General features: G+C 38.4%; 53 protein-coding genes and 2 pseudogenes (1 of these 55 running past the window's edge). 25 read left to right on the forward strand and 30 right to left on the reverse strand.

The annotated features are described in order from the left end of the window. Positions 1–135: 135 nt before the first annotated feature. The 4 genes and pseudogenes from PN497_RS25710 to surE all read right to left on the reverse strand — a co-directional run. A pseudogene (locus PN497_RS25710) lies at positions 136–572 on the reverse strand (AAA family ATPase); the annotation flags it as partial. Positions 573–780: 208 nt separating this feature from the next. Next, a complete protein-coding gene (locus tag PN497_RS01755) occupies positions 781–1,866 on the reverse strand; it encodes a bifunctional riboflavin kinase/FAD synthetase (protein WP_199301822.1) in 1,086 nt (361 codons plus the stop codon). A 343-nt stretch (positions 1,867–2,209) separates the two neighbouring features. After that, positions 2,210–3,100, reverse strand: a complete 891-nt coding sequence (locus PN497_RS01760) for an MBL fold metallo-hydrolase (RefSeq protein WP_096572198.1) — start codon at positions 3,098–3,100, stop codon at positions 2,210–2,212. A gap of 126 nt (positions 3,101–3,226) precedes the next feature. Next, positions 3,227–4,024, reverse strand: coding sequence for a 5'/3'-nucleotidase SurE (gene surE, locus PN497_RS01765; protein ID WP_096572199.1), 798 nt, complete (start codon positions 4,022–4,024; stop codon positions 3,227–3,229). 460 nt (positions 4,025–4,484) lie between these two features. On the opposite strand from surE, the gene pheS reads away from it, so the two are divergent. From pheS to PN497_RS01780, 3 genes are all read left to right on the forward strand, one after another. After that, positions 4,485–5,477, forward strand: a complete 993-nt coding sequence (gene pheS / locus PN497_RS01770; protein ID WP_096572200.1) for a phenylalanine--tRNA ligase subunit alpha — start codon at positions 4,485–4,487, stop codon at positions 5,475–5,477. 136 nt (positions 5,478–5,613) lie between these two features. Further along, positions 5,614–5,949: a PIN domain-containing protein gene (locus tag PN497_RS01775; protein ID WP_272109426.1), complete on the forward strand. Its 336-nt coding sequence runs from the start codon at positions 5,614–5,616 to the stop codon at positions 5,947–5,949. Positions 5,950–6,232: 283 nt separating this feature from the next. Beyond that, positions 6,233–6,376, forward strand: a complete 144-nt coding sequence (locus PN497_RS01780; RefSeq protein ID WP_272109428.1) for a hypothetical protein — start codon at positions 6,233–6,235, stop codon at positions 6,374–6,376. 189 nt (positions 6,377–6,565) lie between these two features. On the opposite strand, the gene PN497_RS01785 is transcribed toward PN497_RS01780, so the two are convergent. The 5 genes from PN497_RS01785 to labA all read right to left on the reverse strand — a co-directional run bounded on the left by PN497_RS01785 (position 6,566) and on the right by labA (position 11,791). Then, positions 6,566–8,008, reverse strand: coding sequence for a RecQ family ATP-dependent DNA helicase (locus PN497_RS01785; protein ID WP_096572202.1), 1,443 nt, complete (start codon positions 8,006–8,008; stop codon positions 6,566–6,568). Continuing rightward, a complete protein-coding gene (locus PN497_RS01790; RefSeq protein ID WP_272109431.1) occupies positions 8,005–8,127 on the reverse strand; it encodes a hypothetical protein in 123 nt (40 codons plus the stop codon). The genes PN497_RS01785 and PN497_RS01790 overlap by 4 nt, the downstream gene beginning before the upstream one ends. Continuing rightward, a complete protein-coding gene (locus PN497_RS01795) occupies positions 8,114–9,232 on the reverse strand; it encodes an AAA family ATPase (RefSeq protein WP_096572203.1) in 1,119 nt (372 codons plus the stop codon). Before PN497_RS01795 ends, PN497_RS01790 begins: the two co-directional genes overlap by 14 nt. A gap of 175 nt (positions 9,233–9,407) precedes the next feature. After that, positions 9,408–11,000 carry a 2-isopropylmalate synthase gene (locus tag PN497_RS01800; protein WP_096572204.1) on the reverse strand — a complete coding sequence of 531 codons (1,593 nt, stop codon included), beginning with the start codon at positions 10,998–11,000 and terminating at the stop codon, positions 9,408–9,410. Positions 11,001–11,269: 269 nt separating this feature from the next. Then, positions 11,270–11,791, reverse strand: a complete 522-nt coding sequence (gene labA, locus PN497_RS01805) for a low amplitude/bright protein LabA (RefSeq protein ID WP_096572205.1) — start codon at positions 11,789–11,791, stop codon at positions 11,270–11,272. 1,041 nt (positions 11,792–12,832) lie between these two features. Between labA and PN497_RS01810 the strand changes: the two genes are divergently transcribed. Then, positions 12,833–13,591: a hypothetical protein gene (locus PN497_RS01810; RefSeq protein WP_096572206.1), complete on the forward strand. Its 759-nt coding sequence runs from the start codon at positions 12,833–12,835 to the stop codon at positions 13,589–13,591. On the opposite strand, the gene PN497_RS01815 is transcribed toward PN497_RS01810, so the two are convergent. Together PN497_RS01815 and PN497_RS01820 are read right to left on the reverse strand one after the other, a co-directional pair. Further along, entirely contained in the window at positions 13,563–13,742 is a 180-nt protein-coding gene (locus tag PN497_RS01815) for a hypothetical protein (protein WP_272109435.1), read from the reverse strand. The two genes, PN497_RS01810 and PN497_RS01815, sit on opposite strands and share 29 nt — an antisense overlap. Before the next feature lie 80 nt (positions 13,743–13,822). Further along, positions 13,823–14,959, reverse strand: coding sequence for a quinone-dependent dihydroorotate dehydrogenase (locus tag PN497_RS01820; protein ID WP_096572207.1), 1,137 nt, complete (start codon positions 14,957–14,959; stop codon positions 13,823–13,825). A gap of 357 nt (positions 14,960–15,316) precedes the next feature. Here PN497_RS01820 and PN497_RS01825 point away from each other — a divergent pair, with 357 nt between their 5' ends. Together PN497_RS01825 and PN497_RS01830 are read left to right on the forward strand one after the other, a co-directional pair. Next, entirely contained in the window at positions 15,317–15,478 is a 162-nt protein-coding gene (locus PN497_RS01825; protein ID WP_096572208.1) for a DUF2256 domain-containing protein, read from the forward strand. A 62-nt stretch (positions 15,479–15,540) separates the two neighbouring features. Then, on the forward strand, positions 15,541–16,494 hold the full coding sequence (locus tag PN497_RS01830; RefSeq protein WP_096572209.1) for an isoaspartyl peptidase/L-asparaginase: 954 nt from the start codon (positions 15,541–15,543) through the stop codon (positions 16,492–16,494). 199 nt (positions 16,495–16,693) lie between these two features. Here PN497_RS01830 and queC read toward each other — a convergent pair whose 3' ends face one another. Next, positions 16,694–17,368, reverse strand: coding sequence for a 7-cyano-7-deazaguanine synthase QueC (gene queC, locus PN497_RS01835; RefSeq protein ID WP_096572874.1), 675 nt, complete (start codon positions 17,366–17,368; stop codon positions 16,694–16,696). 543 nt (positions 17,369–17,911) lie between these two features. On the opposite strand from queC, the gene PN497_RS01840 reads away from it, so the two are divergent. From PN497_RS01840 to PN497_RS01860, 5 genes and pseudogenes are all read left to right on the forward strand, one after another. Further along, positions 17,912–18,991 carry a Gfo/Idh/MocA family protein gene (locus tag PN497_RS01840; RefSeq protein ID WP_096572875.1) on the forward strand — a complete coding sequence of 360 codons (1,080 nt, stop codon included), beginning with the start codon at positions 17,912–17,914 and terminating at the stop codon, positions 18,989–18,991. A 125-nt stretch (positions 18,992–19,116) separates the two neighbouring features. Continuing rightward, positions 19,117–19,740, forward strand: a pseudogene (locus tag PN497_RS01845) (DedA family protein). 261 nt (positions 19,741–20,001) lie between these two features. Continuing rightward, complete coding sequence (locus PN497_RS01850; protein WP_096572210.1) at positions 20,002–21,147, forward strand: ParM/StbA family protein; 1,146 nt, start codon at positions 20,002–20,004, stop codon at positions 21,145–21,147. 8 nt (positions 21,148–21,155) lie between these two features. Continuing rightward, positions 21,156–21,644 carry a plasmid segregation centromere-binding protein ParR gene (locus PN497_RS01855; protein WP_096572211.1) on the forward strand — a complete coding sequence of 163 codons (489 nt, stop codon included), beginning with the start codon at positions 21,156–21,158 and terminating at the stop codon, positions 21,642–21,644. A gap of 649 nt (positions 21,645–22,293) precedes the next feature. Then, on the forward strand, positions 22,294–22,419 hold the full coding sequence (locus PN497_RS01860) for a hypothetical protein (protein WP_272109437.1): 126 nt from the start codon (positions 22,294–22,296) through the stop codon (positions 22,417–22,419). Here PN497_RS01860 and PN497_RS01865 read toward each other — a convergent pair. The 5 genes from PN497_RS01865 to PN497_RS01885 form a co-directional block, all read right to left on the reverse strand. Continuing rightward, positions 22,392–22,973, reverse strand: a complete 582-nt coding sequence (locus tag PN497_RS01865) for a CPBP family intramembrane glutamic endopeptidase (protein ID WP_096572212.1) — start codon at positions 22,971–22,973, stop codon at positions 22,392–22,394. The two genes, PN497_RS01860 and PN497_RS01865, sit on opposite strands and share 28 nt — an antisense overlap. A 95-nt stretch (positions 22,974–23,068) precedes the next feature. Beyond that, complete coding sequence (locus PN497_RS01870; protein ID WP_096572213.1) at positions 23,069–24,109, reverse strand: DUF3326 domain-containing protein; 1,041 nt, start codon at positions 24,107–24,109, stop codon at positions 23,069–23,071. A gap of 139 nt (positions 24,110–24,248) precedes the next feature. Beyond that, the gene (locus PN497_RS01875) at positions 24,249–24,431 is read right to left on the reverse strand and encodes a hypothetical protein (protein WP_096572214.1); all 183 of its coding nucleotides are present in this window, start codon (positions 24,429–24,431) and stop codon (positions 24,249–24,251) included. Positions 24,432–24,551: 120 nt separating this feature from the next. Beyond that, on the reverse strand, positions 24,552–24,869 hold the full coding sequence (locus PN497_RS01880; RefSeq protein ID WP_096572215.1) for a 2Fe-2S iron-sulfur cluster-binding protein: 318 nt from the start codon (positions 24,867–24,869) through the stop codon (positions 24,552–24,554). Between the two features lie 109 nt (positions 24,870–24,978). Next, positions 24,979–25,884 (reverse strand): hypothetical protein, encoded by a 906-nt coding sequence (locus PN497_RS01885; protein ID WP_272109441.1) that lies wholly within the window; start codon positions 25,882–25,884, stop codon positions 24,979–24,981. Positions 25,885–25,923: 39 nt separating this feature from the next. On the opposite strand from PN497_RS01885, the gene PN497_RS01890 reads away from it, so the two are divergent. The 3 genes from PN497_RS01890 to PN497_RS01900 all read left to right on the forward strand — a co-directional run bounded on the left by PN497_RS01890 (position 25,924) and on the right by PN497_RS01900 (position 27,789). After that, positions 25,924–26,826 (forward strand): metallophosphoesterase family protein, encoded by a 903-nt coding sequence (locus PN497_RS01890; protein ID WP_409349312.1) that lies wholly within the window; start codon positions 25,924–25,926, stop codon positions 26,824–26,826. A 281-nt stretch (positions 26,827–27,107) separates the two neighbouring features. Then, positions 27,108–27,497: a type II toxin-antitoxin system RelE/ParE family toxin gene (locus PN497_RS01895; protein WP_096572217.1), complete on the forward strand. Its 390-nt coding sequence runs from the start codon at positions 27,108–27,110 to the stop codon at positions 27,495–27,497. Next, positions 27,484–27,789, forward strand: a complete 306-nt coding sequence (locus PN497_RS01900) for a helix-turn-helix domain-containing protein (RefSeq protein ID WP_096572218.1) — start codon at positions 27,484–27,486, stop codon at positions 27,787–27,789. The genes PN497_RS01895 and PN497_RS01900 overlap by 14 nt, the downstream gene beginning before the upstream one ends. A gap of 208 nt (positions 27,790–27,997) precedes the next feature. Here PN497_RS01900 and PN497_RS01905 read toward each other — a convergent pair whose 3' ends face one another. Beyond that, a complete protein-coding gene (locus PN497_RS01905) occupies positions 27,998–28,120 on the reverse strand; it encodes a hypothetical protein (RefSeq protein WP_268932406.1) in 123 nt (40 codons plus the stop codon). Between the two features lie 280 nt (positions 28,121–28,400). On the opposite strand from PN497_RS01905, the gene PN497_RS01910 reads away from it, so the two are divergent. Further along, positions 28,401–28,799 carry a hypothetical protein gene (locus tag PN497_RS01910; protein WP_096572219.1) on the forward strand — a complete coding sequence of 133 codons (399 nt, stop codon included), beginning with the start codon at positions 28,401–28,403 and terminating at the stop codon, positions 28,797–28,799. A gap of 214 nt (positions 28,800–29,013) precedes the next feature. On the opposite strand, the gene PN497_RS01915 is transcribed toward PN497_RS01910, so the two are convergent. Beyond that, on the reverse strand, positions 29,014–29,853 hold the full coding sequence (locus PN497_RS01915) for a prephenate/arogenate dehydrogenase (RefSeq protein WP_096572220.1): 840 nt from the start codon (positions 29,851–29,853) through the stop codon (positions 29,014–29,016). 84 nt (positions 29,854–29,937) lie between these two features. On the opposite strand from PN497_RS01915, the gene PN497_RS01920 reads away from it, so the two are divergent. Together PN497_RS01920 and PN497_RS01925 are read left to right on the forward strand one after the other, a co-directional pair. Continuing rightward, positions 29,938–30,531, forward strand: coding sequence for a DUF1517 domain-containing protein (locus PN497_RS01920; protein ID WP_096572221.1), 594 nt, complete (start codon positions 29,938–29,940; stop codon positions 30,529–30,531). A gap of 70 nt (positions 30,532–30,601) precedes the next feature. Further along, entirely contained in the window at positions 30,602–31,486 is an 885-nt protein-coding gene (locus PN497_RS01925) for a hypothetical protein (protein ID WP_096572222.1), read from the forward strand. Positions 31,487–31,655: 169 nt separating this feature from the next. Here the strand turns inward: PN497_RS01925 and aroF are convergent, their stop codons facing one another. The 10 genes from aroF to PN497_RS01975 all read right to left on the reverse strand — a co-directional run bounded on the left by aroF (position 31,656) and on the right by PN497_RS01975 (position 44,816). Further along, positions 31,656–32,714 (reverse strand): 3-deoxy-7-phosphoheptulonate synthase, encoded by a 1,059-nt coding sequence (gene aroF / locus PN497_RS01930; RefSeq protein ID WP_096572224.1) that lies wholly within the window; start codon positions 32,712–32,714, stop codon positions 31,656–31,658. A gap of 237 nt (positions 32,715–32,951) precedes the next feature. Next, a complete protein-coding gene (locus PN497_RS01935; protein ID WP_096572225.1) occupies positions 32,952–33,422 on the reverse strand; it encodes a PAM68 family protein in 471 nt (156 codons plus the stop codon). Between the two features lie 12 nt (positions 33,423–33,434). Next, complete coding sequence (gene rpsO / locus PN497_RS01940) at positions 33,435–33,704, reverse strand: 30S ribosomal protein S15 (protein ID WP_096572226.1); 270 nt, start codon at positions 33,702–33,704, stop codon at positions 33,435–33,437. Positions 33,705–33,906: 202 nt separating this feature from the next. Beyond that, positions 33,907–34,710 (reverse strand): SDR family NAD(P)-dependent oxidoreductase, encoded by an 804-nt coding sequence (locus PN497_RS01945; protein WP_096572227.1) that lies wholly within the window; start codon positions 34,708–34,710, stop codon positions 33,907–33,909. A 79-nt stretch (positions 34,711–34,789) separates the two neighbouring features. Continuing rightward, a complete protein-coding gene (locus tag PN497_RS01950) occupies positions 34,790–36,307 on the reverse strand; it encodes a thioester reductase domain-containing protein (protein ID WP_096572228.1) in 1,518 nt (505 codons plus the stop codon). A 2-nt stretch (positions 36,308–36,309) separates the two neighbouring features. Continuing rightward, entirely contained in the window at positions 36,310–37,980 is a 1,671-nt protein-coding gene (locus PN497_RS01955; RefSeq protein WP_096572229.1) for a PfaD family polyunsaturated fatty acid/polyketide biosynthesis protein, read from the reverse strand. A gap of 40 nt (positions 37,981–38,020) precedes the next feature. Continuing rightward, complete coding sequence (locus PN497_RS01960; protein ID WP_272109448.1) at positions 38,021–38,143, reverse strand: hypothetical protein; 123 nt, start codon at positions 38,141–38,143, stop codon at positions 38,021–38,023. Beyond that, positions 38,143–41,463 (reverse strand): type I polyketide synthase, encoded by a 3,321-nt coding sequence (locus PN497_RS01965; RefSeq protein WP_272109449.1) that lies wholly within the window; start codon positions 41,461–41,463, stop codon positions 38,143–38,145. Before PN497_RS01965 ends, PN497_RS01960 begins: the two co-directional genes overlap by 1 nt. 18 nt (positions 41,464–41,481) lie before the next feature. Then, positions 41,482–42,834 (reverse strand): beta-ketoacyl [acyl carrier protein] synthase domain-containing protein, encoded by a 1,353-nt coding sequence (locus PN497_RS01970; protein ID WP_096572230.1) that lies wholly within the window; start codon positions 42,832–42,834, stop codon positions 41,482–41,484. Positions 42,835–43,085: 251 nt separating this feature from the next. Then, positions 43,086–44,816, reverse strand: a complete 1,731-nt coding sequence (locus PN497_RS01975; protein WP_096572231.1) for an SDR family NAD(P)-dependent oxidoreductase — start codon at positions 44,814–44,816, stop codon at positions 43,086–43,088. A gap of 23 nt (positions 44,817–44,839) precedes the next feature. Between PN497_RS01975 and PN497_RS01980 the strand changes: the two genes are divergently transcribed. Beyond that, positions 44,840–44,962: a hypothetical protein gene (locus PN497_RS01980; RefSeq protein WP_272109451.1), complete on the forward strand. Its 123-nt coding sequence runs from the start codon at positions 44,840–44,842 to the stop codon at positions 44,960–44,962. A gap of 104 nt (positions 44,963–45,066) precedes the next feature. On the opposite strand, the gene PN497_RS01985 is transcribed toward PN497_RS01980, so the two are convergent. Continuing rightward, on the reverse strand, positions 45,067–50,487 hold the full coding sequence (locus tag PN497_RS01985; protein ID WP_096572232.1) for a type I polyketide synthase: 5,421 nt from the start codon (positions 50,485–50,487) through the stop codon (positions 45,067–45,069). A gap of 1,629 nt (positions 50,488–52,116) precedes the next feature. Between PN497_RS01985 and PN497_RS01990 the strand changes: the two genes are divergently transcribed. The 7 genes from PN497_RS01990 to PN497_RS02020 all read left to right on the forward strand — a co-directional run. Further along, positions 52,117–53,325, forward strand: a complete 1,209-nt coding sequence (locus tag PN497_RS01990; protein ID WP_096572233.1) for an ABC exporter membrane fusion protein — start codon at positions 52,117–52,119, stop codon at positions 53,323–53,325. Between the two features lie 95 nt (positions 53,326–53,420). Further along, entirely contained in the window at positions 53,421–54,599 is a 1,179-nt protein-coding gene (gene devC / locus PN497_RS01995; protein WP_096572234.1) for an ABC transporter permease DevC, read from the forward strand. A 41-nt stretch (positions 54,600–54,640) separates the two neighbouring features. Continuing rightward, positions 54,641–55,645, forward strand: a complete 1,005-nt coding sequence (locus PN497_RS02000) for an NAD-dependent epimerase/dehydratase family protein (RefSeq protein ID WP_096572235.1) — start codon at positions 54,641–54,643, stop codon at positions 55,643–55,645. A gap of 186 nt (positions 55,646–55,831) precedes the next feature. After that, positions 55,832–56,827, forward strand: coding sequence for a glycosyltransferase family 2 protein (locus PN497_RS02005; protein ID WP_096572236.1), 996 nt, complete (start codon positions 55,832–55,834; stop codon positions 56,825–56,827). Between the two features lie 24 nt (positions 56,828–56,851). Further along, positions 56,852–57,319, forward strand: coding sequence for a DUF2141 domain-containing protein (locus tag PN497_RS02010; RefSeq protein WP_096572237.1), 468 nt, complete (start codon positions 56,852–56,854; stop codon positions 57,317–57,319). 42 nt (positions 57,320–57,361) lie between these two features. Next, positions 57,362–57,511 (forward strand): alpha/beta hydrolase, encoded by a 150-nt coding sequence (locus PN497_RS02015; protein ID WP_272109456.1) that lies wholly within the window; start codon positions 57,362–57,364, stop codon positions 57,509–57,511. Continuing rightward, positions 57,511–57,671: the 5' portion of a glycosyltransferase family 2 protein gene (locus tag PN497_RS02020; RefSeq protein WP_096572238.1), read on the forward strand. 1,099 nt of this gene lie beyond the right edge of the window; only the first 161 of its 1,260 coding nucleotides appear in the window; its start codon is at positions 57,511–57,513; its stop codon lies beyond the right edge, outside the window. The genes PN497_RS02015 and PN497_RS02020 overlap by 1 nt, the downstream gene beginning before the upstream one ends.

A 57,671-nucleotide genomic window follows, 5' to 3' on the forward strand; every position in this document is an offset into this window, starting at 1 on the left:
AATATAATTCGCTACTACACAAACAAAGTCCACCTGCGTGGACTAACGAAAAATTAAGGATTTGAAACTTGCGTAGGCAGGTTTTGTCTGTGTAGATGTGATTTTTAATCGCCTAAGTTAGACTTTTCAAACATCCTCTAAAATATATTCTTGTAAAGATGTTTCTACTTTTACCTGTGAACAAAGTTGACGTAATTGTGCAACTTCTTCCAAAGTAATACAAGGTTGTAAATCAGTAACTTGTACACCCTCCTGAAGATTTTGCAACATTTGTAATTCTTCTGTTTCCGAAGGATAACCCAAACTCAAGGAAAGCATAAACCAGTCCATTTGTGCTTCTGGTAAAGGAAATGTTCCTTGGTATTCGACGGGGTTTTGAGTAGCAGTTGAAATTTACCATCTACAGAACGCGCTAAAGATTTCGCCAGCAAGGTTTTACCAACACCAGGTACATCTTCTAATAAAGCATGACCACCACCTAGCAAAGCAACTAAAACCAAGCGTAATGCTTCATTTTTACCAACGATGGTACGAGCAAGATTTTGGGTTAAAGCGTCAATTTTTTCTCTCATTCTCTTTAGGTAATGGGTAATTGGTAATGGGTAATTGGTAATTGGTAATTGGTAATTGGTAATTCAATTTTGGATTTTGGATTTTGGATTGTTTTTGTTAATTCCAATCTAAAATCTAAAATCTAAAATCTAAAATTTTCTTCCCCAGTCACCAGTCACCAGTCACCAATCACCAATATATATATTGTTCCCAAGTAATTATTCAAATTCAGTATGTCCTATTTAAAATTTCTTTGGCTATGGTGCAGTCAAGTTGAATTTGGGTTTTCAGAGCTTCTATATCAGCAAATTTTTGTTCTGGGCGTAAAAATTTGACTAACTCTACCACCAATGTTTTACCGTACAAATCACCAGACCAATCAAATAAATGTACTTCTATTGTTGAGTATGTACCGTTGATAGTGGGACGGTTGCCAATATTCATCACGCCTAATTTTACGCCTAATTTTTCCACAGGAGCGGTATCAGGGGTTTCACTGTGAATGAAAACCCGCACAGCGTAAACTCCCAGACGGGGTAAAAATTTATCTTTTGGAAGTTGCAAGTTAGCAGTAGGAAAACCAATGGTTCTACCTAATTTTTGCCCTGTTATCACCACACCAGTTAAACTATAAGGTCTTCCCAGTAAGCGGGTTGCTCTAGTCATATCTCCTAATTCTAAACTTTGGCGAATTGAGGAAGTGCTAATACGACCATCTTCTGTGAAATCATTGGGGATATTATCAGTATTGTTGGGAAAATTTACTGTATCAGTTTGTATGGGAACTATAGTTACAGGTATATTGTACTGAGCAGCGATAATTTGCAAATCTTTGGCGTTACCCATGCGTTTTTTGCCAAAACAGAAATCTTCCCCAACACTGATTTTTTGACATTGCAGTTTTTCGACAAGGATTTTTTTGACAAAATCTTCTGGTGATAAAGCAGATAATTCTCTATCAAAGGGTAATAATACAAGTTGTTCTACACCTAGCGATCGCAGTTGTTCGACTTTTTCATCTAGGGGAGTTAACAAAGCACGGGGTTGACCAGTAAAAAACTCCTGGGGATGAGGATCAAAGGTAACAACCGTTGAATATGTATGGTTTGGGGATGATGGTACGGTTAATAATTGAGAGGGATGATCTGGTGAGTATTTTGGTAATTTATCCCCATTTCCCCGCCCATTTTCACTTACTGCTGAATGCAAAATTGGTTGAATTACTCTTTGATGACCAAGATGAACACCATCAAATTTACCAAGAGCAACAGCAGTTGGTGTTAGTAGCTGTTCAGTAGAAGCAGCAACCCACATAGAACACCCCCAAAAAAAACAACCAGCCTCAGACAAATTTAGCACTTGGATTCAGGGATTTTAGGTTTATTTTCGTTATCAGCGTTTGCCAACCTCTGCCTTTTAGACGTATTTGAGGCTTGGAGCAGGTGTAGGGTAAGGGGTGCAGGGTGCAAAATTAGCAGACCCATTACCTTGTTTACCAATTACAAATTAGTAATTATCCTAAAAAATTACCTTTTTTAACATTTTTGAATAAGTATCGTCTTGGGGAAGTTATATCTTGTCCAATGATGACGGTCATCATTTAAGAACTGTTCTCTCTCACACTTGTCAAGAGTCACCTATCACCTAAACGATTATTTTATAACTTACGTAAAGGTAATGATTTAGAGACAGCATCTAATACAGGAACATCCAGTATTAATCCCTCTCTGGCCATAATTGCACCAGGAAAGTTCTCCGCTGCTTGTTTACCCACATTATCTAAAAAATCATCATTGTGGGCAGGATCATGGTGATAAATGACCAATGTTTTCACGTTGGCTGCTTGGGCTATTTTCACCGCTTCTTGCCAAGTAGAATGTCCCCAACCGATTTTTGGTGATTTAGCCCAAGAGTATTCTTCATCAGTGTAGGTGGAATCATAAATCAAAATATCGGCATTGCGTGATAGCCAGAGGACATTTTCATCTAATCTATCAGGAAAATGTTCTGTATCTGTGATGTAAACGGCTGCTCCACCACACCAGTTAACTCGATATCCTACGGCTTCACCTGGATGGTTTAAATGTGTCGTTTCTATGGTAATGTCCTCAATGTGAATTGGTTCACCTGCTTTAACAGTATAAAAATTCAAGTTGGCCTGCATAATCTGCAAGGGTACAGGGAAGTTGGGATGAAGCATTTGGTCATTGAGACGTTGCTCAATGGTTGAGCCATCGGGGGCGATCGCACCGTAGATATTAAATTTATTTCCTTTGATAAAAGCCGGAGTAAAGAATGGAAACCCCTGTAGATGATCCCAATGGGAGTGAGTAAAGAAGATATGACCCTCTACAGGCATTTGGGACAGTAAAGATTGTCCCAAAACGTGAACTCCTGTACCACAATCAAAAATCAAACGTTTACCCCCCACTTGCATGGCAACACAAGGGGTATTACCTCCATAACGGACGGTGTGTGGACCAGGACAGGGGATACTACCCCTAACGCCCCAAAACTGCACTGTAAATTGATTCTCTATCCTAGACATGGTTGTTGGTTGCTGGACTGAGCGGGCGATAAATCAAAAAAATGCTGCTGATTTTTCTAGTTTAAAGTGTAAATTTTACGGTAATGGTTTTAATTTAGACTTGAGTCTTTGGAAATACAGAAAAATTTAAGTAAAGTTAAATTTCCATGTAGACAATTTATGCAGTCCATTGGCATAAGTAAGATTGTATTGCAAAGGAGTAATACTAATGAAATTTTTACGGATAACTTCTACATCTATGGGAATGTGTGGGGGTAAATTTAACCCTGGTGGTGGTTCGACATCTTCTAAAACTTCTCCAGTTAACCAGTAATAAGTTTTGCCACGGGGGTCAACGCGCTTATCGAAAACGTCAACATAGCGACGCACTCCTTGACGAGTGAGAGTGACACCAGCTATTTCTTCCCAAGAGATTGGGGGAATGTTGACGTTAAGTAACATTAAATCTGGTAAGGGTTCTACTGCCAGATGGTCTACTAGCAGTTTGGCAAATTTGGCAGCTGGCTGAAAGTCTTTGTGTGTATGACTGGTGAGACTCAAAGCAATACTAGGAACGCCCTCAATCATACCTTCCATTGCTGCCGAAACAGTTCCAGAGTAAAGAATTTCTGTTCCTAAATTCGCACCTTGGTTAATTCCTGATAATACCAAATCTGGGGGGGAATCGAGTAACGCCCACAATGCCAATTTTACACAATCGGAAGGTGTACCGTCACAAGCCCAAGCATTAACAGCAGGATGAAACAGGGCTTCAACCATTTCAGCGCGAATTGGTTGATGTAAGGTTAATCCGTGTCCAGTTGCCGATCGCTCTCGATCTGGACAAACTACACTCACTTGATGGCCAGCTTCGGCTAGGGTGTTGGCTAAGGTGCGAATACCTAAAGCGGAAATTCCATCGTCGTTGCTGATTAGTAATTTCATCTGTTATTGGGGAAAAGGTGATTGGTAATTAATAATTAGTTCATGGTCTGTTGTCAGTGTTTTTGGTAACAACTGCAAAAAAAACTTTTCTCATGCTCTCTAGCTTCTAAACTGTAAACAGAGGAAAGTTTCACCTTGTGGCATTGACTGGTTTATGGCACATTGCTAAGGTTAATTGTCCTTTGTCAGTTGTTGGTTGTTTGTATTTTGCCACTGACTACTGACTACTGACCACTGACAGAAAAATTTTAGATTTTGGATGTTAGATTGTGGATTGGGAATTTTCGGGATAAACTCGGCCTTTTCAGGGCAGAATTAATCCAAAATACTCTCTGCGCTGCCTACGCTTCGCTAACGCCAATCTAAAATCCTCAAGCTCCACATTTTAGGGTGGAGTAAATCCAAAATCCAAAATCGTAAATCTAAAATTGATTGACCCCTGACTAATAATTAATCACGAATGACTAGCAATTTAGAGGAACAACTTTTAGTATTACGGCAGGAAGGAGAAACAGCGATCGCTGCTGCTGATACCCTAGAACGCCTGGAAGAACTGCGAGTTAACTATTTGGGCAAAAAAGGTCAACTGGGGGCGCTGTTACGCAGCATGGGACAAATGAGTGCGGAGGAACGTCCTAAAATTGGGGCGATCGCCAATACAGTTAAGGAAGCTTTACAAAACAGTCTTGACCAGCAACGCACCGCTTTAGAAACTGCCCAAATTCAAGCACAGCTAGAGTCTGAAACTTTAGATGTGACTATGCCCGGTATTTACCGTCCCCAAGGTCGCATTCATCCCCTCAATGGTATCATTGACCAAGCTCTAGATATCTTTGTCGGTATGGGTTACACTGTCGCCCAGGGGTCAGAGATGGAAACAGATTACTACAATTTTGAAGCCCTCAACACCCCTCCTGACCACCCAGCCCGTGATATGCAGGATACTTTCTATTTGCCAGATGGAAATTTACTGCGGACTCACACCTCATCGGTGCAAATTCGCTACATGGAAAAAGAAGAACCACCATTTAAAATTGTTGCCCCTGGTCGAGTTTACCGCAGAGACGATGTAGACGCTACCCACTCGGCTGTTTTCCATCAAATTGAACTTTTAGCAGTTGATGAAGGTTTAACTTTTACAGATTTGAAAGGCACGGTAAAGATATTTTTACAAGCGATGTTTGGTGATTTACCCATTCGTTTCCGCGCTAGTTATTTTCCTTTTACCGAACCTTCTGCGGAAGTTGATTTACAGTGGAATGGGCGCTGGTTAGAAGTAATGGGTTGCGGTATGGTTGACCCCAATGTATTAAAATCTGTGGGTTATGATCCAGAGATTTATAGTGGTTTTGCTGCTGGTTTTGGTGTAGAACGTTTTGCGATGGTTTTACATCAAATTGATGATATTCGCCGTTTGTATAATAGCGATTTGCGCTTTTTAAGGCAGTTTTAACTAATTATCAGTGGTCAATAGTCAGTAGGATAACCACTGAAAAACTGACTAATGACTACTGAATAATTTTTACAATGAACACAAATTTCACAATTATCAATTATTCAAAGAGGATTTATTGATATTGAGTAAACCTTTGACTATTTATATGGATTCCTGTTGTTTCTGCTGTCTTTTAGACGATCCCGTACAGTATCGAGTTCGGTTAGAAACTGAAGCAGTAGTCTCAATTCTAGAATATTGCGATCGCGGCGATTTAGTCTTAGTCAACAGTGATGCTCTAGAGTTTGAGCTTCAAAAAATTCCTGATTCTGGTAATCGTGATCAGATTTTAGCTTTTTTAGGTGCAGCAAATATCTTTGTTGAGTCAAATGAAGATATAGAATCTAGAGCAGAGATTTTATGTGGACTAGGTTTTACTTTATATGATTCATTAGACATCTCCACAATAGAATGTATTAATTTGTCATAAGTTGTAGGGGCGAAGCTTATGGGCGATAATTTAACGGAAAAATCAGACATCTAGATATCCCATAAGCTTCGCCCTGCCCCCATAAATAGGTTCCATAATTTCTTTTCTGGAGATGTCTATTGCATTTAGCGTTTGCAGAAGCAGCGGCAGTAACAGTCTTTCTGACGACAGATGATCGACTGTTAAGAAAAGCAAGGAATTATATTAATGATGTTAAAATAAATGTGGCTAATCCCGTCAATTGGTTAATGGAAAATCAAAAGTTAATTCAGGAGTTTTAAAAATGAAAGCCAGTGAAATTTCTAGAAGAGGCTACCAAGCACTAATCCAAGAATTAGGTTATGGTGGTGCTGCTAGATTTTTACTAAGATTTGAATCCGGTTTTGGAGATTATACAAAAGATCGTCATCAATGGCTAGATCAATGAACAATGGATGACTTTCGTAATTATATTCAACAAAAACGCCAACAAAAATAAAGGTAAGTATTCAGCTATCAGCGGACAGCAGTCAGCTTTTTAAAGGTTACGCCAAAAATCACGCTAGTGATAATCTACGGTTTTATTAAATATTCTGACTCCTGACTCCTGACTCCTGAATTATTACAAATAAAGTAATCATTTTTTACAATTATCACAATGTCCACAACGCAAATTTTCCGCTTCTTTCCCAAACCCAAAAGCAGTTAACAAAAACTGCCAACGACATTTTTTACTATACAAATATTCACTCATCTGTTTAGCAGCTTGTAATTGCATTTGTGGCTGTTTTCCCGACTTTGCAGAAATTTTATAATGAAAAGGATCAAGCCATTGTAATTGTCCACTACTATGAAGTAAAGAAAGCGCCGTTGCACCATCAGGAAATTGTTTAATTACAGATGTTACTTCTCCTTGTTTTGGTAACTGTTTCGCTAACTGTTGTGCTTTTTGTTGTTGTTTCAATATTTGTTGTTCAAAAAACTGCTGTCTTTGCTTATCTTCAGCATCCAAAAAACCCGTTGGTTCACTAATTAAAGTTAACGCTTCCGCTGGTTTTCCATCTCTTCCCGCACGTCCAATTTCCTGCACATATTCCGATAATAAAAGTGGTGCTTGAAAGTGAATCACCCAACGGACATCTGGCTTATTTATCCCCATTCCAAAAGCGCAGGTACAAACCACAAACGGCATTTTTCCATTTAACCAACTTGCTTCTACTGCGCGTCTTTCTGTTGCACCTAAACCCGCATGATAACTAGCAGTATTATACCCTAATTCTATTAACCATGCTGCTAATTCTTCACTATCTTTACGAGTTCTCACATAAATCAAACCTGCTTGACTTTGGTGATTTTTAATGAACTTTAATAATTGTTGTTTTCTACCTTTCGGAGTCCAAGCGATTTTAACACTAAGATGTAAATTATTCCGGTAAGGATTGAGTTTATAACTATCAGGTTTTTGTAACTGTAAAACATCAGCAATTATCTTTTGTGCAGCAGGATCAGCCGTTGCTGTAAAAGCAGCTATACTAATTTTTGTACCTGGTGGTTTTGTTTTTAATAAAGCTGGACGTACAGCACCCAAACGTCGATAAGCTGGACGAAATGTATCACCCCACTGCACTAAACAATGGGCTTCATCTAATATCAAACCATTAATTTGTAATTGGGGATGAGATAATCTTTCCCACACAGGAGGACTGAATAAAGTTTCTGGTGATAAATATAATAATCTTAATTGTTGTTTTTCTAAAGCTTGCAAAGTTGCCCGACGTTGATAAGTAGGTAGTTCACTATGTAAAAGTGCAGCTTTTTGATTTCGTTGTTTTAGTTCTTCTACTTGGTTTTCCATCAATGCAACCAAGGGAGAAACTACTAAAGTTAACCCGGTTTTTAATAGTGCAGGAAGTTGAAAACAAATTGATTTTCCCCCTCCTGTGGGCATAATAATTAAAGCGTCTTTTTGGGATAATAAACTTTTGACAATTTCTCCCTGTGGAGGACGAAAATCATCATAACCCCAGATTTGTTTTAATGCAGTGCGGAGTTCTGTTAATGATGTGGTCGGGTGATTCATATTCTTCCTTTAGGACGATGAATAGCCTTACCCTCATGATCAAAACAATCTCCAGAAGTTCCAGGAAAAGCATTAATTAAACGATTTAACATATCAGGATCATCTTTAAAAACAGTCATTATCAACACCCATCACATTTTTTGTGATATGTTCCATATACTTGTTTTCATATTCTGCTACTGGTATTAAATCAGGATTATTTAAATCAATTAATTCTCCATCTCTTTCTTTTAAAGATTGAATAATTAATGGTGAATGGGTAGTTGCAAAAAATTGAATTTTGGGAAATGTTCTTTTTAAATCTTCTACTACTCGACGTTGCCATTTAGGATGTAGGTGTAAATCAATTTCATCAATTAAAACAATACCGGGTGTAAGTTTTGCAGCTTCACCTTCAAATTGCGGATTTAATGTAATACAACGATAGGCAATATCTGCAACTATTCCTATCATATTTCTTACCCCATCACTTAACATTTTAAAGGGCAAAGTTATCCCATCTTGTGAAGTAGCAACCAGTTCTTTTTGCAGTATGTCATACTTAACGTCTCCCCAATCTTCCATACAATTTTTAATAGCTTCTTTAACTGCTAACAAACTCCCCAAAGTTTTCCCTTGTTGTAAAGATGCTAATTCATAAGTTTTAAACCACTGGATTAATTTCTTTAATTCGTAGGAATTACTTAAACAATTATCATATCCTTCAAACCGAGAGCGAGGAGCGAGTGTTTTAATATTTCTTTGTTTACGTTGAACCCAAAGGCGGCTTGTAGCGTAGTATGAAATTACGGGCAAAATAATCTTTTCTCTATCTTGTTCCTGAATACGAATTTTCTGCTGTAATTCCTTAGCATAAGTTGAAATTAATTTTGCACCTTCACGAGTTGTACTACCACCATCGTTTTTTATTTCTCTTGTCCATGACATCTCTGTAACATCTTCAAAACTACCATGACAAGATATGACAACTGGTAAAATCGGTTCTAGTGTTGGTGTTTCCCCTTCTGTCCTGATAATACGACGAATTTCATCTCTCAGAATATTGCGTGAGTCAATTGTATCAATTCCCAAGAAAAAACTTCCTGCTGCAATCGCTAGTGCATCAAGAATGGCAGTCTTTCCCTTAGCATTGTCACCAATAAAAACGTTAAATTGATCGGAAAACTCAAAAACTTTATGCTCAAAGCATCGGAAATTTTGAATTTCAAGTTGTCGGATTTTCATGTTAGTCTTCTCAAATCCAGTGCGGGAAATTAATAAAATTCACAAAAGCAATAAATATAACCTGGTGATGTTTATTTTAAACCCGCAAAATTTATCTAAAATTTGATATTTTTCAACTTTAAATTTTCAAAAGTGGGTTAAACTTACACATCGGCAAATTTAACCCACTCTACCACTAAGCTGTCACTTCTTCCTTCACGGTTTGCTGTAATGCAGCATACAATCTATTCAGGGCATTCACATAAGCCTGAGCCGATGCCACAATAATGTCTGTATTGGCTGCATGACCGGAAAATACACGGGATTCATAACGTAAACGAATCGTCACCTCTCCCAGAGCATCAATTCCCCCTGTAACTGATTGCACAGAAAATTCAATCAAATCATTAGGTACATTCACTACCCGATTGATGGCTTTATAAACTGCATCCACTGGACCAGTACCTATAGCTGCATCGGTTAATTCTTGTCCGTCTGGTGTCCGCAGGGTAACAGTTGCGGTGGGTTTGGCGTTGCTACCACAGGAAACTTGCACCAATTCGATTTTAAATAAGTCCGGTGCTTGTTTAATTTCGTCGTTAACGATCGCCTCTAAATCCCAATCAGAAATTTCTTTCTTTTTGTCCGCTACTTCTTTAAACCGAATAAAGGCTTTATTTAAGTCATTCTCTGACAACTCAAAGCCCAATTCTTTTAAACGAGTACGAAACGCATTTCTACCTGAATGTTTACCCAATACTATTTGATTATCTGTCAACCCAATCAATTGGGCATCCATAATCTCATAAGTGAGTTTATTTTTCAACACTCCATCTTGATGAATCCCAGACTCGTGTGCGAAAGCATTAGCACCCACAATAGCTTTATTCGGTTGTACCAGCATTCCTGTCAAGCTGGAAACCAAGCGGGAGGTTTTATAAATTTGCTTGGTGTCAATATTAGTTAATGATTCTTCAGAATCAGCAGGTCTACCAAAGAAGGAGTTAAAATATTGCCGTCTGACGTGCAAGGCCATGACTAATTCTTCTAAAGCAGCGTTCCCGGCTCTTTCCCCAATACCATTGATGGTACATTCTAGCTGTCTTGCGCCGTTTTTCACAGCTTCCAGGAAGTTGGCCACAGCTAAACCCAAATCATTATGGCCGTGGACGGAAATAACCGCCTGATCAATGTTTGGGACGTTTTCTTTGATACCTTTAATCAAAGCGCCAAATTCGCTGGGGGTGGTGTAACCTACGGTGTCGGGAATGTTAACAGTTGTTGCACCAGCAGCGATCGCCCTTTCCAAAACTTGATACAAAAATTCTGGATCGGATCTACCAGCATCTTCGGGAGAAAATTCTACATCATCGGTGAAGCTTTTCGCATAAGCTACCATTTCCTCAGCGATGGCAATTACTTCTGGTCTGGTTTTCTTTAACTTATATTGCAGGTGAATATCAGAAGTAGCAATAAATGTATGAATCCTCCCCTTAGCTGCTGGTTTGATCGCTTCCGCTGCGGCTTTGATATCATCGTGTCTAGCTCTAGCTAAACTACATATCACTGGACCATCTTCCAAGCCCACAGTCTGGGCGATTTTGCTCACTGCTTCAAAATCACCCGGACTCGCAAAGGCAAAACCAGCTTCAATTACATCTACACCTAAACGGGCTAATTGTTTGGCAATAATTAGCTTTTCGTCTATGTTTAAGGTCGCTCCTGGACACTGTTCTCCATCTCGCAGTGTCGTATCAAAGATGATAATTCTGTCTGCTTGACTGCTCATTGGTTTTGGGTTTTGGTTGGTTGAGTTGTGACTGTGGGCTTAAAATACCTTGAACTTTATTAAAAAGAATAAAGGAGTCAGAATAGAGAATTTAGAATAAATTATATACGACTAGCTTATTTATAAGTGGGTTGAAGATACCTAGCAAATCTATGATTTGGTAGTTCTAACTTTTGGTGATGCTTCGCCTCAATAATTTCTTCTCACTCCTGGTTATAGACTCCTTCTTCAGTTTTTAACTTTTGCTTTGTAAATAATTATTAATTTTACTAAGCTTCGGTCTTTTCTATTTGGTCTCTAATATCGTTCAAGTCTATATATCTATCCGTAGCATTACGCAATTCTCTAGCTATCATTCCTTCTGTCGATACCACTGTAATATGCGTATTTTTGGAACGTAGTAACTCGATCGCTCTTTCAAAATCTCCATCTCCACTGAATAAAACTACTCGGTCGTACTGGTCAACGGTATTGAACATATCAACAACAATTTCAATATCTAAATTAGCTTTTTGTGAATAACGGCCAGAGACATCATCATAATATTCTTTGAGAATTTTAGTCCGTACCGTATATCCCAAACTAATGAGTGCATCTCGAAAGCCACGTTGGTCTTGTGGGTCTTTTAAGCCGGTGTACCAAAAAGCATTGATTAATGTTGTCTCAGGTTGTTCGTTCTTAAAATATTCTAACACTCGTCGCGGGTCAAAAAACCAGCCATTTTTTTGTTGAGCATAGAACATATTGTTTCCGTCTACGAAAATAGACAGACGATTCATTGGCAAAACCATAGAAATTTACACCTAAATAATAGATAAGAATGTAAGATTGAACAATAGATTATAGCAATTCTTAATTGACAAGCTCGCTAATATCTATAATGGTAGTTATCATGTATAGCTTTTATCTTACCTCTGGCAAAGCATAAAATTGCCTGAAACATTGCTCGCACATTAAATTTGAGTCCTGGGAACTGAACCTGTTTCACCTCCGATTCTTGCAAATACAGCCTGTAATCAAAATCTACCAATAAAAATGACCCAGTAATGGCATTTTGATCTGTATATCAGTCAAGTTTACTCCTAAAGAGGTATGGTATGGGGCTTTAGTTAGGATTTAGACAGATGTCCATTTATAGATTTTTTCATCAACATCAGGGTTTTTTACTGGTAAGTATAAATGATGACTTACGCAAAACAGAACCAAAGCAGGGGTAATTCATGAATTACCCCTAGGCAAGAATCAGGTTTTTAGTCCAATCTTGCTTAAATCCTATAAATATTACTTTTGATGGGAAAAATCTCCTTGAATATTATCTGTCATTGTATAAACTATGTCAAGAAAATTTAGAATTTTTACTGACAGGCAGATAAAATTTTTCTCTAATGCTTCCCTTTTGATTTAGTGAAATTTATGGATAGGATATAATCTCAGCTTAACCGATTGCAAAGGTGCAACAGTTTTAGTTCATAGTCCAGTGCAACAATCATTGATGGGAATTTAGTCAAACACCAGGCTAGACTGTATTTGTATAATGCATGCGTAGTGGCAAATTCACCAATGCTAGTTTTGTATTAATTTAAGCATATTAGTAAAACGTAGTGTATGTATTTTCAGTTGTTAAGAGCCTGGAGAGAAAATTTTTGCATTTATAATCATTTTCCCCTTCTTCACTCTCATAAGTAACCTGTCAACTGTCACCTATTCCTTATTTCAGTAGCTTTTGCCAAATAATTTGCTGTTATTTTGCCAAGGGATACAAAAAATGTCCCAATTTTTGCCAAGATAATAAATAATATTATTTTGCAAAAGTTCACTTGGCAAAAACCAGCATGAGTGAAAAAACCATAGAAAATTACGGGAAAAGTTTTCTCGTTCTCATTTTGCCGATATCGTTTTTGATTGTTTTGGTCGTCAATACTTGGAGGTTTTTGCTGATAGGCTTGTTGCTGCTGATGGTTTTCAACCTTTGGCATCAATACAGATGGGAAAAGTGGGGTGAGCAAGTTAACCCTCTTTTTTATCAGTTGATTCGGGAAAACCAGGGAAAGATCACACCTGTTGATTTAGCTCTCAAAGGTAATTTTTCTGGGAATCAGGCAAAACGCTACTTGGAGGGTAAAGCAAAGGAATTTGGCGCTAGTGTAGTGGACTCAGAAAGTGAGAGTCCTTCCTACTACTTTATAACTGCCAGTATTTTGGGTGACATATTTGATAGTAGTGAATCAGTGGAAAAACTTCCTCCTCGGTCTGTGACGAAAGAGGCGCGATCGCTCTTAGCTCCACCTCCTCCCATTCCACAGGAAGAAGAACAGCAAAAGCAACAGCAGGAAGAATTACAACCAGAATTATTACCTGAAGCCACAGATGTAGCAACTCATCAGGAGGTACAAAAACCTCTGGAAGAACAGTTAGTTTTTGGTTCTTTGATTCAATCTGAACTAGCCAAGCGGTTGGGTGTTTATTCCAGTACAGTTTATAAACGAAGGAATGACCCAGATTTTCCTGAATGGAGTCGCAGCCGTGATCCAGATGGTATTGCTTGGTCTTATTCTCGTAAGTCTAGGGAGTTTTTCCCTTTGGAAAATTAGGGACTGGGGACTGGGGACTGGGGACTGGTGACTGGTGACTGGTGACTGGTGACTGGTGACTGGTGATTGGTGAGTGGGGACTGGTGACTGGGGACTGGTGATTGGGGACTGGTGACTGGTGATTAGGAGGATGAATAACCCAATTACCCATTACCCATTACCTATTACCTATCACCTATTCCCTATTCCCTATTCCCTATTCCCTATTCCCTATTCCCTATTCCCTATTCCCTATTCCCTATTCCCTATTCCCACTGCTTCACTGATGGAATTTAAGCCGTTTTCTTCTAGTTTGGTTAACAAACCGGCAAGAGTGCGGCGCACCATCATTGGTCCTTCATAAATCAAACCTGTATAAACTTGGATGAGACTAGCACCTGCTGTAATTTTTTCCCAAGCATCCTCAGCTGTGAAAATGCCACCAACGCCAATGATGGGTATCTGTCCTTGGGTTTTTTGATAAATAAACCGTATGACTTCCGTAGAACGTTGGCGTAATGGCGCTCCGCTAATGCCTCCGGCTTCTTCTTGAGGTGTTTTACCGGTTTTTTCAATGATTTGGGTTTTTAGTCCCTCACGGCTGATGGTGGTGTTGGTGGCAATTATTCCCGCTAGTTTATAGGTTTTGGCGAGATCAATAATGTCAGCGATCGCTTCCCATTCTAAATCCGGTGCTATCTTGACAAATAAGGGTTTTTGTGCCATGTTTTCTGTTTGCAGAACCTCCAAAATTTGACTGAGCATTGCTGCATCTTGGAGCGATCGCAATCCTGGTGTATTAGGAGAAGAAACATTAACCACAAAATAATCACCTAGATTTTTCAGCAAGCGAAAGCTTTCTAAATAATCTGCTGCTGCCGTTTCCAATGGTGTAATTTTAGACTTACCCAAATTTATGCCTATGGGTATTAACCGAGATTGTTGCGGATCAAGCATTTTTAATCTCATTGCCATTGCAGCAGCACCAGCATTATTAAAACCCATCCGGTTGAGGGCTGCTTGATCTAAAGTTAAGCGAAACAAACGGGGAGGAGGATTACCTGGTTGTGCATGATAAGTAACAGTACCCAATTCAGCACAACCAAAACCAAAACTAGACCAAAAATTAGCACCTACTCCATCTTTATCAAATCCCGCAGCCAAACCTAATGGGTTAGGAAAATTTAACCCGAATAGATTTTGTTCTAGCCGTGTATCATAGAGGCACAAAGACTTTTGTAGCAGAGAGTTCAACCATCTAGCACACTGATGATAGCTGGCTTCTGACAGCAAATTCAAACTACTAATTGCCTGTTGGTGTAACCACTCTGGATCTGCTTTTACCAGAGTAAATAAAAAAGGACGAATTACTGCTTTATAAATATCCAATCTGAGTTAATATTTACCAATTATTACAACAACTATGATCAGATGCCAAATCCAGGATTAATCTGAATTTTTTTCAGGCATCTTCAATAATATTAACCCAAGTTGCTAGTTAGGAATAGGAGTTAGGAGTCAGGAGAAAGAATGAATTATGATGGTGTTCCCTGCTTTTTTGCTATCTACTTATCCTTGTTACTTCGATTTGAGAGCCTTTCTTGCATCATTAGCAACTTACGTTAGTATATGGTGACAGGTGACATTAGAGACAGGAACTGGGGACCATTGACTGGGTAATCAATTTTATTTTTCCCAATCAACTATGAATTATTACCAGTCTAAAATCTAAAATCTAAAATCAACATGGGACGTACTCGTTCTAAATCTGACCTGCCTGAAAAAATTTGTCCAGTATGTCAACGTCCCTTCACTTGGCGAAAAAAATGGCAAGATTGTTGGGATGAAGTTAAATATTGCTCAGAACGTTGTCGTCGTCGCCGTTCTCAGGCTAAAGACGATAAATAATTGACAATTGACAATTGATAATTGATAACTGATAACTGTTAAAACTACACAGAAACAAATAAATGACTTTACAAGTACAACCTAAATTAATTATTCATGGTGGGGCTGGTAGTTCTCTCCAAGGAAAGGGAGGATTGGCATCTGTCAGGCGATCGCTGCATACTGTAATACAGGAAGTATACTCACTATTGATCACAGGCGCAACTGCTTCTGATGCTGTAGTCCAGGGTTGTCAAATGTTGGAAGATGACCCCCGCTTTAATGCAGGTACTGGTTCTGTATTACAATCTGATGGTCAAATCCGCATGAGTGCTTCTCTGATGGATGGTACATCAGGGCGGTTTAGTGGTGTAATTAATGTTGCACGGGTAAAAAACCCGATTGAAATGGCTCTATTTCTGCAAAATTCCCCAGATCGGGTATTGTCTGATTACGGTTCCTCTGAGTTAGCACGAGAGTTACAAATTCCCACCTATAATGCTTTAACTGATTTGCGTCTTAACGAGTGGATGCAAGAACGGGAAGATAACTTTAAAAGGACAATGGCTGGAGTTGTCGCTGAACCGGAAATGGCAGAAATGTCTAATGCAGGACGGGGTACAATTGGTGTAGTCGCCTTAGATGGCTATGGTCAATTAGCCGCTGGTACTTCCACAGGTGGTAAAGGCTTTGAGCGCATTGGTCGAGTCAGTGATTCTGCTATGCCAGCAGGTAATTATGCTACTCAATATGCAGGAGTAAGTTGTACTGGTATTGGGGAAGATATCATTGATGAGTGTTTAGCCGCTAAAATTGTCATCCGGGTTAGTGATGGAATGTCTTTAAAAGAGGCGATGTTGCGCTCATTTACCGAAGCTAGTAAAAATGAACGGGATTTGGGTGCGATCGCTCTTGATGCTACTGGGGCAATATCCTATGGTAAAACCAGTGAAGTTTTACTGGCTGCCTATCATAACGGTGATACCATTGGCGATACATTAGAATGGAATGATGGCGAATTGATTGGTTATTGCTAAGTATTAAAGTAGCCATTCATTCATGAAACGCCCAATACAAGAGGGTTTTACTTCTGACTCCTGACTCCTTTACGGGCGAAGCATTCAGGTGATCAATTCTCGATTTTTCCCCAATATTTTTGTCCGAATGCTTCGCCCCTACTGACTCCTGCTATAGTGGTGGATTTAAATCCACTACTAACTTAGCTCCTGCCTTATGCTACAGATAATCAACAGGATCTTTTAAACCCAACTGTGCAAAAGCAGCTAACCGCAACCGACAAGAATCACAAACCCCACAAGCTTGATCACCACCAGCATAACAAGACCAAGTTAACTCCCAAGGTACATCTAACTGATTACCAAGTTGGATAATTTCCGTTTTTTTCAAATTAATTAGCGGTGCAATAATATCAATAGGTTGTCCTTCCCGACCTTGTTTAGTTCCCAAACGGAACACTTCTTGCATCGCTTGGATATAATCAGGACGACAATCAGGATAACCAGAGTAATCTAAAGCATTAACACCAATGTATACACGTTGTGCACAGATAGTCTCAGCATAACCCAAAGCAAAACTTAAAAAAATAGTATTCCGGGCAGGAACATAAGTGACAGGAATACTTTGTGACATTTCATCCAGGGAACGTGCTTGAGGGAGAGCGATCGCCTCATCCGTCAAAGCAGAACCACCCCATAAGCGTAAATCAAAATTAACTATCTGATGTTGAACAACCCCTACAGACTGCGCTACAAACATAGCTGATTGTAACTCTCGGCGGTGTCGCTGCTGGTAATCAAAAGAAATGGCGTAACATTCACAACCATCAGCCCTAGCTTGATAGAGAACCGTAGAAGAATCCAATCCGCCAGACAATAGAATTACAGCTTTCATCATGCAAAAAAATCTCAAAAAATCCCTAACATCAATCTCACCCAAAAGGTGAGACAATCAACAAAATGCAACAAACAAAAAATTAAATTCAAAATGCAAATCAAAATGCAAATCAAAATGCAAAAAACAATTTACAGTATCGTTGGCAAAATTTTTACAGACAACCTTGCAGCCAATTACAGTCACTGATAATTTTACGGAAATTAGAATGTCATAAATTTATCCAGCAGCCAAGGAAGTATTTATCTGAGTTATTAATTACCTAACTGCCATCCGAAAGCTACCACGTAAGTATTTTTGAGATGGTCAGTCAATAAAAAAACACATATTTTTTTGTGTCAATTATAAACCATAGGAAAATTAATAACTAACGATCCAAAAGTTAGCAAGATAGTGGGAACTGAACATAAACTTTGAAATTCTTCATAAATAGAACCACTATGTTACCATCTGGATGGTTTTAGACGGATCACACTTGGCAGTTCAGTATAAATGCCAACGACCGTAGCGTTTTTAAATTTGGTGGTTGAGGAGAAAATAATAGTGCAAAATAGCATATCAGTGGCAGAACCAAATCTATATTCACAGCGCAACCAGCCACGTGCAATCCGCATAGGCGTGATTGGGGTGGGTAACATGGGACAACATCACACCCGCGTACTCAGTTCAATGAAAGATGTTGAACTGATAGGCGTTTCTGATATCAACGTTGAACGAGGCTTAGAAACTGCCAGCAAATACAAAGTCCGTTTTTTTGAAGATTACTGTGATCTGCTACCCCATGTAGATGCAGTGTGTATTGCTGTACCCACTCGCTTACATTATGCCGTAGGCATCAACTGTTTGTTAGCAGGAATTCATGTTTTGATTGAAAAGCCAATTGCTGCCAGTATTTCCGAAGCAGAATCACTCGTCAACGCAGCCGCTGAGTCTCAATGTATTTTGCAGGTAGGACACATTGAGCGTTTTAATCCAGCCTTTAGAGAACTGAGTCAAGTCCTGAAAACAGAGGAAGTCTTGGCCTTAGAAGCGCATCGGATGAGTCCTTATTCAGCCAGGGCGAATGATGTTTCAGTCGTGCTGGATTTAATGATCCATGACATTGACCTACTTTTAGAATTAGCTGGTTCACCCGTAGTCAAATTAACAGCGAATGGCACTCGTTCCCTAGACTCTGGTTATTTAGATTATGTGACTGCCACATTAGGCTTTGCCAATGGCATTGTCGCCACTCTCACCGCCAGTAAAGTCACTCACCGTAAAATTCGCCGCATCGTCGCCCATTGCAAAAATTCATTTACTGAAGCCGATTTCCTCAAAAATGAAATTTTGATTCATCGCCAAAATACTAATCCGCATAACGACCATCGGCAGGTTCTGTATAGGCAAGATGGTTTGATAGAAAAAGTCTATACTAGTAACGTTCAACCTTTAAGCGCAGAGTTAGAGCATTTTGTTAACTGTGTACATGGAGGTAATCAGCCTTCTGTGGGTGGTGAACAAGCCCTTAAAGCTCTGAGGTTAGCCAGTTTAATTGAGCAAATGGCTGTAGAAGAGCGGGATTGGAACCCATTAGAATGGGAATCCGGATCGATAGTACAATCATTAACGCCAACTGTTTAGAATAGGTGACTGGGGAATGGGGACAAAAATTTTAGATTTTAGATTTTAGATTTTAGATTGGACGTAACTGAATACAATCCAAAATCCAAAATCCAAAATCCAAAATTGTATCACCAATCACCAGTATGCTCGAATGGATAACCAAGACCATTAGCTCTTTGGGATATTTAGGAATCACCCTGCTGATGTTCCTAGAAAACCTTTTTCCCCCCATACCTTCTGAATTGATTATGCCATTGGCAGGATTTACGTCCTGTCCATATCAACCAGGAGGAGCAAAGCTGAATATAATAGGTGTGTTTTTATCAGGACTTTTGGGTTCTGTCGCGGGCGCACTGATCTGGTAATATCCTGGTAAGTTTTTGGGGGAACGACGCTTAAAACAATTAGCTAACAAGTACGGTAGATGGTTGACTATATCTAGCGAAGATATTGATAGGGCTAAAGGATGGTTTAACAGACATGGGGGAAAAGCAGTATTAATTGGTCGTATTGTACCAGGAATTCGTACTTTGATTTCTGTTCCCGCAGGTATGAGCAATATGCCCTTGTTGCCTTTCTTATTTTACACAACTTTGGGTAGTGCTGCCTGGGTGGCTTTGCTCACATATTCCAGATACTGGTTAGGAATCCAGTATGAACTTGTGCAGAAATACCTTGCCCCTGTATCTAAAATTGTCCTGGGAGGTCTATTGGTAGTATTCTTACTTTGGGTACTCAAGCGCCAAAGTCGAGAAACTCGCAGATGAATATAGTTCAGTTTTCAATATATGGCTGCTGTAGAGAGGTTTCGGCGGCTAGTAACGGAAATATCTCCACTTTCCACTGGCTATATGTGAAAATTTTGCCTGTACAATAAATCCAAAATAATGTTACATTTCCAATCGCCTACAATAAATTTTGCCGTATTTCTAGCTACACTTGACCCATCTGAAAATTTTTTTGATCTTGTATTTTTGTAAGATGGGCATGATAACTTTTTACAGTTACGTCACCACATAGGAGCTTTCATGACAGACCAACCACCCGTAGCTAATCCGATGAATGCTGCTGCTATACCCATGAATCGAGTAGCATCAGCCCCTATAAACAACAATGTTAATAAGCCAGCCTCAATTTCGGGTAAAAACATTCTCAGCGTTGATTTAGGTAGAACATCTACCAAAACTTGTGTCAGCCGCGAACCTGGCAATGTTGCCTTCATCCCTGCCAATGTCAAGCAAATGTCAATTGAACAAATACGTGGTGGGGTGTTTGAATCTAAGGCAACCGATCCTTTAATGGATTTGTGGATGGAATATCAAGGCAAGGGCTATGCTGTAGGGCAGTTAGCAGCAGACTTTGGTGCAGGTTTAGGAGTTGGACAATCTAAGGTAGAAGATGCACTGGTCAAAGTATTGGCAGCTGCTGGCTACTTTAAACTCAAAGACGAAATTTCCGTTGTCTTAGGTCTGCCTTTCCTGTCCTTGGAACAGTTTGAAAAGGAAAAAACCGCTTTAATCAGCCAAGTAACAGGTCCCCATGTCTTCAACTTCCGTGGGGAATCTTTGTCGTTAAATATAACTAAAGTTTGGGTGATGCCAGAAGGTTACGGCAGTCTGCTGTGGTCTGAAGCTCAACCTAATAAAACCCCCTCATCCCCTGATTTTACCAAAATATCAGTGGGAATTGTCGATATTGGACATCAAACCATTGATTGTATCATGGTGGATAATTTCCGCTTTGCTAGAGGTCTTTCTCAAAGTGAAGACTTTGGCATGAGCAAGTTTTATGAACTGGTAGCTAATGAAATAGAAGGGGCTGATAGTCAATCTCTAGCACTGATTTCTGCGGTTAATAAGCCCAAAGGTGAGCGTTTTTATCGTCCTAAAGGTGCAAGCAAACCCACTAACCTAGATGATTTTCTGCCGAACCTCACAGAGCAGTTTTCACGCGAAATTTGCAATCGTGTGCTGGCTTGGTTACCAGAACGTGTTACAGATGTAATTATCACTGGTGGTGGTGGTGAGTTCTTCTGGGAAGATGTACAACGTCTGCTCAAAGAAGCTAAGATTAATGCCCATCTGGCTGCACCCTCCCGCCAAGCTAACGCTTTAGGTCAATATCTTTACGGAGAGGCGCAATTGTCTGCTTCTGCTGTTCGCGCTGCTAGGTAATAAAACTGATGTTCCAATGGTCAAAAAAGGTAGTTAAATCCGTCACTTTCAATCCAGAAATTGGTGATGAGAGCTTGTTAGCACAGGTAGAAAGTTACTTGGAGGCGCAACCAGAAAAGACTTTCAGTGACCTCTGTAAAGAGGCTCTTTGGCAAGCTTTATGTGTACCGGACTCTGTACGACCTTCTCCGAATACAGCAGCACTACCGATGGAACAACAACTCGGTGAGTTGCAACGTCAGATAGCTGGACTTGAGGAACGTTTTTTTGCTAAGGAATCCAATCGTTTGCAGGTGATGGAAAGCCAGATATTACAACTTAGTCAACAAGTTGCACAATTGGCAATCATGGTCAATCAAGCAGCATCTTTTCAACCCGCAAATTCATCTATAGCAACGGTAGAAGTAGTTAATGAAACTGCTTCTACTCCCGATCCTACTCCCCAAGAGGTCGACCCTGTAATCAGTCGCCTGAGTTCTTTGGTTGATGATTTCTAAGGAAAAAGCCAGTTAGCAATTGATAATTGATAATTGATAATTGACAATTGTTTCACTCAAGGCTTTCGCCGTGAGCGTCAGCCGAACGGTTTAAAACCTCCCCTTTCAAAGGGAAAAAAAGAAAAAAATTCCGCTTTTTTGCTCCTCTCCCTTCAAGGGAGAGGTAGTTCTCAATTGTTCATTGTTAATTGTCCATTCATTATTGAATAAGCGTTTTTACAAGATAGATCGGGAAGTGTGAGAAGTTTACTAGTGACACCCAGAATTTTTTCGGATTTTCTGGGTGTAATCTTTTTTAGGAGGCAGGAGGCAGGAGAAAGATAAATAGGGTTTGCTGAAAAAGTTATCTGTGAAAGCTAGGTGACAGGTTACAGGTGCTACGCCACGGTGACAGTTTCAAGAGTTGGATAGGAACGATTTTTTCTTTAAGTAGGAATTAAGTGCAAGGTTTTTCAGTTGCCACCTCATAAAAGCTGGCACTTTTTGAAAGCACTTCGGCTTACTTCGGCTTACTTCGACTTACTTCGACTTACTTCGACTGCGCCCTTCGACGCTGCCCTTCGACACCGCTCAGGACAGGCTCAGTACAAGTCGCTCAGTACAAGTCAAAATAGCTAAAACCCTTTACCTGTAAAGTTTTCGGATTTATATGGCTAACGCCACGCTACGCTATCAGCAAACCCTAAATATTTCCTGTTTCCCCAGTCACCAGTCACCAGTCACCAGTCACCAGTCACCATTCCCCTGCTATAATTGCCGAATTTTCCACAGATAGCTAGATAGCCAATTTGTCAGGATATGAGCCATTATTGGTACTAACAAGTTGCCACTCAATAAGGCGCTATATGCCAAGATGATACCGATAATAGTTGCCCAAATTACATAAGGCCATTGTTCAGCACCACTGAGATGTAATACTCCAAAACAAAGACTGGAGACCATGACGGCTACATGATCAGCGCCCAAAGCGGGTAACATGACACCGCGAAATAATAATTCTTCACTTAAACCCGGTAACAGCCCCAGCCAGAGCAAGTCTGGTAAAGCTAACGGTTTAATTACCATTTCTAGGTAATAATCTGCGCTTTTGCGATAGGGAGGAGAGAAGCGATAAGCTAAACCACTAAAAACAGTGATGACTAAACCCAACCCCAAACCCAAAAATAAATCCTGGGGTTCCCAGTACAACTTAAATAGGGCAACGTTACCAAAGCGCAGCCACAATTTGGCGGCTATCCATAAAATAATCGCTGTTGCGCCCATAGCTACCAGGACTTGGGTGCGTGAGAGTTCAGGAATTTCTGGTTCTTGCTTTTGTTGTTCTACCACAGGCGTTTAAATAATGAGGACTGGACTGGGGACTGGGGACTGGGGACTGGGAGCAGGGGGAGAATAACTAATAACTAATGACTAATGACTAATGACTAATGACTAATGACTAATGACCAAGGATTAATACCTGCTTTGTGGGCGACTAAGACACCGACTGCTTCTACATAAGAGTTTACCTTTATAGATTTTATTCCTAACGCTGGGGCAGGAACTTGTATTAAAGTTTTATTTTCTGTAACAGTTATTATTTGGCATTGTTTCTGGCTTAAACTTAGTAAGGTACTACTCCCACAGGCGTTTGCTGGTACTATTACAGCATCTACTTGATCTGCCCAAATATCTGCTTGTAAAGAATTGATAAATTCTCTGTTGACGATAAACTGAGGGGCGCGACTTAAACCGACAAGGACGCATGGTAAAAAAGTATAACCTATTTCTTCGGCTGCGGAACGGGGAGATAAATCGGGATCTGGGGGTGCTGGTGCTAGGGCTGGTGCATGGGCGCAAGGTATTTTAAAGGTTCGCACTAATAAATGGCTAATTACTGCTTCTGCACCTGCTAGGGGGTCTACGCCTTTTCCATGACGGTAATTTTGCGTTGCTTGTTCATCTATATGATCGGGAAACCGGGCTACTACTGCGATCGCTTCTGCTTTCTCTTTTTTAATCAATTTTTCTGCTGCCCGCAATAAACTGTCTGGGTTGCCTATTGTTCCCCAACTTACACCAGATGAAGATATGCGTAATTCTACGTTTAATGGGGCATCTGTAATTACATGATTTGTAATGTTTAATCCTAGTGTGGCTCTGGCTGCGTCTGCTGTTTGCAGGTGTCGCAGCATTAATTCTGGTTCTAGTCCTTGGTCTAAAAGTAAACCTACTCGGTTACTATGCACGGGTCTTAAACCCCATTCTCCAGCGGCAAATTTATCTAAACCATATCCTTCTACATAGAAGGCGTTGGGAATATTCCAGTATAAACTTGCACCATTTAGGACGTTGGGATGAGTGATCAAGCGATCGCACACCTGTGATATAACTCTAGCTACTGGTAATGCGTCACCTGCATAACCACCTATGGACGCGCCTATGCCAGTAGGTATAATTAAAATTGCTGTATATGGGCGTTGCATGATGGTATTATGAATTATGTTTCCGCGCAATCTCTGTCAGGAGATCCCGCAGGGTAGGCACAAAGGAGCAAAGGCGCAAAGTTGCTAGTTGTAAATTTCTCAGTTTTTTCATGCTCATTCAGCAACGCCTTAATCTTAATTATTCAGGGTTTGCTGTGGTGACAACTGCTTCTACTGTGGCTTTTTCCTGTTCTTCATCAACGGAAGTAACCGCCCAGCGCAGGGGTTCACCTTGTTTTTTTAGTTCCGCTTCAATGGCTTTTTGTAATTCTGTGGGTGTTTCTTGCAGGTCTATTTCGGCAGTAATAAAATGAGTGGTCATGATGGTAAAATATAGGGTTTTGGTTATTTATAGAATACAGCTATTTTTGGGTAATTGGTGATTTGTGATTGGTAAACATTTATTACTTATCCTATCACTCATCACCCATTAATCGGTTGACTAACTTTTACCAAATTGCTTCTGATAAACTACTTCTTCTTTGTCTGTTTCGATTTTTAAATCAGAAAGAGGTTTAGCTACACAAAGTAAAGCATAACCTTGTTTTTGCAATTCTGGACTTACACCCATTCCCTCAGATTGATCTACCCTTCCTTGAGTTATCAAAGCAGCACAAGTTGTACAAACTCCAGCATGACAGGAAGCTGGTAAATCTAAACCTTTTGTTTCTGCAATAGCTAAGATAGTTTCATTTTCAGGAACTTGCAAATTATAAATTGTGCCTTGGTGGTTAATTTCGACGGCGTAAGTTTTGGTCATATTTAAAAGAGGAGTCTTTCAACTGATAAATTACCTATTTTATCTCATAAGATGCAAATTTCACAATGGTTACTTTTAACTACAAATTTTGCTAGTCATGAATCCTGATTCATGAATGTTTACTAAAGATGATCATTTCATTACCCACAACGGGACTACGTGCAATTAATTTATTTTCAGCATCAACAAGTTGTAAATGTGTAAAATCTAGTTCTTGAGAGCGTTTTAATATATCCGCTGCTAATTGTTGCTGTTGTGATGGTTCTAAGGTGTACCAATCATCACTAATTCTTATGGTTAAGTCGCTGGTGCGAAAATTAGCTTGGATTGATTTTATCAGATTAATAGCAATATTTTCATCTTCTTTGGTTTGTACGGAGATAACGGTAATTTCCGCAAGTTGCTGTTCTATTGCTGCTATTAAAGCTTGTTCTGGTGTTAATTGTACTGCTTCTGGTTCTGGTGTAGGTTCTGGTGTGGGTTCTGGTGTAGGTTCGGGGGTAGGTTCTAGTGTAGGTTCTGGTGTGGGTTCTGGTTCGGATGTGGGTTCTGGTGTAGGTTCTGGGATAGGTTCGGGTGTAGGTTCTGGGATAGGTTTGGGTGTGGGAACTTCTGCAACTAAAGGAATATCTGGGGGAATGGTTGCTACTTGAGTAGGTTTGGGAGTCAAGAAAGCTGCTGTAACCCCGACTATCACCACCGCAAAAATAGCAAAAATTGCGTTTAAGGTAAAATCTGATACATTATTAGCAACCTTGGATGGTAAAAACAAGCGGAATGTTTGTAAAAATTTATCCCATGCTAAGAAAACCCGTGCTAAAAGATGAGGTTTTTTTTCAGTTGTTGGAGGTGCTTCTGTTTCTAGTTTGACTACTGTATTTTCTAAAATTCCTATTGTTACTCGGAGAAATTGAATTATTGCTATTTTCCAAATAGGTTGATTTTTTTTGTCAGGTTGTGGAGCAGTTGGAGTTTTTTGTTGTTTTCTGGGTTGGCGTTTTCTATCTTGTGACATATAATTGATGTTGATTTGTTGATTTATTGATTTATAAATATGAAACGTCGGAAATTTTTAGTTTTAGGTGGTTTGAGTGGGTTGGTTTCGGGTTTGTTTGCTGGTAATTTTTTTGATAAAAATAGTAAAAATTCTGTTGTAGAAACTGCTATCGCTGCAAATTCTCACCCACAAGATTTATTATTGCGGTTTGTGTCGGTTGCGGATACGGGAACGGGTGCTAAAGGACAGTATGCTGTTGCTAGAGCGATGAATTTTTATCATCAAAAAAATCCTTATGATTTAGTTATTTTAGCTGGTGATAATATTTATAACAATGGGGAAATTGAGAAAATAGGGGTAGTTTTTGAGCGTCCTTATCAACCTTTGTTGAAAAAAGGTGTGAAATTTTATGCTTGTTTAGGTAATCACGATATTAGAACTGATAATGGTGTTGAACAGGTAAATTATCCAGGTTTTAATATGCAGGGAAGATACTATACATTTATGAGGGATAATGTACAGTTTTTTGCTTTAGATACTAATGGGAACGCTGATTGGAAAAATCAGCTAATTTGGTTAGAGAAAGAATTGAGTTTGAGTAAAGCTGCTTGGAAGATTGTATTTGGTCATCATCCGATTTATGCTTCTGGTGTTTATGGGAGTAATGCTAATTTTATCAAAGTGTTTACTCCTTTATTTAAAAAGTATGGTGTGCAGCTTTATATTAATGGTCATGAACATCATTATGAACGCACTCGTTCTATTAATGGTACTACTTATTTAATTTGTGGTGCGGGTGCAGGAAATCGTTCTGTGGGTCGTTCTGAGTGGACTGAATATTCTACAAGTAATTTAAGTTTTGCTGCTTATGATGTGTATGCGGATAGAATTGAGGTGAGTGGTATTGGTACTAATAATCGTGTTTTTGATCGGGGTTTGATAGGGGTGAAGGGTGTTTGATAATAATTGTTTGAATGAGGATTTTTAGGATGTGATTTTGTCAGAATCAGGTGGTTATCGAGCGACCTGTACTGAGCGCAGTCGAAGTAAGTCGAGATAATATCCAGGATTTAAAGATTTTTAGGATGTGTTTTTTGATAAAATGCTATTTGAGTTACTTTGATTAATTTGTAAACAGATATGCTATAATCATGAGCTATAGCAGAAGGCAAGAGTGAAACCCTTGCTATTATCAGTTGTTAAGGATTAATAATTTCATAATCAATTCTGGCTACAGCTATATGAAGAAAGAATATATAATTTATGTTGGTTCAGTTTTTCAGTTGGAGTGGTATTTTGATGAAAATGGTGAAAGTGAAGCTCTGGAGTATTTTAATCAACTATCCGAACAACAACAATTAAAATTTTTATTTTTAGTGAAAAGAATTGGTGATTTTGGCAAAATAAGTAATAAAGAGCAATTTCGTAATGAAGGAGATAAAATTTACGCTTTTAAACCACAACCAGATAGATTTTTATGTTTCTTTTTTACTGGTAAAAAAATTATTGTCACTAATGCTTTTCAGAAAAAAACACAAAAACTACCCAACAATCAAAAAGAGAAAGCTATACAATATATGAATGCTTTTATTCAACGTCATGAGGAAGGAAAATATTATGAAGAAGAATGAACAGTTATCAACTTTTGATAGAATGATGCAAGATGATGATTTTCAAGCTAAGTTTGCATCAGGATATCAGGAGTTTTTACTATCTGAATTTTTAGTTTCTATCATGGAAAATGATCATATTTCTATTGAACAATTAGCTAAAGAAGTTAATCTTTCTCCTGCTGTTATTCAAGATATTTGTTCTGGAAAGAAAAATGATATTAACTTTAGTAAGTTTTTGCAAATAGTTCAATCTTGTGGGTTTCGTCTGGTTTTAGAGAAAGGTGATGATCGTATTCCTCTAGGTTTGTAAATCTGATTATTCATTTTATCAATTTGTCTGAATCAGGATATCCAGGATTTCAGGATTTTCAGGATGTTGAATTTATTAATACCCACATACTTCATATCCCGGACTTCTTTAAGAAGTCCGGGATCTAGTATTTTGTCTGAATCAGGATATCCAGGATTTAAGAATTTACTGTTGTGGGTTACGCCCTCATTAACCCACCCTACTATACTTATAGTAATTTGTAAATTATTGCTCCTGTGGATTTATCGTTGGTAATTTCCATGAGTCCATCAGTACAAATAGTTTCTAAAATTGAGCGCACTTCTGAAGTAGGTTGAGCAAGTTCAATCACTGCATCAGTGAGTGATATACTACCACCTTTACTTTGAGCTAACTTTAAAAGTGTGACAACATCATTTTTGGCTGAAGGTGCAGGTTTGATTTGTCCTTGGGGAAACTGTTGTTGTGGTAGTTGAATATTAGAAGGATGATAACCTGATTCTGGTATTTGTCCATCAAAATTATGGAAACTTCTATCTGAGGTTTTTAAAGAAGATATTAAACAAAGTAATGTTCGTTCTATTTTAGAAAATCAAGCTGCATCTACTATCTACAATTATGGTAATTCTTCATTGATTATTAGTAATCCTAATATAAATAAAAGCCGTATCAATATCTGTAGAGAAAACTCCCAATCTTTAGAAGATATACAAAATCAATCATCTTCTTCGCAAAACCAAACCCCAATAATTGACCTTACAAAAGCACCAGAATTAAACTATAAATATGGACGCACTTCAGAAATTGCCACTCTCAAACAATGGATATTAGAAAATATAATTAATTGGTTAGCAAGACAAAATGAAGCGATAGATATTTCTCAAAAACCTACTGATTTGGAATTATCAAATGCTAGATTTATCAAAGTTTTACAGTCTTTAAATCGTCGGTGTTTGGTGGAAAAGGTGCTAATAGAAGAGAAAGTGAAATTTAAGGTAAATTCTTTATTCAGGATATATCTCAATAATTAATATTATGGTTGATTGAAAAGATTTTATTACTTGCGTTGATCTGCGTTCGTATCCTGAAAACCCTCAAATCCTGGACATTCTGATTCAGACAAAATTCAAATTATCTCAACAAGCAACAAAATTACATAAATTTGATGTTTATAAAACCCGTATAGTAGTCAGGAGTTAGTAGGGGTTTAGTAATGCTAAACCCGTACATAATTCAGGATATTATCTATTCCACAAATTTAGGACGATTTTGTTGATTTAACTTGAGCTTTTGCTCTAAAACTTCCCAGTTTTCCTGTTCAATCACGTTAATAAATATGTCGAGGTTTTGACGATATTGATGTAGTGAATTGATTAATGCTTGACGATTATATTGCGCCATCATCACCCCTAATTCTGGATTTCCTGCACCAACGCGGCTGGTATCTCGAAATCCTGAACTAGCAAGGTTTTGGGCTAATTGAAAAATTTCTGGATCGGTTTCACCCAAACAAGCAGCCATCAAAGAGGCGCTAACCATCACAGGTAAATGGGAAATCCAACCCACAGCCCGGTCATGTTTTTCTGGCTGACAATGATAGATAATAGAACCAAGCGATCGCACAATTTCCTCTAAAACAGTAATGGCAGTAGTTGGGGTTGTTTCTATTGGTGTGAGTACATAAGGTCGATTCACAAATAAATTGCGCTGTGCGGCCTCTATACCCACATCTGTATTTCCCGCCATAGGATGACCGCCAATAAAATTATTCCATAGAGGAGAAATTGCATTGACTATAGGTGCTTTTACTGAACCTACATCAGTTACAATAGTAGTCTCGGGCAAATGAGCAACCAACTGTTCAACTTGAGGCACAATCAGTCCTATAGGAGTACAAATAAACACAACTTCAGCACTAGCTAACAAACTCAAATCAATTGATGCTTGATCGACACTGCCAATGTCAACAGCTTTTTGACAGGTTGATTCACGACGGCTAACTCCTAAAACATAATGTCCTTGGGAACGTAAATCAAAACCTAATGAACCCCCTATCAGTCCCAGTCCTAAAATACCAATTTTCATTTTTGCCTTTAACAACTAAACTTTGAAATATTATCTGTATTTCTGACTCCTGCTATAACTAAGAAAATTATATGGAGAAGAAAAATGAGCAATTTTTTTAATAAAATGATGGGTAGAACTCGCTATGTAGTTTGTCGTTTATTTGTGCATTTAGCCGGCAGTGAAGTAGCACCAATTTTAGGAGTTTTAAACCGCGCCGCCAGAGAAGCGATTGACGCTGAGGGCGATTTAGAAGTTTTGGGCGAAGGATTAGTAGAAATTTGTGAAACTTTGCTCAGATATGATGAATACTGGCTTTCAGCAGCTAATGAAGGAGATGTTTTTTGGAATGAAGGAGAAGCGGGAGATTATGTCAATGAATTATTTACCGACTGCGCCCAAAGATACGGCGCTGAATTTGATTTAGGTTCTTCCTCTAGTTACGATCAACCTTTATCCATTCCTGTCACCCGCAACATTGTGATTATGCTAACAGTGGCTTATGAAGGAGAAGTACCAGAATTAGAAACAGACCTTTCCAACATCCAAGCCTTAAAAGAAGGATTGAAAGCTTTCATCAACTTACACCACAACCATAAACTCCGAGCTATCCAAGTGCATTTCTCACCAGCCCAGCTAGGAGACGAACTCACAAACGATCAATTGTTGCAGTATTTTCCAGAATTGATCCCATTGTAACTTGTTGTTACTCTTTAGTTATCACACCTAACATCGACAATGATAACTAACACATAAGGACAATTATCTAATGATCAGGACTATAATGCGTAAACTAACAATTTTTTGTTTAGCACTAAGTTTGTGCTTGACAAGTGTCGCCTGTGGGGGAGGAAACCAAACTACATCTTCTACTCAAAGTAGTAGCCAAAGTAGCAGCCAAAGTGCAACCCCCACCAAATTAAATGATGGACGGTACGACGTACAACAGGCTACTTACAATGATGCTAATGGGGAGTATACGCTGTTTTTACTTGGTAGTCAGCCGCCTACCTTTAGCACAGAAAAGTTACAAATGGCTCGGTTGACAGATGAAGAACTCAAAGCAGGTAAAAAAACCTATCTCAAAGTAGAAAATGGTCAGACAGCCTTATATCTGACAGAAGACTTTAAAATTGAGTACGTTCACAACGTCACCGAAACCAAAACCAATCCCCAAACCGGACAACAAGAAACCGTAATTGTACGTCAAGAATCTAACTTCTGGACACCTTTTGCTGGAGCTTTAGCTGGTAACATAGCAGGTCAAGCTATTGGTAGTCTGTTATTTAGACCTCAATATTATGTACCTCCCGTTTATCAGCCCGGTGGAATTATGACCGGTTATGGTGGATATGGTTCTAGCTATGATGCAGCCGTTTCCAGTTATCGTTCTCGGTATAATGAACCACCGGCAGCCGTAAGAAATCGTACAGCTTTCCGCACTACAGGTTCGATCAGAAACACAGGGGGTTCTACTTCTACCACAACCCGCACGAATACAGGTAATAGAGCAACAGGTTCAGGTTTTGGTAGTAGTAATCTCCGTCCTTCTGGTAATTCCAGTTCTACTCGCCGTAATTCTGGCAGTAGTTTTGGCAGTGGTAGTCGTTCTTCAGGCCGTCGTTCTTCTGGTTTTGGTAGCAGAAGAAGATAAATAGAAGGCAGGGGGCAGGAGGCAGGAGGCAGAAGGCAGGAGGCAGGAGGCAGGAGGCAGGAGGCAGGAGGCAGAAGGTAAATATTTCTTCCCATCTTCCCATCTTCCCATCTCCCCATCTCCTCATCTCCTCATCTCTACTGTCACCTGTCACCTGTCACCTGTTATATTACACAATTGCCAATGCAGGTTGTGGCCAACGACCGACGGCTTTACCAATAACTGCTAATTCTGACATGAGTTGATCAAACCTGTCTGGTGTTAAAGATTGGGGTCCATCGGATAAAGCCTTGGCTGGGTTGGGGTGAACTTCAATCATTAAAGAATCTGTACCAGCTGCGATCGCTGCCATTGCCATTGCAGGTACAAACTCAGCCCAACCCACACCATGACTAGGATCAATCATAATCGGTAGGTGAGTCAGTTTTCTTAACACCGGCACAACAGATAAATCTAAAGTATTGCGCGTATACTGACGGTCAAAAGTTCTAATTCCCCGTTCACACAAAATCACATTGGGATTACCAGCAGCCAAAATATACTCAGCGGCCATTAACCAATCTTCAATAGTTGCTGCCATTCCCCGTTTTAAAAGCACTGGCTTAGATTGCGCCCCTACTTGTTTTAAGAGAGAGAAATTTTGCATATTTCTCGCCCCTACCTGAATCACATCAGCAACTTCGGCGATTTTTTCCAAATCTCCAGCGTCCATCACCTCAGTAATGATTCCCAGTCCACTGACTTCCCGCGCCTTTGCTAACAACTCCAAAGCACTTTCACCGTGACCTTGGAAAGCATAGGGTGAAGTTCGGGGTTTGTATGCACCACCACGCAGGAACTTAGCACCAGCCGCCTTAACCCGCTGTGCAGTTTCCACAATCATGGTTTCATTTTCCACCGAACATGGTCCAGCAACCACAACTAAAGGATGATGTTCACCAAAAATTACAGGACCATCGGGAGTATTTACCACCACCTCAGAAGCTTCACCGTGGCGGAACTGACGACTAGCGCGTTTATAGGGTACTTCCACCCGTAAAACTTGTTCGATCCATTGACTGAGTTCTTGAATTTGCAGGGGATCTAAATCCGCCGTTTCACCTACTAAACCTATTACTACTTTATGTTTGCCAATGATTTTTTCTGGTGTTAAACCCCAGTCAGCTAATTCTTGAGTTAAACGATCTATTTCTGACTGTGGGGAGCCGACTTTCATTACAACAATCATTTGAAAATCCCTGTATTTTTGAGTAAACTTTGAGTCAAATATTTACCGAGTCAGGAATGTTGATTTAATTTTTGGCTACTGGAATTACTAAATAATTAAGCGAGATAATTAAGCGAGAAGATATATAAAAAATGTAGCGCCAGGTACTTTGTCTGCATATTGGGTATAAATCAGATAAGAGTCATTTCCTAATTTACCCAATATGGCAGTTATCTCAAGATACCTGAGCGCCGTTGATCAGACGTTCTTTTTGCGTGTTTCTCGCCAACCTTCGACCATTCTGCCCCAATTGGTACTAAATTCACCAAAACCTAGTAAAGTACCAGGTCTTTCTATATCCCAAGAGGCGGAAAGTACACCGTAGGTTATGCCTAAAACCCCTAACCCAAATAATCCCATATTCACCAATAATACTGCGATGGGAGGTAATTGGACATGAGCGTAACTGACCAACAAATAGCTGACCACCAGAGTAGTAATACCTAAAGCCGTAGGTATCCCACAAAATGCAGCGACTCTGCGGATCATCCGCTGGCTGACCACTTCAGGAATCGCCATTTCCTCTTTCGTGTAAGGTGGTTGCTGTGGCGACTTTTGATTAGATTCCTGTGTTTTTACTATCGGTTGAGTTTTAGTTTTTACAGGTTTTTGACGCTTTTTATTTGGCTCAAAAGGTAAATTACTGCGTTCTGATCCTTCAGCAGACATAAGCAATAATTCCTAACCACGAATGCCCAGGCGAGAAATCAAAGCCTGATACTTTTCCCGGTCGTTTTTGAGAACATAAGCTAAAAGACGCTTGCGCTGTCCGATCATCTTTAATAGTCCTCGGCGGGAGGAGTGATCTTTTTTGTTAGCTTGCAGGTGTTGGCTGAGGCGGTTAATACGATCAGTCAACATAGCGATTTGGACATCCGCAGATCCGGTATCGGTTTCGTGTACTTGGAAGCCAGAGAGAATTTCTTGTTTGCGCTGTTGCGTGAGAGCCATGATTGATTAAACTTCGATTTTCGCTAAATGTATGCAGCAGTCTCTTATAATATCACAGCAATCAAAGTCTGTGGTAATTTTAGGTGATTGGTGACTGGTTATTGGTGATAGGGTTATTTACCTCCCCATCTTCCCCCTGTTCCCTACCCATGACTTTCGTTCTGTTTTGCGTAAGTCCTGAAGTATTTAATCGAACTGAATATTAGTTATTTTCTTGCATACTTCTAACAATTTTTGTCACCATCTTTCGAGGAAAAAATCTGACACTTTTCGCCAGAATTTGATTTAAAAGTCCGGGAATAACTATAGTTTGACCGCGCATTAAGGCATCATATCCCATCAAAGCCACAGTTTGAGCATCCATCATTTTTTGACCTTTCAACAATTTAGAATCTGCCATTCCTGTGCGTTCATGAAATGCAGATACAGTTGAACCTGGACACAAAACAGTTACTGTTACACCTGTACCTTCTAACTCATTAGCAATAGCTTCAGAAAAGGATAAAACATAAGCTTTAGTGGCAAAATAAACCGCCATTAAAGGACCAGGTTGAAAAGCAGCAGCAGAAGCAACATTTAATATTTTCCCCCTACCTTGCTTAACCATATTTTTGAGAAATAACTTAGTTAAATGAGTCAAACAAACTAAGTTAACCTGCAACATTTCTAATTCATGATTCAAGCTGGTTTCATTAAAAAAACCATAAGTACCAAATCCGGCATTATTCACAAGTACATCAACTTGAATATTATCTTGTTGCAATTCTGTAAAAATTTCGTTGGGAGAAGTATGTATAGATAAATCTTTAACAATAGTTTTGACAAGAATATTAAATTTCTCTTTAAAATCAATAGCGATTTCTAAAAGTTTAATTTCGTTTCTATCTACTAGGACTAGATTGTAATTCTCAGAGGCAAATATATAGGCTAATTGGTAGCCAATTCCACTTGCTGCTCCAGTAATAAGAGCAGTTTCTTTACACTGTAATTGACCTTTGATGTTCATATTATAAACTGGTGTTATTCAGCTAAAATTATTAGATTGTAAGGTGGGGAATGCCCACCCTACTTTTTTAAGACTATAATTATGCGAGAGTCAGGAAACCTGTTTGCATTAAATAGGAGGTGTAAGTGATTAATAATTGTGAATCAATTTGCGGACAAACAATAGAACTTCCTTTCAATGCTTCCAGGGTTTCTTCACAGCTAATAATTGGTCTTCTTGCTTGCAAATACAAATCAGGAATGGTGATTTGTTCATCAGACCAACGCTCTAATAAAAAGGGTTTCAGGGTGTATAATGGATTCTCTTGGTCAGTGACATTATTGATTAATTCATTTTGCCATTGTTCGTAGGGAATCATTTCTAATTTAAAGCCAAAGGTGCGTATCCATTCCACCAATGATTTTAAAGAAGCGGGTTGGGGATGTTGCAAATGGAAAGCTTGACCAATGGATTTTTCCTGTCTAGATAAGTAAACTACTGCTTTACTTACATAGTCTACAGGGGACATATCCAACATATAATCTACATCGGGAAAACATCCCATTTGTAGACAACCTTTAATCATTAAATTGATAAAATCATGGGTGTTACAAATCCCAGTTTGGCTATCTCCAGCAATTAAAGGTGGTCTGTAGATTGTAATCGGTAATCCTCTGTCACCAGCAATTTTAACTAACTTCTCAGCTACCCATTTTGTTTGAGAATAACCTAAGAAAATACCTTGCCAATCATCAAAGCTATCTTGTTCTTTAACTACCTTACCAGCGTAAGCGGTAGATTCAAAAACAGCAACGCTAGAAACGTAATGTACAGGTTTAACTTTGGTTTTGCAAGCTAACCTTAAAACTTCCTGAGTTCCTAATACGTTTGCTGCTTTTAATGCCGAATAAGGATAAACATAATTCAGCAAAGCACCACTATGATAAATGGTGTCAATATTGGCAGCTAAATTTTCAAATTGTTCTGCACTAATGCCTAAAAGTGGTAACGATAAATCACCAACAATAGGTATTAAACGCTCACTATATTGATCATCCCAAATGGCATACTGTTGGAGATTTTTAATTAATTTGCTCTTAGCTTCGGCAACATCAGCAGCACGTACCAAACAATAAATAGTTGCTGGGGTTTCTGTGAGAAGTTCCTTAATAATAAACGCCCCTAAATAACCAGTCCCCCCTGTTAAAAAGATGTTTTTAGGATTGGTAACAGCAATCGCATTATTACCCACTGGTTGAATAGTGGGATCTAGCACCACTTCCACACCTAAATCTAAAAATGGTACAGGAATATTGACATTATTAACAGTACCATTGCTGGAGTTTTCTAACTGGGCATTTTCGGGATTTTCTTCTGATAAACGTTGAGAAAGCGCAGCGATGGTGGGATAATGCCACAATAAAACCGGAGAGGGTTTAAAACCTAGTAAATTTTCTAATTTACTAATAATAATCATAGCTTGGGCAGAATCCAAACCATAATTTTCTAGATGTTCTTGAACGTCAATTTCTTCTGGTGTTGTCCCTAGCACTTCTGCTAAGTTAGACACCATAAAATCTTGAATTTGAGCAGCATTATAAGTAGTTGTTAAACTCATTTTTACATCTCCAATGTAGAGTTAACGGGTTGATATTGACTGTAAAAACTGGGAAGTTGCAAACCTTGGAATTTTAGGTTTTGAATACGATATAAAAAGGCAGTTCCTAACATAATGTGATTGGCGACATCAACAACATGACGGTTTTGAGGTGCTGCTAAATAAGAACCTTTTACCCAGTCGTTAAAACTGCCCATTGCAGGACCGCACCAAATTTGATAATCTACTTCTCGACCTTTTTCGCCGCTACTAGACCACCGAGAAGATAAACCTAAATACCAACGGAAAATTAAAGCCATTTTTAATTTAGGGTTATTCACAGCTTTACCTAATTTTTCAGGGTTTTTCTGTGATAAATAAGCGGCTGTTCCTTCCCAAACTTCGGCGATAGGTTTACGGAAGATTTGTTTTTCTAACTTCTCTCTTTCTGCTTGGGGAATCTCTTCAATTGAGTCATAAGCGCGATATAATTCATATAATTTTTGCGCCCGCATGGGAAACATTGTTCCCCGTTTTAAAACCTGTAATTTGACTCCCATTTCAAACATATCAGCAGCAGGAGCCATCATCATATCTGCCATTTCTGCTTGTGCTAATAACTTTTTGGTGTATTCACAAGCTCCCGATTCTATGCAAGATTGATTGATAGAACCAGTGACTATATAAGCCGCACCCATCATAAATGCAGCTAGGGCGGATTCTGGTGTACCAATGCCTCCTGCTACTCCCACTCTAATGGGTTTTTCGTAATTATATTTACCTTGAATTTCGTCCCGCAAACTAATAATTGAAGGTAGTAAACATACGAGGGGACGATTATCTGTATGACCGCCAGAATCAGCTTCTACGGTAATATCATCAGCCATTGAAACTTTGCTGGCTAAATTTGCTTGCAGTTCGGTAATTAATCCTTGGGCAAGTAATTCTTTAACCATTTTTTCTGGGGGTGGCTGCATAAATTTGGTAGCAACTTCACGCCGAGAAATTTTGGCAATGACTTTATTTTTGATTTCAATTTGATGATTAGAATTTAAACTTAATCCGGCAATGCGATAATAAACAATGTTAGGAGTTAAGTCTAAAAATGCCGATGCTTCGACAGTGGTAACGCCATATTTTAAGTATAATTCTACGGCGCGACGTTCTATTGCTGGTTCGTTGGGACTGTGAATTAAATTAAAAGCATAAGGTCCATTGGGTAGGGCAGTTTGGATGTTTTGAATGGCTGTTTCTAGGCGTTCTGGAGGTAAACCACCTGCACCAAATGAACCTAAAAGTTTTTGTTTTCCTAGTGCAATGACCATTTCTTCGGATGCTATTCCCCCAGCCATTGCACCAGTCATGTAGGCATATTTTACATTATAGGTGGAGAGGAAAGAGCGATCGCCAAATTGTTGCAGTTCTAATGCTGGTAATGATATTAATAGTTCTGCTTGTTCGGATGCACCGTTGTTAGCAGGTGTTAAATATCCGTCGTTGGTTACGCCAATGTTACCTGCTATTTTGACTATATGACAGGGTTTTTCTAGGGTGAGTAGTTTTTGTTTGATGGCGTTTTGTTCAAAGGCAATATAATCTAATGAACCTCTCCAAGCTTGGGTTTGATGTTGGGAAATGTGGAAGAAGGTAAGTCCGTTGTTGGGTTTGTTGAGTACCGTATTAAATGTTGTCACGGTAGTTATTTCCTCAAGTTATCAAGTTTTGTAGCTATGTTTATGGTTTATAAACCGCAAAGTTCGCAAAGTTCGCAAAGGTAAGAAAGGAAGAGATGTCAAGGGTTTTTTGTGGTTCTATTGCTTTGTGTTTTTTGCGTTCTTTGTGGTTAGTTTTATTCATTATTTTTCCTGTTGCAGTAAGTTTTGAGCGCAAGCTAATTGCAGTTTGATGATTTCGCTCATTTGTTGGCTGAAGTCTTTTCTAGCTTCTAAAAAGCTGGTGTGTGCTTTTGTTAATTTGGAGTTGTTGTTGGTCAGTTTTTGATACTGAGCTACTTTTAAATCGTTCATGTGAATTTTACGAAGTAATTTTTTAGGTGTGGGTTTTTGAGTGCAGGTTAATTCTGAAAAGTTTAATGCTTCTTGGGGTTGAAAACGGTTATCCATGAGCGGTTTTATGACCGTTTTTTCTGGTTCTGGGTAAATGTCTTGGGGTTGAATTTGGTAAGATGGTTTGAGAGAGTTAATGATTTTATACTCTCGATAATTGGTGTTTGATTCCGGTTTTTGATGTGTATCTTTTTGGAACAGTTGGCGGTTTTCTGCTTTTAAAATTTCGGCAGTGATAGAGTTGCCACCTAGTGTTACTTTTCTCAATGTTGCTTTGTTTTGTTTGGTGGTTGCTAGGGAGAGGTTATACAGAGGAGAAATATCTAATTTTACTCCATGACTGAGCAGTTTTGCTAATGCTTTGACTATTGATGTATGGTCATCTAAGCCACGACGATTTAAGGATACGGTAATGTGTTCTTGGTTGCTGAGAATTTTATCTATCCACCGTGAACAAATGCCACCAGCACCAGCTTCAATAAATACTTTTGCACCGTCTTGATAAACTCGATTGACTAAGCGAGGAAAGTCTAATTCCTGACATAATCCTTTGGCGATATTATGGGCAATTACTTCACTTTCTAAGGTAATTGGTTGATATTCTGCCGCAGAATAACAGGTAACTCCGGAAATTTTTTGTGCTGGTAAGTTGTTGAGTCGGAATAGTTCTGGGTATTCTGACTGCATCGCTGGAGCGTGAATAACGTGGTCAAAAGGTGCAGGAAAAGCGTTACATCCTAATTTTTTGATCACTCTTTCACACGCTGCTGGTTCACCGGCAATTAATACTTCTTCTCGTGTATTAATTTGGGTGAGGTAGACACGATTTTCACCTTTTAAAACTTCTCTAACTTGGTCAGGTGTAGACATTAAAACGTAGTTACTCCACAAATTATTATCATGATTTGCAGAATTTTTTGGTAGTCCCCAATACTCTCTGACAGCATTTTTTTGTCCTGATAATCTATCACCAAATAATGATGATGAGTTGAAGGTGTTACTTCCTTGATAGAAGTTGCTCCAAACTCCTTGGGCAACCATCATACTGGTTTCACCTAAGCTATAACCAAAGATATATTTGGGTTTAATTTGGAAGTCATCGCTAATAATTGTGGTGATGAATCTCGTAAAGAGCATTTCTGCTTCAAACATAGCCAGAGAATCATCTAACAATTTCTTTTCTAGTGTTTCTAGTTCTCTGGTAGTTAGTTTTTTCAGACTTCTGGGAAATACTAATTTTTCAACATCGGCTGCCCGTTTGTACAAACTTTTAACAATTACGTCATCAAAGGCTTTAGGAAATAGTCGGAATAATGTCCGTCCAATTCCTACATAAGTGTTAACAGCCGCAGGATAAACAAAGGCAATTTCGCCATTTTTTCCTAATGGTTTGGGTGTAAAATAACTACCAATGGGTGTCACCCAATCTTTGCCATTTACAAAGGCATTGGTTACACCTTTTTTGGCAGAATTGATTTCTTTGAGGAGTTCTTTGTGGTTGCGTCCGGTGATAGATAAGGTATAATTGGCGTTAGGTTGTTGTTGAAAATTGATAAATGTTTGACTGGCTGTGGTTTTCAAACATTCAGCAGTTTCAATGGTTTTTTCTAGGTTATTTAACGCAGTTAATAAGCTAGTTTCATCATTTCCATTGATAGGAAAAAGATGATAGGGGCGTGATTCTAAATATCTGCTATTGCGTTCTTCCTGTTGGGTTTCTTCTGATAAAATAACGTGAGCAAAAGAACCGTCACAACCAATACTGTTAATAGCAGAAATTCGACATTTGACCTCTTTTTGTAAAAACCAAGGTCGAGACTCGGTAGCAACATAAAAGGGGCTTCCTTCCCATACTTGCGGTGTTTTCACACCTGACCAGTTGGGGGTTGCTGGTATATATTTATAGTACAGACTCAGGGCAGTTTTGATTAAACTGGCAATACCAGAAGCCACGAAAGTATGACCAATATTAGCTTTGACGCTACCAATGGCACAGTGTAAACCATCTCCCACCGAAGGATAAGCTTGCAGCATACCCTGAATTTCTGCTTCGTCCTCTTGGGGTATGCCACTACCGCAGACTTCTAAGTAATTGACCTCTTGGGGTTGGATGCAGGCTTGTTTTAATGCTTGTTTGCAGACTTGATTGATGGTATCTGCATTTATCGCCATTGCAGGAGATTGACCAATACTTAAACCATCAATGACTGCATAGATGCGTTGATTGTTTTGCAATGCGGTATCATGTCTCTGCAAAACTACCGCACCTGCACCTTCTCCCACATTCCAACCGTCTGCATTTTGGTCAAAACTGAGGGTATTTATGCCTGTATTTAGTTTACCAAATTGACTTCTCAGGAAGACATTTTCTACACCCCCAGCTAAGTCAACAGCACCTACAACTACTGCTTCAACTTCGTGAGTTGCTAATAGCATTTCTGCTAATTCTAAAGCTTTAAAAGTGGCAGTTTCTACGGCGTTAATAGTGAAGGATGGACCAGAGAAATTCCACAAAGAAGAAACTCGACTGGCCATGATATTGCCGACATAACTGAGATATTCGCCAATATCAACTTGATGGTGAATGCTATCTTTTACTATGTTTTCTAGTTGGGTGATTTTTTCTGGTGGTAAGGCAATTTCCGCAGCATTCAAACCATCTTTTAATTGCCAAGAAGAATTCCACCGTTGTTGTAATTGATGTACAGATAATTCTATATCAGCGGCGATAATGACAGCGACATTACTATTAGGTTGAATGTTACCATCTTTGAGGGCGCGATCGCACACTTTTAATAGTAAAGTTTGCTGCGGGTTGAGTTTTTCAACTTCGTTGGGCGGAATTTTGTAAGCTAATGTGTCAATTTCAAAATCTTTAATGTATGCACCGTTGGGTACTGTTCCTGCTTCTAAACCGTAACCTTGCAATAATTTTTCTTGTTCATTAATCCCATGCCATCTTTTTTCAGGTAAGGGAATAAAATGTTGTTTTCCGTCGTAAATACTGCCCTCAAAGGCATCTAAACCATCACATTCCCCAAAAAAGGCATCCATGCCCACAATCGCCATTTTTGCCGCCATTTGCGCGTTCATTCTTTCTTGATTATTCATTATCTGACTTCCCCTTGCTCAAGAATTATGCTCAATAATTAAATGAGAGTTTGTTCCACCAAATCCAAATGCACTCAAAGCTACACGCTTAGTTTCTTTACTCGGCCACGGTGTGGCGGTTCTGACAATGTTTTGAGGCGATATCACATTATTTTCAGAACCCATCGGCTCACTGACATTAATAGTTGCAGGGATGACATTATTAGACATTCCTAAAATCGTTTTTGTAATCCCCACCATGCCAGCAGCAACGAGTAAATGACCGATATTATTTTTAGTTGAACCTACTAAGGGTTTGGCATTTTTCGCGCCAAAAAATCCTTCAATAGAGTTAGATTCGGTGGTATCTCCTAAGAGAGTGCCGGTTGCATGACACTCTAAATAATCTATTTCTTGGGGGTTAAGTTTTGCTTCGTCATAAGCTCTTTGATAGGCTGTCATTTGCCCTTGAGCATTAGGACTTAAAAGATGTTTACCTTTGCCATCATTAGATAAACCATTACCGCAGATTGTTGCTAAAATTTTGTCCCCATCTCTGACAGCATCACCATATCTTTTTAACATTAACATCCCAATGCCTTCGGAGGTAATTAAACCCCGTGATGACTTATCAAGAGGGCGACTAATGCCATTTTCTGGATATCCTTGAATACCTGAAAATAACATTCTTAAAAACAACGGATCTGAACAACTAATAGCACCAGCTAACATTAAATCTGCTTTACTTGATTGCAGATAATGGGATGCTAATTTAATGGCATAAAATGATGATGAACAGGCAGCATCTATACAAAAATGAGTTCCAGAAAGATTAAAAGCGCGGGAAATTATGGCAGCAGGTAAACCCGAAACCATTGCATTATAGGGTGATGCTTTAGCTGCGGTTAATGTACCACCTAAACGGAAATCTTTTTCCTGTAAAAGTTCACTAATTGCAGGTTCTATTGTTTGCTGATAAATAGGGGCAAACAATTGATTTGATGCTTTAGTTGGTAAAGCGAGAGTTCCTAAAATTACGCCACATTCAGAGAGTGCAGATTGATTTCCCCAATAGCCACTGTTAATAATTGCTTGTTTAGCTGCATACAGTGACCATTTAAAAGTATTGTCCAGACTTTGGACAAATTCCCCAGGTAAATTATATTCGTTGGGGTTAAAGTCAAAGTTACGGATAAATCCACCTTTTAAAAAGTAGAATTTTTCCGGTTTGCCTTTGGTTTTATCGTAGAATATGCTAGGGTCTAAACCTAATTCGGTTACGCTAATATCAGAAGTTGAGTCTTTTTCTGCGCTGAGATTCTGCCAAAATTGCTCAGGATTGTTTGCGTCTGGAAAGAGGCAGGATAATCCGATAATGGCTATTTTTTCCACTGTTGAAATCCTCGTTGGGGTAGGAGGGAAAGAAGTAAGTTTCTCACGCAGAGGCGCAGAGGCGCAGAGAGAGAGATTTTTACTTCTTTTCCCAAGTTTCTAAGGATTTACGCGATTCCCCCAAACGTGGTTCAAAGTTTTAATTGTAGGTTGGGTTGACGTAAGGAAACCCAACATGAGAAAAACCAACATTTTGTTGATGTTGTTGGGTTGCGCTGTCGCTTAACCCAACCTACAATTTCTTTATCTATCTATTTCTTACTTAACATTTTCATCGGCCAAATGACTGCTTTTGCTCCTAAAATGCGGGAGTATATTTTTCCTTCTCGACTATGTAAGATAAAGTTGGCTGTTACTCCTGTATCTGTTTTATTTTCTACTTCGCAGGAAACATAAAATGGTAAATTACAAGGTACTGCTAAAAATTGTTCTGAATACGTTAATTGTCCTGGTAAACATACTTCTTGATGAAAGTGGTTTAACCATATCCAAAGTGATTGGGTACTGATATCTGTGGTATAGGGATTATGCCATTTAACGGGAAATTGTCCTTGTGCTTGTTCAGATATTTCTTGCCAGCAACACTCGACGGTAATTTTATTAGGGTTAACATTTAATACCCTGGTAATTTCCTGGAAAGCTGGTCCATGAAATAAGGATGAATCGCCATTTTGATAAAATTCTTTACCTATAGTGGTAATGATGTTATCTTCTGTGAGATTCATGGCTTCATAGATTGGCGCTTCTGGCATTTTACCCACTACTCTGATGATAGCAGAGAAATGAAAATGGGTTTTACCTTGAGCATTTTTACTCAATATTTTGGTTTGAAATTCTATAAATTCACCATCAGCTTTTGATAGTTCTTGAATTTCTAAAATGTATTCATCTGCGAGGGTGGAATTAAAGGATATTCCCTTTAAGACTTTAAATTCTTTGCAATTTAAGTAGCGATAACCTGGATAAATTTCTTCACAAGCATGAATCATCCAAGACATGGCACAGGTAGCTGGTAATACTTGCACCCCGGCAATGGTATGATCATATAAAAAGGGATTTTCTGCTAATGTCATCCGTCTGCGGAGACGATAACTTTTTAGTTCGCTTTCTAGGGGTGTGGGTGGTAAATTCATGGGACTACCAATCACCACCTGGGATTGATTTTGAAAGGCGGGATGGAGTTCATTAACTAACATTTGTGTACCGATTTCTACGGGAATAATATCAATTCCACGTTCAGCAAATGCTTTTTTCAATTGTGGTGTCACCATCCCACTATCCCAACCACCCCAGTTAATTGCGACTACATGAGTTTGGGGATAATGTTTTTTAAATTGGTGGGCTGATTTGTTGAGAATTTCGTTAGCTATAGCATAATCACTTTGACCAATATTCCCATAAAAACCAGTCACGGAAGAAAACAAAACTAAATGCTGTAATTGTTCAGGATGAATGCAATTGAGTAAATTTTGTAAACCTTGAACTTTGGCAGTATAAACTTTTTCAAAATCCTCAGATGTTTTCTTTTCAATTAACTTATCTGCTAAATTTCCAGCACCGTGAATAATACCTGTAATTTGCCCCAACTTTTGAGCAACAGTATTAAGTTTTTCTCGTAATGCTACTGTATCAGTCACATCAACGCTGATATATTCAGCCTTTCCCCCTGCTGCTTCAATTGCGGCTAAAGTCTTTTTAATTTCTCTGCTGGAAGTAATTTGATTAAATATCTTTTGTACCATCATGGGTGTTGGTTTCTTACCTTGAGAAATCAAATTTTCCATGATGCGTTTTTTCAAAGCTGGTTCTTCTAAACAATCACGGGTATAATCTGGTTCTTCTGTAATTTCTGAACGACCTAAAAGAATGAATTTACAAGGTTGATTTTGGGCTAATTTAATTGTGCATTGTGCAGTGATTCCCTTTGCTCCACCACTGACAACAAATACAGATGATGGGCTAACTTGAAGTGTTGCTGTCATAATTCAACTTTATAATTGATTCTGTGTTGATGAATAAATTTATTTTTTTCTCACGCAAAGACGCAAAGGCGCAAAGAGAAGATTTATTGAACCACGAAGGGCGCAAAGGACACGAAGGAAGAGAGGAAGAAGAGAAAGAAGAATAGAGGTACTTAGGAAATAAGTAATATTTACCTTTGCGTCTTTGCTCCTTTGCATCTTTGCGCGAAACACAATTTCTTTGTGTGGTGGGCATTGCCCACCTTACAAGTTATTCGGCTTCAGCTATGAGTGTTACTCTTCCTTTTGAGCTATAACCAACTTCGCCAATATATCGGTTAGAATCGTACAATTCTCCCACAATATATTCTGCTGATTGATGTGGGTCTAAGTTGGGATGTAAATCAATTGCTCTCAAGAAGACTTTTGGCCATTCCCATCTCAAACTCTTGGTTAATCCAAATAATCCTGCGCCGATAATTCCGAAGTTTTCTGTGTAGTCTAATCCAAATGCACCGTCAAGATGGGCAACTGTACAAAAGCTGACTCTTCCTTCTAATTCTGCGGCTGTGGTCAGCGATTGTTTGAGATGTTTCGCCATTAAAAAGATGTGTTTGACAATCGCTTTTTCTGTTTCTGAATAGCCGAGATTTGCGGTTGTGAATTGTGGATGTAGGTGAATAAATGCCCCAATCTTTCCATGTTGAATAGTTATACTTTGCAGTAGTAGTTGTAGGTGTTCTTCACTCATGTTTGCTAAGGTGAGGCGGGTAACTCCTACTGGTAATGGTGACTGTTCTGGAACTATTGATTGGGGGAAACTCAAAACTACTACTTTCCAACCTTTTTCTATTAGCGCGTGGGCTAATTTTGTTGTAGTTAAAGAACCGTCATCTGTGATTAATCCAATGTGTCTTTCTGGGAGTTTATATTCCCAAAAATCAGGTCTGGGTAATGTTTTGAGTTTGGCTAGACGACGAGGTAAATTTGGGTCTGCTGGTAGTGGTGGGGTTAAGTCCACCACTTTTTTTATTGTTTCTGTTTGTGTTTCTATCTGGTAAGAATCAAGCTTTTTTTTTTCACCTGCCACCAGTTTTTGGAGGTAGTTAACTATCTGTCCAATTGTTCGCAGGTCGCCTAATTCTTCGATGTTTGGTTTGGGTAAATCGGGGTACGCTTCTTGCATTCCTCCTAATATTTCTACCCGTTTGATGGAGTCAATTCCCAGGTCGGCTTCCATGTCCATGTCTAGTTCTAACATTTCTACTGGATAGCCTGTTTTTTCACTGGTAATTCTTAACAGGGTTTCGGCTATATCCGGGTGTTTGGTACTGGGGACTGGGGACTGGGTAATAATGACTAAATCTTGTTTTACTTCCTCTATTTCTGTCACCTGTAACCTGTAACCTGTCACCTCTTCTGTCACCTCTTCTGTCACCTGTAAACTGTCACCTTTTACCTCATTTTTTACTTCTGAACTGTTAACCGTAACCTGTTTTCCTAGATATTCAACTATTTGCCCGATGGTGCGTTTTTCTGCCAGTTCTTCTAAGTTTGGTTTGGGTAAATCAGGATATAATTCTTGCAATCCTCCTAAGATTTCTACCCGTTTGATGGAGTCAATTCCCAGGTCGGCTTCCATGTCCATGTCAAATTCTAACATTTCGATGGGATAACCTGTTTTTTCGCTAGTAATTGCTAGGAGATTTTTACCTAGTTCATCAATATTAACTGCGGGTTTTGTTGGCTCAGAAATTAATGCTACAGGTGCAACTGGTTCGGGTTTCTTTTCTATTACAGGTTCAGCAATTTTTGTAATGGGAACTTGTTCTATTACAGGTGCAGTTTGATTTATAGGTTCTATTACTGGTTCAGGAGTTTCTACTATTTTGTTAACAGGAGTAACAACTGTTTCTGTAATAGTTGGTTCTGGGTTTTGGGGGATAAATTCCCGTAGACTTTGGGTGTGTGTTTCGGTAAATTGTGGGGGAATGACAGGTGTGGTTTCTGTACCGTCAATTAGTAATGAATATTCTTGTTGAATAAGCTGGAAGAAGTTTTTGGTGTATTCTACTTGTTCCCGCAAATATTGTTCATGGATGCGGAGAGTTTCGGCTTGTTGGTTGTGAAATTGCACCATGCTGCGCTCGAAACTTTCCATGATTGATTGTTTAATTTGGGCAGTTTCGGCAGCTTGACTGTTCATTAACAGGGCGTTTTGTTGCTGCATCAATTGGAAAAATGTTTTCGCATATTCCATTTGATGATTTAAATATGTGCCGTGAATTTCTAAGTTATCACTTTGATTATTTTGAAACTGGTTGAGGAGGTTTTCTAAACTTTCCAAAACCTGTTGAAAGTTGGTGTTTTTATCTGGTGTTTCCATATTCCCTCCTAGACTCTCTGCCAGCGCATAAGGCACTTTAGATAATTGTTCTTTGGTGGCTGGATTTAAATTTACAGGTGTAGCAGGATTCATCTGAGAAACTGTTTGCAAAGAAGTAATTACTGGTGTTTTCTTGTTGCCGTTACCGTTACCGTTACCGTTACCATTTCCGTTTCCGTTGCTGAAAGAAGTTACAGAAGTTACAGGAGTTATAGAAGTTGCAGAATTTTTAACTTCTAAAATCTTAGATTCTTCTAAATTCCGAGATTCTTTAATTTCTTGCACTCCTTGAATTTTGAAACCATCATTAAGTGCTTCGGTAAAGGCATTTTTGGTTTTATCGGAAACGTAGTTAATGCCTCTTAATTTAACGTTTAAGGCTTTTTTGGTTTCTTTGGTGGGTAATGTTTCTGGTAGTTGGTAGGGGTCAAGATTACCTAAAGCCATACCAATTACACGCAGTTGTACTGCTGCTTCTCTGAGAGAGCGATCGCTATTTTTCTGGGTGCTAGGATTGAGAGATATAGTAATATATGGACGCTCACCCAAAATATCTTTTACCAAGTTGGTAAGAATGCGTTTTGGTCCAAATTCTACGAAGCAATAACCACCGGCAGCATAGATATTTTCTATCTCTTGTTTGAAGTGAACTGAGCTAGAAAGATGACTTTCTAATACTCTTTGAATGGCGGATGGTTCTTGAGGATATTGTTTACCAGTAACGTTACTGAAAACAGGAACTTTGGGATTTTGGAAGGATACAGATTTTGTTGCAATGGCAAAGGATTTTTGAGCAAAGGCAATTAAAGGTGTGTGGAACGCGGCGGATACTGGCAAAGGAACAGCACCATATCCTAACTCTTGAAACTTCTGGTGAATTTTCTGAATTTCCGCAGTAGGACCAGCTAAAACAATTTGAGTGGGAGAATTGAAATTAGCGATCGCAATTTTCGGGAAGTTCTTCAGCACTGCTTCAACTTTGCTGATATCTTCTTTCACCGCTAACATACTACCTGCATCATGATCAGGATCTTTCGGTGCAGCCATCGCTTGACCTCTAGACTTAACCAAGTACAAATAATCTTCTTCACTCAACACTCCCGCAGCCCACAAAGCGGTTAATTCACCAAAACTATGACCGGCGGTAAAATCAGATTGAAACCCAGCTTGTTGGAAAATAGAATACAAACCAGCACTAAAAACACCAATTGCCGGCTGTGCATATTCTGTTCTTTGTAAAGCTGCAATTTGCTCGTTTTTCTCCGCTTCATTAAAAGTTGGATGAGGGAAAACAACTTCCGAAATAGGCTGCAAATTATCTTTATTTAACAACCCATCCATCAACCCATACAACCTTCTTAAAGTTGGGAAATTCATCACCACCTCTCTACCCATTTCTAGGTATTGAGAACCTTGACCAGAGAATAAAGCCACAACTTTTCCAGCTAATTCTATCCCAGAAGCACGGTAATAAATACCCTGTGGATGTTCCCAAGAAGTTGCAGATTGTTTATTTTTCAGTAAGTCAATACTAACTTTGAGTAACTTACAAGCCTCTGCTTTATTCTCAGCTACAAAACCAATTCTCGCCGCAGTTTTAGGAATACTTAGAGATTGAGATTCGAGAACCAATTGTGAATAATATCTATCACCATCGCTAGATTGCAAATTATTAAAATTTGCTTCTAACTTATTGATTAATTCACTAGGATTGGTAGCAAATAATAACATTTCACTTGCCACATTATGTAAACGATAAGCCTCTTGTTGCTCCCCTTGATATTCTTCCAAAACTACGTGATAATTAGTGCCACCAAAACCAAAGGAACTGACACCCGCACGTCTTGGATCTTCACCTGCTGCACGTATCCAAGGTCTAGTTTCAGTGTTTAAATAAAATGAAGAATTTTCAATATCAAGCTTCGGATTTGGTTCAGTAATATTGATAGTTGGTGGTAAAATCTTGTGGTGTAAAGCTAGGGCAGTTTTCACTAAACTTGCTGCACCTGCGGCGGCTTTTGTATGTCCAATTTGGGATTTTACACTACCCAAAGCAATATGCTGTTTCTTGTTATCATATTGACTAAAGAAACTGTGTAAAGAAGCAAATTCTGTAGGATCTCCCGCCATTGTTCCCGTACCGTGAGCTTCCATTAAACCCACAGTTGCCGGCGAAAAACCAGCATCATTATAAGCACGTTCTAAGGCTTTAACTTGTCCTTCTTTTCGTGGTGCATAAATACTCTTGTAGCGACCATCGCTAGAAGTACCAATACCTTTAATTACAGCATAGATTTTATCGCCATCTCTTTGGGCATCTTCTAAGCGTTTGAGAACTAACATAGCGATACCTTCACCTAACATCATCCCATCTGATTTTGCATCAAAAGGTTTGACATTTTCGCTAGGAGAAACCGCCGGAGTTTTGCTAAAAGAAATGTAAGCCATGATGGTGTTATCGGTATCCACACCACCGGTTAACATCATATCGCTGCGATGTTCTACCAGTTCACTAATGGACATTTTTAAAGCACCAAAGGAACTAGCACAAGCAGCATCAACTACACAATTCATACCGCCAAAATTGAGACGGTTGGCAATACGTCCAGCCACAACATTTGCTAACATTCCAGGGAATGCGTTTTCATCCCATTTAACGTAAGCACTCTTAATTTTTTCGACTATTTTCTGAGTATCTTCGTCAGATAAACCGCTACTTTTAAGAACTTTTTCCCACACAGGATATTCTAATCTGGCTGATAATGGCATACCCAATTGTTTAGCCATTGCCACACCTAAAATAACCCCCACATTCTCCCGGTTAAAATCACGAGATTCACCATAACCAGCATCTTCCATTGCTTCTTTAGCAACTACTAAACTTAATAGTTGCGAGACATCAGTAACTTCTAAAATGCTGGGAGGAATCCCAAATTCCATCGGGTTAAAATCAACTTCAGGAAGAAAACCACCACGTTTACAATAGGTTTTATCTTCTGGAGTTCTGGGGTTAGGATCGTAGTAATCTTTGACGCTCCAATGGGTTTCAGGAACATCAGTAATACAGTCAGCTTTATTAACAATATTTGACCAGTATTGTCTTAGGTTTCTAGCTTGTGGCAATAGAGAAGCCATCCCCACAATAGCAATAGGATTTTGTTGCAATTGTCTGTTAATTTTGTGAGTTGACATTTGATTTTCTGACTTCATTTTTCTTTCCTCTATAAACCTAATCAAATCCTTTTCACAACTGTTAATAAGGCTCTCTAACTCTGCCAAGGCAGTATTAATTGAATCAGCAGACATCATGGCATAGAGTAATTTTGAGGATTGTTAATTGTTGAGCTACAGAACTTACTTAAATTTCTGTGGCTTACACATAAATAATTAAGCCATTTGTTCTTACCAGTATTAGTTAATTTAGCTGTGTAAGAAATCAGGCATTTTCATCCATTAACACCACACGGTAAATACTGCCTTGATTTCCCTTTTAATAATTGGATTCTTTGGTGTTTTGATGTAATTGGCTAACACTGTAAACCTGAAACGATACTATACAATGTTGTCTTTCCTTTTCTTGTTTGTTTAGAGACATTATCAGTAAAAACTCGCGTGTGTGAGAAAAGAGAGCAGGATTTAGAAAACTCCATCCAAAGAACTTAGGATATTGTAGAAACTGGTAAAATTTTCTGAACTTGTTTGGTTACTAATTGGTTAGTAAATTGGTTAGTTGTCTGATCACGGTAGATATGATGTCAGCATTTGTGTGAGCATTAAATTACCAGTGATTAGGAAAACAAGTTAATATATTTTATGACATTCAACCAATAAAAGCTGCCAAACTCGTTACAGAAATAACATCACCTTGAATCTAAATTCATGCAATGTGAAAAAATACTTAAACGGTTTTATCGAGATAAGAACAGAGTTTGTTTATGGTATTTTTTCCTTTTTACTTGCAATTCATTGAATAATTGACTTGCTGCTTTTCATTATTGAATTAATACAAAGAATAGCACAATTTGAAAAAATAGAATAGTTCACAGACAGTAAGTTTTGAAAAATATTTTTGGCTCATGAACTCAGTTTTCAATATTCTATCAGGATCATGGTATATCCCTTTACTCGAATTTGGACAATAAAAGTTTTGTTTTAGGTGTGTTATTGTCATTTGCGCTTGCATTATCAAGAGTTTTAGAGCAACTGTCTTGTAAGCAACAAATCATTAAATACACACATTGTTGATTTGAACATAAATGTTTTTTTCTCAGAGAAACATGATAATTAGGCTGTGGTATTTGATGAATTTATAAGATAACTCAGTTTGTTACTCAAATTGGTTATTTATAAAGCAAATCTTAATTTAGTAGCTGTAATTAATTGTATTAAGACCACAGGAGGAACTTGTGATGGAATCTTTATATTTTGACAACATCAATCGTTATTTGATCACAAAAATACAGATATCAAAGTTGATTCATGAACCTCTTATGTCATGTTTTCAAGAAAATATATTATTTGAGTTATTTTCAGTAACAATAACAAATAAGTCCATTTACTTTGTTGACAAAATTCATTTTTTTTGGCAGAATTAGATTGAACTTTTACAGATTTTTCGATTCACTTCTCTGGAAAATCGTTCTATCGGAAACACAAAATTATTAGTTAGCTATCTTGTATTTCTCGCTACTTTATCAAAGGCTAATTAAAGATAAAACTGATGATACTTGCAAGCTAAATCACCGAGTTCAATCACTGTTGATTTTCCGGTTCATCTTGTTACCTGTAAAGATTGCAATAAACTATCACAACACTTCATACACACAAGTAATGCGACTTATCCATTAGCTAAACTTCAGATGATAAAGGATAGGTTATTTTAGGTAATTTGCGCTATTAAAACTATACCTGAGCAAAAATAACGGGAATAAAAATATGGCAGTAAATAAAGAAAGCCAACTATTAAAAAAAGCTACCAAGCAGTGGAAAATTATTCTAGTAGTTGCAACTGCGTTAACTGCTGGTTTAGGATCTTTCTACAGTTTTTCTCAATTAAAGGGAAAATCTAATTCTCCACTTCCCGCTACTGAAAACCCATCCTCTCAACCCACTCCTGTAAAATTTGCTGTCACTGCTTTAGGAAGACTACAACCCCAAGGGGAAATTACTTATTTATCTGCTCCTAATTCCATCAACGGTGTGCGTGTAGAAAAACTATTAGTAGCAGAAGGGGATGAAGTAACAGCAGGACAAACATTAGCTTATTTAGAAAACTATGAACGTTCAAAAACTGCAATCAAACAAGCTTTTGATAAATTATTAGTTGCTAAATCTAAACTAGCACAGGTAAAAGCTGGAGCAAAACCCGGAGATATTAACGCTCAAAAAGCAACAATTACTCGGTTAGAATCACAATTAAAAGGTGAAATTGCAGTACAAAACGCGACAATTAACCGCATTCAAGCTGAAGTAGAAAATGCTCAAAAAGAGAGCGATCGCTATCAGAAATTATACAAAGATGGCGCAATTTCTGCTTCCATTGCTGATGCCAAAACTTTACAACTAAAAACAGCCCAACAACAATTAACAGAAGCAAAAGCGACACTGCAAAGAACCAAAAACACCTTACAAGATCAAATTCAAGAAGCAACTGCCAAACTCAACAGCATCAAAGAAGTACGTAGTGTAGATGTGGCATTAGCAGAAAGTGAAGTTAAAAGTGCAGAAACTGCCGTTCAACAAGCCAAAGCAGATCACGAATTAACTTACATCAAATCCCCCATAGATGGCAGAGTATTAAAAATTCATGCCAAAAATGGCGAAGTAATAGCAACTTCTGGTTTTGCAGAACTTGGTAAAACCTCAGAAATGAATGTCATTGCTGAAGTTTATCAAACAGATATTCAAAAAGTGAGAGTTGGACAAAAAGCTAATCTTACCAGTGCTGCATTTTCAGGAAAACTACAGGGAACAGTCAAAGAAATTGGCTGGCAAATTGACAAACAAAGCATCTTTAGTCTTAACCCCAACTCAGATACAGATCGCAGAATTGTCGAAGTAAAAATCGCCATTGATAAACCAGCAGACAGCCAAAAAGTATCTCGTTTAACTAACTTGCAGGTAGACGTTGCTATTCAGATTTAGTCATTAGTAGGTGATTGGGAAAATTAACTAATGCCCAATGCCCCATGCCCAACTAATGACTAATATCTAATGAGTAATATCTAATAACAAAATATATGACCATCAAAATACCTTTAGCATGGCTACAGTTAGCCCAGCAAAAACTCCGTTTTGTTGTCGCTGTAGCCGGAATAGCCTTTATTGTGCTGCTGATGTTTATTCAACTTGGTTTCCAAGATGCACTTTATTCTAGTGCTACAGCAGTACATCAAAATCTCAAAGGAGACTTATTTTTAGTTAGTTCTCAATACAAATCTTTGACCTCAAATCAAAGTTTTAATCGCAATCGTTTATATCAAACATTAGGGTTTAATGGTGTAGAATCAGTTAGCCCGATGTATTTGCAATTTGCAAAGCTAAAAAATCCAGAAACAGGCGAGAAATATTCTATTTATGTCATTGGTTTTGACCCCGGTAGACCAGTGATGAATATTCCCGAAGTGGAGCAGAATTTAGATAAACTCAAAATTCCTGATGTCATGTTGTTTGACAGATCCTCACGCCCTGAATTTGGTCCCATAGCCAAAAATTTTGAGAGAGGAAATACAGAACAAAAAATAGAAATTTTCGCATTTGATGCCTTGCAAGGTTATCGAGTCAGAGTAGGGGGTTTATTTAGTTTGGGTCCCTCCTTTGGTGTCGATGGCAATTTAATTGTCAGTGACTCAACTTTTGTAAAAATCAATCCCCTTGTACGTCCATCAGAAAAAATAGATGTAGGTATTGTTAAACTGAAACCAGGTGTTGATCCCAAAGAAGTGTTAAAAAAATTGCGGGACAATATACCTAATGATGTACAAATTTTCACTCGTCAACAATTCATTGATTTTGAAAAAGAATATTGGGCTTCTAGAACACCCATTGGCTTTATTTTAAACTTAATGTTGACAATGGCTTCTGTCGTTGGCGTAGTCATTGTTTATCAAATTCTTTATAGCAATATTGCTACCCAATTTATTGCCTACGCCACCTTAAAAGCTATCGGTTATGCCAATGGCTATTTATTAAATGTAGTTTTTCAACAGGCACTCATTCTAGCTTTACTAGCTTATTTCCCAGGATTTATTATTTCAGTTGCTTTATATGATTTTGCTATGGAAGCAACTAAATTACCCATCGTGATGACTTCTAATAATGCCATACTTGTTCTTACCTCTACAGTTTTGATTTGCATCACTTCCGGCGCATTAGCAATTAATAAACTGCGCTCCGCAGATCCAGCAGATATTTTCTAAATCGTCAATAAATTAACTCAGAATATTCACTAATCAATACTATGGACATCAAAAACAAAACCATTCTCATTACCGGCACTGACGAATTTATTGGCTCTCGTGCAGCAGAATTAGCAATATCTCAAGGCATGAAAGTCAAAGGTTTACAAACTTCTCAAGTACAGGATAAAAACCTCCAAAACTTAGGAGTAGAAATTATTGTTGGTAGCATCACTGACGATAAAATAGCCCAAAAAGCTTGTCAGGGAGTAGACATTATTTTACACACTGCCCAACTAGCAGAAGAAGCAGGAGACATTAAAAGTTTTCGAGAAATTAATGTAGGAGGTACTGTCAACATAGCTAAAGCTGCTAAACAAGCAGGTGTGAAAACATTTGTTCATCTTTCCACTGTCTTAGTTTATGGCTTTAACTATAGCGATAATATTGCCGAAATAGGAACATTATCTAGTGATAATAACCCCTATTGTCAAACTAAAATTGAAGCAGAAACAGAAGTTTTAAAACTTAACTCATCCCCAGATTTTGGAGTGATCATAATTCGCGCTGGAGATGTTTATGGTCCGGGTAGTATTCCTTGGATAGTGCGCCCAGTATTAATGATGCGTCAAAAATTATTTGCCTATGCCAATGATGGTAAAGGTGTGATGAATCATCTTTATGTTGATAACTTAATTGATGCCATCTTTTTAGCAATAGAAAAAGAAGCTTATGGCGAAATATTTAATATTACAGATGGTGAAAAAACTTCTTGGAAAGAATATTTTATTCACCTCGCAGCAATGGAAGGTTTACCTGCTCCCATGTCCTTGCCTAAGGAAGAAATGAAATTGTTTCTTAAAGTGCGTAACCAAGGACAAAAACTATTTCGCAAAAAAGCTGATATCCTCCCAGAGTCAGTAGACTTTATGAGTCGTCCTTATGCTTATTCTATTGCTAAAGCTACAAGTTTATTAAACTATAAACCCAAAGTTGATTTAGAAGAAGGCATGAAACGTACTCATCAATGGTTACAAAAAACCGACATCCAAAAATTGATGAAATAAGTAATCAGTAATGTAAGTATTCAGCTATCAGTCATCAGCCCATAGCCAGGATTCAGGCGTTTTTAGTTCAGGAATGTTATCTACATCTATTTCTTTTGATTCTTTTTATTTCAATCTTTCATTTACATAGCTGATAACTGACGGCTGAATGCTTACTCAGTAATATATTTTTGTCGGGAATGGCGTATGTATAAACCTCAAGCAAAATTAAGTATTGGATTACCTGTATACAACGGCGAAAAATTTATAAAACAGTCTCTAGATTCTCTGCTAAATCAGACATTTAGTGATTTTGAGTTAATTATTTCAGATAACGCTTCCACAGATAATACTGAAGAAATTTGTAGAAATTACGCTGCACAAGATCATCGCATTCGTTACTATCGTAATCCTACTAATATCGGTTGCGCTTGTAATTTTAACCGCGTTTTTGAATTATCGAATAGTGAATACTTTAAATGGGCAGCTTACGACGATTTACACGCTCCTGATTTTCTCAGTAAATGTATACAGGTACTTGAGGAAAATCCACATTATATCTTATGCCATTTCCACACATATCTGATTGATGAACAGGGTAATTTTTTCCAAAACTATGAAATTAAACTCAATACTAACTCAGAAAAAACACAGATCAGATTTGAAGAATTCCTCACTAAACATCTCTGTTATCAAATGTATGGAGTCATTCGCAAAAGTTCCTTACAAAAAATCACTCCTATGGGTGGTTATGGCAATGCAGATGGAATTTTATTATTAAGACTTGGTACAGTTGGCCAGTTTTATGAAATTCCCGAATACTTATTTTTTGCCAGGATTCATCCCCAACAATCTTTGAGTATGTTTTTTCCAAGTTACCTGTCTTTTACTCAGAAAGATCCTCAATATTCATTAGATATGTTACCAGATTTCTATGAGTATTCAATTTGGTTTGATTCAGGTAACAAAGGCAAACTTTTATTTCCCCATTGGCGCATTCTCAAAGAATATTTACTTTCAGTCAGTCAAAGTTCACTGAATTTATATGAGCAAATATTGTGTTATTTGATTATTGTTAAAAAGCTATCTGGAACAGAATCTTTATTACTTAAAGATTTGTGGATGGCTGCTAAAATTTTGCGTTCCCCAAGAACCAAAACCAAGAGTAATTTAAGTTTGGCTAATGAATATTTAAGCAATTAATCTACAGGCTATATCTCACAGCTTATGTTAAAAATATCTCGCCTTTCTTATCTATTGCTGACGACTGTTTTAAGTTTCAGTTGTGCTAACACTGCCCATGCACAAACTACCACGGCATTAACTGTAGTCGTGAATGGAATAAGTAACAAAACAGGTGAAATTTGTTTCCGAATTTATAACTCTGAAAAAGGCTTTCCTATGAGTAGTTCTAGTGAAGTTCAAAGTGGCTGCACTAAAATTACTGGTAGTTCTGTGAAAAAAGTATTTTCTGGTTTAAAACCAGGAACTTATGCAGTAGCAGTAGTTGATGATCAAAATGGCGATCGCAAACTCAATAAAGACTTTTTTGGTATTCCCACAGAAGGTTTTGGTATTTCCAGAAATCCCATTGTCTCTATCCAAACTGGTACACCAAAATTTAAACAAGCCAGTTTTAAAATGACTAAAAATACCACCATTAACATCAACATGAAATATTCCCTTGATCCATAAGTAATTGGTGATTTGTGACTGGTGACTGGTGACTGGTGACTGGTGACTGGTGATTGGGTTATTTACCTCCCCATTACCAATTACCTATTACCAATTACCTATTACCAATTACCTATTACCTATTACCAATTACCTATTACCTATTACCTATTCCCTATTCCCTATTCCCTATTCCCCATGACTAATGACTAATGAAAGATTTGACCGCATTTCTGTCTAATTCTTTGATAGGTTGGCTGGTAATTCAGGTATGTTTAATGCTAATATTTTTATGGTATTTGCGAACCTATAAACAACCATTCTTATCAGATAACCAACTACCAAAAACGGCAGTAATTCTTTGTTTACGAGG

Origin of the sequence: Sphaerospermopsis kisseleviana CS-549, from assembly GCF_028329225.1 — a bacterium.
GTDB classification, from domain to species: Bacteria; Cyanobacteriota; Cyanobacteriia; order Cyanobacteriales; family Nostocaceae; genus Sphaerospermopsis; species Sphaerospermopsis kisseleviana.

Bases quoted from the DNA above. Each gene is read 5' to 3' on its own strand.
- PN497_RS01755 (WP_199301822.1), bottom strand. From the start codon at position 1,866: ATGTGGGTTGCTGCTTCTACTGAACAGCTACTAACACCAACTGCTGTT.
- PN497_RS01760 (WP_096572198.1), bottom strand. From the start codon at position 3,100: ATGTCTAGGATAGAGAATCAATTTACAGTGCAGTTTTGGGGCGTTAGG.
- surE (WP_096572199.1), bottom strand. From the start codon at position 4,024: ATGAAATTACTAATCAGCAACGACGATGGAATTTCCGCTTTAGGTATT.
- pheS (WP_096572200.1), top strand. From the start codon at position 4,485: ATGACTAGCAATTTAGAGGAACAACTTTTAGTATTACGGCAGGAAGGA.
- PN497_RS01780 (WP_272109428.1), top strand. From the start codon at position 6,233: ATGAAAGCCAGTGAAATTTCTAGAAGAGGCTACCAAGCACTAATCCAA.
- PN497_RS01785 (WP_096572202.1), bottom strand. From the start codon at position 8,008: ATGAATCACCCGACCACATCATTAACAGAACTCCGCACTGCATTAAAA.
- PN497_RS01790 (WP_272109431.1), bottom strand. From the start codon at position 8,127: ATGACTGTTTTTAAAGATGATCCTGATATGTTAAATCGTTTAATTAAT.
- PN497_RS01795 (WP_096572203.1), bottom strand. From the start codon at position 9,232: ATGAAAATCCGACAACTTGAAATTCAAAATTTCCGATGCTTTGAGCAT.
- PN497_RS01800 (WP_096572204.1), bottom strand. From the start codon at position 11,000: ATGAGCAGTCAAGCAGACAGAATTATCATCTTTGATACGACACTGCGA.
- labA (WP_096572205.1), bottom strand. From the start codon at position 11,791: ATGGTTTTGCCAATGAATCGTCTGTCTATTTTCGTAGACGGAAACAAT.
- PN497_RS01810 (WP_096572206.1), top strand. From the start codon at position 12,833: ATGAGTGAAAAAACCATAGAAAATTACGGGAAAAGTTTTCTCGTTCTC.
- PN497_RS01815 (WP_272109435.1), bottom strand. From the start codon at position 13,742: ATGGGTAATTGGGTTATTCATCCTCCTAATCACCAGTCACCAGTCCCC.
- PN497_RS01825 (WP_096572208.1), top strand. From the start codon at position 15,317: ATGGGACGTACTCGTTCTAAATCTGACCTGCCTGAAAAAATTTGTCCA.
- PN497_RS01830 (WP_096572209.1), top strand. From the start codon at position 15,541: ATGACTTTACAAGTACAACCTAAATTAATTATTCATGGTGGGGCTGGT.
- queC (WP_096572874.1), bottom strand. From the start codon at position 17,368: ATGAAAGCTGTAATTCTATTGTCTGGCGGATTGGATTCTTCTACGGTT.
- PN497_RS01850 (WP_096572210.1), top strand. From the start codon at position 20,002: ATGACAGACCAACCACCCGTAGCTAATCCGATGAATGCTGCTGCTATA.
- PN497_RS01855 (WP_096572211.1), top strand. From the start codon at position 21,156: ATGTTCCAATGGTCAAAAAAGGTAGTTAAATCCGTCACTTTCAATCCA.
- PN497_RS01860 (WP_272109437.1), top strand. From the start codon at position 22,294: ATGGCTAACGCCACGCTACGCTATCAGCAAACCCTAAATATTTCCTGT.
- PN497_RS01870 (WP_096572213.1), bottom strand. From the start codon at position 24,109: ATGCAACGCCCATATACAGCAATTTTAATTATACCTACTGGCATAGGC.
- PN497_RS01875 (WP_096572214.1), bottom strand. From the start codon at position 24,431: ATGACCACTCATTTTATTACTGCCGAAATAGACCTGCAAGAAACACCC.
- PN497_RS01880 (WP_096572215.1), bottom strand. From the start codon at position 24,869: ATGACCAAAACTTACGCCGTCGAAATTAACCACCAAGGCACAATTTAT.
- PN497_RS01885 (WP_272109441.1), bottom strand. From the start codon at position 25,884: ATGTCACAAGATAGAAAACGCCAACCCAGAAAACAACAAAAAACTCCA.
- PN497_RS01890 (WP_409349312.1), top strand. From the start codon at position 25,924: ATGAAACGTCGGAAATTTTTAGTTTTAGGTGGTTTGAGTGGGTTGGTT.
- PN497_RS01895 (WP_096572217.1), top strand. From the start codon at position 27,108: ATGAAGAAAGAATATATAATTTATGTTGGTTCAGTTTTTCAGTTGGAG.
- PN497_RS01900 (WP_096572218.1), top strand. From the start codon at position 27,484: ATGAAGAAGAATGAACAGTTATCAACTTTTGATAGAATGATGCAAGAT.
- PN497_RS01915 (WP_096572220.1), bottom strand. From the start codon at position 29,853: ATGAAAATTGGTATTTTAGGACTGGGACTGATAGGGGGTTCATTAGGT.
- PN497_RS01920 (WP_096572221.1), top strand. From the start codon at position 29,938: ATGAGCAATTTTTTTAATAAAATGATGGGTAGAACTCGCTATGTAGTT.
- PN497_RS01925 (WP_096572222.1), top strand. From the start codon at position 30,602: ATGATCAGGACTATAATGCGTAAACTAACAATTTTTTGTTTAGCACTA.
- aroF (WP_096572224.1), bottom strand. From the start codon at position 32,714: ATGATTGTTGTAATGAAAGTCGGCTCCCCACAGTCAGAAATAGATCGT.
- PN497_RS01935 (WP_096572225.1), bottom strand. From the start codon at position 33,422: ATGTCTGCTGAAGGATCAGAACGCAGTAATTTACCTTTTGAGCCAAAT.
- rpsO (WP_096572226.1), bottom strand. From the start codon at position 33,704: ATGGCTCTCACGCAACAGCGCAAACAAGAAATTCTCTCTGGCTTCCAA.
- PN497_RS01945 (WP_096572227.1), bottom strand. From the start codon at position 34,710: ATGAACATCAAAGGTCAATTACAGTGTAAAGAAACTGCTCTTATTACT.
- PN497_RS01950 (WP_096572228.1), bottom strand. From the start codon at position 36,307: ATGAGTTTAACAACTACTTATAATGCTGCTCAAATTCAAGATTTTATG.
- PN497_RS01960 (WP_272109448.1), bottom strand. From the start codon at position 38,143: ATGAATAAAACTAACCACAAAGAACGCAAAAAACACAAAGCAATAGAA.
- PN497_RS01965 (WP_272109449.1), bottom strand. From the start codon at position 41,463: ATGAATAATCAAGAAAGAATGAACGCGCAAATGGCGGCAAAAATGGCG.
- PN497_RS01975 (WP_096572231.1), bottom strand. From the start codon at position 44,816: ATGACAGCAACACTTCAAGTTAGCCCATCATCTGTATTTGTTGTCAGT.
- PN497_RS01985 (WP_096572232.1), bottom strand. From the start codon at position 50,487: ATGTCTGCTGATTCAATTAATACTGCCTTGGCAGAGTTAGAGAGCCTT.
- PN497_RS01990 (WP_096572233.1), top strand. From the start codon at position 52,117: ATGGCAGTAAATAAAGAAAGCCAACTATTAAAAAAAGCTACCAAGCAG.
- devC (WP_096572234.1), top strand. From the start codon at position 53,421: ATGACCATCAAAATACCTTTAGCATGGCTACAGTTAGCCCAGCAAAAA.
- PN497_RS02000 (WP_096572235.1), top strand. From the start codon at position 54,641: ATGGACATCAAAAACAAAACCATTCTCATTACCGGCACTGACGAATTT.
- PN497_RS02005 (WP_096572236.1), top strand. From the start codon at position 55,832: ATGTATAAACCTCAAGCAAAATTAAGTATTGGATTACCTGTATACAAC.
- PN497_RS02010 (WP_096572237.1), top strand. From the start codon at position 56,852: ATGTTAAAAATATCTCGCCTTTCTTATCTATTGCTGACGACTGTTTTA.